We start from the raw sequence: 53324 nt of genomic DNA on the forward strand, positions 1-53324 counted from the left end.
AGACCTCGTCGGGCGCCTGCCCTCCGTCCACGCGTTCCAGATCGCCCTGGTCTTCGTAGTGTTCGATGACGGGTTCGGTGTTCTCGCGGTACACGCGCAGGCGTTCTTTGACGGTCTCCTCGGTGTCGTCGTCCCGCTGTTCCAGTCGCGCTTCGACCTCGGGATCTTCGGGCGGGTTGTACTCGATGTGGTAGATATCGCCTGTCTCGGGGTCCATCCGGCGCCCCGTGAGCCGGTGGACGAGTTCCTCCTCACCCACGTCGAGGTAGAGGACGACGTCCAGATCGGTCATCTCGTCGAGTTCCTCGGCCTGTTCGAGATTCCGCGGGTAGCCGTCGAGGACGAAGCCGTCCGCCTGCGAGAGCGCCTCGTCCACGATCGCGTTGACGACCGCGTCGGGGACCAGCTCGCCCTGGTCCATGTACTCGCGCGGGGTGTCGTACTCCGTGTCCATGTCGGAGATGTCCATGTCCTTGTTCGCGCGGAGCGCGTCGCCGGTGGTGACGTGATCGACGTCGAACGCCTCGGCGATCTTCTGGCTCTGTGTCCCTTTGCCCGCCCCGGGTGCACCCAGGATGAGGATTCGTGGCTGTGCCATATGCGATCGTTCAGCGCCACCGCATAAAGGCTTAAAGAATTGGTCACATCCGTACGGGTATGACCAGATTCGACGCGGCCGACCCGACCGAGCGACGGAAACTGTACGTCGACGCGATCACGGCCCACCGCGATCGAGGGAGCGGCTTTCTCACGCTGGAAGTCGACGACGACCTGTTCGTCGGGGAGACGGACGAGGCCGTCGCTGGCCCCGATCCCGACCTCGGCGTCCCCTGGATCCAGTTCGGCGACGGCACGATCAACCTCGACTGCACGGACGACGAACTCGAGGAACTGAAGTCGCTTCTCGGAGAGTATCCGGCGTTCAAGATCGACGACCTCCACCGGCCCGAGGAGGCCGAGGGGGTCAACGCCCGGATCAGCGCCAAGGCCGACCCGAACCGGATCGCCCAGTTCGTCGACGCCGCGTTCCAGCGGGTGTACGATCTGCCCCCCGAGTTCCGGGTCTGGGTCGTCGAACTCTGAGACGGTGCCTACTCGATCGTCAACTCACCCGATCCAGCGTCCTGGCCGTCGCCGTCCTCGTCCCACTCGAGTTCGAACTCGACGCTCAACTCGCCGGAACCGCCGGCACTCGGCGTCTCGCGTTCGGCCTTGATCTCGAACGTCGGTCGAGCAGGTGGAGACATCGTCACCGACTCCCCGCCCGCGTCGAGGGTCAGATCGCCCCCCTCGTCGAGTTTGTCTGCGACTGTTCGCAGGTAGTCGGCGATCTCTGCCGTTGCCATCGACCGTTCGAATTTGAAGAGCACTTCTTCCGGCATAACGGAACAGAGGGTCTCCTGAGTATAGAATCTGCCGCCGAATCGAGGGACACTGTTGAGGGGGAGGCGCCACTCATCGATCGACCGGTACTGAAGATCCGATCGAGCGGTAGTCAGGGATTGTCGTGGTTCGGGGAGGCGCCCGCGAAAGTGTCGTCGTGACCGTCGATGCTAGCAGGTGGTTGAGCGGCGAACGTGTTCGGAAGCGAAACGGTGGACGGCGGTAATCCAGGATTGTCCCGCGACTCGGCGACGAGACGAACGACAGATAAAAGACCTGCCGGTCCAACGCGTTCGTGATGAACCGAGTCGGAACCGCTGATCGTCGATCGATCGTCCCCGGACTCGATCGCGGATACCCGCCATACGACGGCCCCCGGCGGGCCGCTTTCCAAATAGATAAGTGCTCTCGGAAATCATCCTCCGACATATAAGAGGTCTTCAAAAGAGGTGAATACGATCTTCAACGCAGTTACGACTCCGATGCAGGCACAGACGCGTGTCGACGTGTTCGAGGAGATTTTCCTCGTCTTCCTCGGACTCGGGACGCTCGTCGGCGTCATCGTCGTCGCGTATACCCTGTACAACGCGTACAAGTACCGGGATACAGGCTCGGCGAGCGACGAAGACGTGCCGACACTCGGAGAGTTACCGACTGGTGGAAAGGGCGGCAAGAAACTGTTCCTCTCGTTCGGCCTGAGTGCCATCATCGTCATTTCGCTGGTTATCTGGACGTACGGCATGCTACTGTACGTCGAAGATGGGCCGGGCGAAGGGCCCGGCGAGGACGCGGTCGAGATCGATGTGACCGGCGAAGGGTTCGCGTGGTTCTTCGAGTACGAGAACGGCGCGGAGTCGGTCAGTACGATGAACGTGCCGGCCAACACGCCGATCTGGATCACGACGACCGGCGGTGACGTGTGGCACACGTTCGGCATACCCGAGCTAAAGGTCAAATCCGACGCCATCCCCGGCGAAGAGGAACAAAACTGGTTCATGGCAGATGAGGCCGGTGAAACGTACGAGATCAAGTGCTTCGAGCTCTGTGGTGACGGCCACACTCAGATGACCGGGCAGGTCAACGTCATGGAAGAAGAGGAGTTCAACGAGTGGCTCGAAGAGGAAGCCCCCAGTGACGACGAGAACGGTGACGAAGAGAACGGGAGCGACGAGAACGGCGACGAAACGAACGGCAACGAGACCGACTCCGGAAATGAAACCACCAATGACAATCCAGACAACGAGAGTGGAGGTGATAACTGATGAGTGATCTTCCACCGATGACGTCCGTCAAACGGTGGCTCGTGACGACGAATCACAAGGACGTCGGTATGCTCTATCTCTCGACGGCCCTGTTCTTCCTCGTCTTCGGCGGCGTGATGGCGCTCTTGTTCCGCGCACATCTGTGGGAGACGGGCGGCATCGACCTGCTGACGAACCGCGAGTACAACCAGGCCGTCTCGACACACGGCCTCCTGATGGTCTTCTGGTTCCTCTCGCCGATCGCGACCGGGTTCGCGAACTACTTCGTCCCCCTCCAGATCGGGGCGAAAGACCTCGCGTTCCCCCGACTGAACGCCCTGAGTTACTGGTTCTACCTCTTCTCGGGCCTGCTGTTCGGGGTCTCGTTCTTCCAGGGCGGGACCTGGGCCGGCGGCTGGACGATGTACGCGCCGCTGAACGTGCCGACGTACACGCCGGCGATGGAGGCAATGACCGGCGGCACCGCGGCGGTCCTCGCGCTGACGCTGTTCGTCATGTCGATCACGGTCGGGACAGTCAACTTCCTCGTGACGATCCACCGCTCGCGCGCGGAGGGCCTCGGCCTGTGGAACCTCCCGATGTTCACCTGGTCGTGGCTGCTGACCGTCTGGATGATGCTGTTCGCGTTCGCGGCACTGCTCGCCGCGCTGCTGTTGCTCTCGATCGACCGCGTCTTCCTCACGCAGTACTTCGCGACCGACCAGGGGTCGAGCCTGCTGTGGGCTCACCTGTTCTGGTTCTTCGGTCACCCCGAGGTGTACATCGTCTTCTTCCCCGCACTGGGGATCATGTTCGAGACGTTCCAGACCTTCTGTGGTCGACGTCTCGTTGGTCGGAAGTGGGTCATCATCGCGATGGTCCTCGTGGCCGTCCAGTCGTTCCTCGTCTGGATGCACCACATGTTCCTGACGACGATCAACCTCGAGATCAAGACCCTGTTCATGGCGACGACGATCGGGATCTCGCTCCCGTTCGACCTGATGGTCTTCGCGCTGATCTACACGATGGTCAAGGGCCGGGTTCGGTTTACGACCCCGTTCCTCTTTAGCCTCGGCGCGCTCGTCCTGTTCATTCTGGGCGGGATCACCGGGGTCTTCCTGGGTGCCGTCGTGCTCGACTACGAGTTCCGTGGCACCTACTGGGTCGTGGCTCACTTCCACTACGTGATGGTCTCGGGCGTCACCGCGCTCGTCGGTGGCCTCTACTACTGGTGGCCGAAGATTTCCGGGAAAATGTACTCCGAGGCGCTGGGGAAACTCAACTTCGCGGTCTACTTCATCGGGTTCAACCTGCTGTACTTCCCGCAGTTCCTCGCGTGGGAGACGCCCCGCCGCGTCTTCCACTACGGTGAGGGAGTGCAGATTTACCACCAGCTTTCGACGGTCGGGGCGTTCGTCTTCGGCGCGTCGTTCCTGATCATGTTCGCGACGTTCGCCCACAGCTGGCTCCGCGGGCCGAAAGCGCCCGACAACCCGTGGGAGTTCTCGCGAACCGCCGAATGGGCGATCCCCTCGCCGCCGCCGCTCGAAAACTGGCACGATCGGCCAAGCTACGCGAGCGGCCGACTCGAGTTCGTCGACGACTCGCAGGCCGCCACGGACGGTGGCGTCGCGACGGCCGAGACGGAACTCCACGAGGAGGAACACGCAGACCACGCCAGCATCTGGCCCCTCGGAATCGGGCTCGGAATGGGCGTGTTCTTCCTCGGCCTGAGCGGGATGACCCCGTACGCGGCCCAGTTCGCCGCCGAGCGCGGTGCAGAGGGGATCACGGACATGGGCGAGCCCAACGTGATCTATCCGGCCATTCTGGTCGCGGGACTCGCCATCCTGGCGGTCACGCTCTTTAACTTCGGCAAAGAGGAGTTCAACGCCCCCGAGATGGCCGTTGCCGAACGCTGGCCGTTCGGCGGCGTCGGCAACACCAAGTTCGGCATCTGGGTCTTCCTGGCGTCGGACGTCGTCGTCTTCGGTGCCGCGATCGGCGCGTACATCTTCGCGCGCCTCCACGCGGGTTGGGGCACCTGGGGGCCCGTGCCGCCGTCGACGGAGGCCGGGCTGATCAACACGTACATCCTGTTGACTTCCAGCTTCACGGTCATCCTCGCGCTGGTGATGGCCGAACGCGAGAATCGGAAGGGGCTGCTCGGGACGATGGTCGCGACGCTCCTGCTCGGCCTGACGTTCCTCGGTGTGAAGGCCTGGGAGTGGACACAGGAATTCGCCCACGGCATCTACTGGTTCACGGAGCTCCAGTACTCGCTGTACTTCGTGACCACCGGGATGCACGCACTACACGTGATCCTCGGACTGCTGGTCGCCGGCTTCATGATCTACCGGATCGTGTCCATCGACGCCTACCTCGAGGATCACCGGCCAGTCGAGTACTTCGGGCTCTACTGGCACTTCGTCGACATCGTGTGGGTGTTCCTGTTCCCGCTGTTCTACCTGATGTAGCGGCCACCCCGCCCTTCTGTCTTCGTCACTGACCGGGATTTCGACTGCACCGCCGTTCTCGACGCGAGCGCGCGTTTTCACTGTGAGCCGATCGACCAGGGTCGCGATCCGGTCGGCCCGGATCTACAGCGCCGACCGAGGCGCTCGTCGTGCCGAGGATCGGACCGCTGACTCACTCGCTGATCTCGCGGTCGACGACGCCAACAGAAGCGAGTCGGCGATCGATCGAACGACCTCGAGCGTCGTTACCGGCCTCGGATCCGTGCGAGGCTGAGTGTGACGAGGAGCGCGACGAAACCGATCGTTGCGACGAGGACGATCGGCCCGATGATGGTCGGACCAGTGCTGTTCGGCTCCCTCGAGTCGTTCGCGTCGCTTTCCTCGTCGAGGGATACCGGGTCGGTTTCGGCCCGGGCTTCGACCAGCGCGTCCGTCGCAGCCCTGGCGTCGACGACGCCGAGCCCGTACCGCGTCTCCGGATCGACGGTGGCGTCGAGGTCGGTCGCCGCAGCGGGGATCGAAGCGGAGTCGGTCAGTGCCGACTCGATCTCGGCGAGGGTCGCCTCGGGTTCGACCGACACGAGCAGGGCGATCGTGCCGGCGACGTGTGGCGTCGCCATCGACGTGCCCGGCAGACGCGCGTACTCGCCACCGGGAACGGCGCTCGTGACCGCCACACCGGGGGCGACGACGTCGGGGGCGACGTAGGTAGCCGGCCACGCGGCCGGCGTGACCGTCCAGTCGGACCGATCGATCCGTTCGCCACCGGAGAACGCGGGGACCGTCCCGTCCGGCGCGACCGCGCCGACGGCGAGCGCGTCGTCGACGTTACCCGGCGAACTGGACGTGCCGTGGCCGTCGTTGCCGATCGCACCCACGACGATTGTCCCGCTGTCGCGGGCGTTCTGCACCGGTTCGATGAACGCGGGGTGTTTCCCCGCCGTCCCCAGACTCATGCTGGCGACGTCGGCGTCGTTCGCCACCGCCCACTCCATGCCGGCGACGACCTGGGCGAACGAGCCGCCGGTATCGGTCAGGACGAGTCCGTGGAGCAGTTCGACCCCGGGCGCGACGCCGATCCGGGTTCCGCTCGCGTTCCCACCGGCGACGGTGCCGCTCACGTGGGTCCCGTGGAAATCGGAATCGTACGGCGTCGAACCCGGAACACGGGCGCCCGTTTCGTTGAACTCGGCCCACCCGCCCGGGTAGGTCGGGTCCGACGGGTCTTCCGTGTAGAGGTCGATGTCGGGGTGGGTGGCGTCGACGCCCGTATCGAGGACTGCGACGCGAACGCCCTCGCCTCGGGTCCCGTACGTCTCCCAGACGGCAGGGACGTTCAGATAGTCGATCCCCCACGTTCGCCCGGTGGTCGTCGTCTCGGACCCGGTTGCACCGGCGAGACTCGCGGTCGTCGCCGACTGCCGTTCCGGGGTCGACACCGCGAAGTTCTCGTGGACGCGCTCGACGACGTCGAGAGCCGCGATCGGTTCGAGATCGGCACGATCGGTATCGACCGTGAGCACGACCGCGTTGGTGAGCCAGAGTTCCTCCTCGACGGTGACGCCGGCGGTCGTTTCTGCGTGTGCCAGCACCGGGTCCTGGGTCTCGTTCGCGTAACTCTCGAGTTTCGATTCGACCTCTGATCCGGACATCGTCGCCGGAATGTCGGGGTCCTCGAGCCGAACGATTACCTCGATCGATCCGTCGTCCGGCAGTCCCTCGTCGACGATGCCGCCCGTCCCATCGCCGGACCGGATCGACGCGTCGGAACCGGGATCGGCAGCGTCACCGATCCCAACGCCGCCAGCGATCGGGAGTCCGGCGAGCGCCGTTCCCAGCAGGAGTGAAACCACGAGGACGAGACGACCCCGGTTTCGAGAACTGGGGAGAGGGCCCGATACCGGGGCACGCGCGGTCATGGTACGTACACTGGTGAGTCACGAAGTTAAGAGATTCCCTACGGGAAACCAGTTGCGGCAATCGGCTGACCGGCCGGGTCACGGCAGCCACGGTCCGGCGGGGCTACACGGTCGAACGGACTCTCTGTCGGGACGGGACTCGGCAGTCGTCTGATATCGGACCGAACACACCCGATCGATCGGGCCGGTTCGTCGACGTCGTGACCCGTTCCGTCAGCCGACCCAGACCAGCGCGTAGATGAACGTGAACATGAAGTACAGCAGGAAGACGCTCACGGCCGCCTTGACGTGGAAGGTGAACAGGTCGTGCTGCTCGTCGTCGCGGATCTCGTCGAACGTCTCCCGTTCGGAGTCTGAGCACTCCTCGGCGTGGGCGCTCCCGACGTGGAAGGTCAGGTACCGTTCCGATCGGAAGGGGCGATCGCAGTAGGGACAGGTGTGTTCGGGCGTCTCGTCCGTCGGGACGTCGTACTCGATATCGGTCACCCGATCGACCGCGGCCACCGGTTCGACGTCAGTGACCCGTGTCGCGTTCATTGCCAGTAGCAGTTCCTTGTCGCCTTCCGGTCAAGTGTGTACCGGTGTCGGATCGGATACGGTCTCACCCATCGAGTCGAACGGGGTCCCGGCGTCGAGTCGGATGGGATCCCGACTACCAGGAGACCAGTCCGAGTCGTCGACCGCTCACGCGGCCACGAACGGTGGGCTCATCGTCGGCATGGAGACGAGGTAGAGACTGACCATCGTGAAGAAGATCATCACGACGACGAAGGGGTACTGGCTGCGGATCGCCTGCAGCTTGCCCGGGAAGAGTTCGAACGCGATTGTGTGCGAGACCCAGACCGCGAGGATGTGCCCGAGCAGGATGCCGGCGATCTCGACGTATCCGAACCACGACGCGAGTCGGTACTGGGTCGGGTTCGCGGGCGGGGAAAGCGGTGTCGCGAGCGTCTCCAGTAGCGACGGCCACAGGGTGATCGCGAACCCGGCGTAGTGGGCGAAGTGGTAGCCGGCCGCGATCGCCAGCAACGCCGGCGCGAATCGGAGCGCGAGATAGCGCGTCGAGATGTACGTCTCGGCGCGTTCTCGGGTCCGCTCGGCCGCGAACCAGTAGACCTTCCAGAACAGCCAGAACCCGGCGAGCAGGAGGACGAGGTAGACGAGTTCCGGCGGGAAGCCGAGACCGACGAGGTACTCGATCGTCGCGACGCCGGGTGCGGTGACGATGAAGCCGCTATAGGTCAGTTCCCAGACGAGGACGAGGACGAACGCGATCGCCGAGACGTCGGTGATCAGGTCGTCGTCCCCGAGACGCGCCCCGGGGAACCGCACCGCGAGGCCGTCGTCGGTTCGCTGGACCGGGGCGACGGCCCCGTACATGCGGAACCACGTCGAGACGGGATCGCCGCCGCGGTCGAACCACGTCGCCGGCGAAAACGCGACGGCACCGCCGATCGTGAACGCGGAGTAGCCGAGCACTGCGAGGAGCAACGCCCCCGGCGAGGAACTCAGCGGGGCGACGATCTCGAGCCAGAGGAGCGCGAGGAGCGCGGCCACCGCGGGCCACGAACCCAGTCGCCGGGGGTATTCCTCGGCGACGAACCCGTGCGGGAGCACCCCGGCGATCCGACGCCACGGGTTCAGGGCGGGCCAGGGGTCGCCGACGACGTAGGCGATCGTCGTCAGCAGTGCGCGACCCCCGACGAACGTCAGGAGCACCGCCGCACTGGCGAAGCCGGCGACGTCGGGGCCGAGCCCCGCGACGACGATCACAAGCGCCAGTCCGAACAGGCCGAGCGTGCCGAGCAGGAGCGAGCCAGCGGCGACGACCTGCTCGGTTCCGACCCCGACCGATCGGTCGTGGTAGTCGTCGATGACCGTCCGATCGGTGACGAGCATCGTCATGAGGGCTGACGCGCCGATGACGCCGCCGCCGGTCGCGAGGTAGAGCCACGTCGGAACGGTGACGTCACCGCTCTCCTGGGAGAGTCCGGCGGCGACGTTACTCGCGGCGACGACGCCGACGGACACCGTGAGCAGTGCGAGACCGATCAGGAGCGCGATCGCGGCCCGACGACCGAGAGCCGATCGTCCACTCATTGTGCGATGGTTCGTCCGTGGCCCCATCTACGTGTCGTTTTCGTCGGCCGGTCGCGATCGCATGAGGAAGCTATAAGTGGCCGTCAGTCTGATAGCGTACCAATGGCTGGCCTTCGCACGTACGCACTCATCTACGTCGCACTGGTGGTGTTGGCTACGGGGAAGTTCGTCTTCTTCGAACTCGACCAGATCTTCTCGTATCAGATGGCGATCGCCGGAACGGTCGTCCTCGCCATCATCAAGTCGAGCCTGATCGCGGGCTACTACCAGCACCTGATCGAGGAGCCCCGATCGATCACCTACCTGATGGCGACGGCCCTGTTCATGGTCTTCCTGCTGACGCTCGCGGCGGGCTACTCCATCCAGTAACTGTTTTCGACGCACTCGCGGCGATTCCCCACGCGGTTTTCGTCTTCTGCAGCCGATCGGCGCTTCCCGACGACGAGAATCCTCGATCGAGTCCGAACTGAGGGCTCCGACGGCGTCCGCAGTCGTCGGGCGATCGGAACCCGCCGGCGAGCCACTGCGGCAGTTCTATTACGATCCGGCGTTGGACTGCGTATAGATGAGTACATCCGTTGCCCCCGTCGGATTCCTGGTCGATGGGGAGTTGTCGGCCGAACAGCGAGCAGCACTCGACTGGTGTGCGGACGCCGGCCTCGACGCCCGGCCGATTTCGCTCGCCGACGTCGCCGCCGGAACCGAGTCGCTCGAGGCCGCCGACGCCCTCTGGTGGCACCGGACGGAGTCGATCGAACCGATCGCCGAACTGTCGGACTGTCGGGAGCCGATCAAGGCCCACCTGCGCGCCGGCGGCGGCCTGTTGCTCACCCTGCGTGCGCTCGAAGCGGTGACAGCCCTCGGGATCGATCCCGTTTCGCCGGACGTCTCGATCGTCGAGGACCCCTCGTCGACCACCGGGTTGCTCGCGAAGGCGCTGTACGACGACCATCCGGCGTTCGACGGACTGGACGGGCTGCGGGTCCCGACGCGATCGGTCGACGGCTCACAGCCGTCCGCACGGTACGACTCAGTTCTGCCCGAGCGCGGTGAGGTCCTCGCGAGTACCCTGCGAGCGGACCACGACGCCCCCAGCGAGGTCGCACTCGTGGGCTGGCAGGTCGGCGACGGCGACGTCGCCGGCCTCGGGACGGCACTGCGGTTCGACGGGGAGACGGCTGGAGAGGCGGCACAGAACCGGTCGCGACTCGTCGACAACCTCCTCGGCGTGCTCGGCACCGCTGACGAACGGCTGGTCGACGGACGGCCGAAAGACGCGGATGGCCTCTCCCGTCGTCGGGCCGCGCTGGCCGACGATCACCACCGCCCGCAGTATCACCTCTCGCCGCCCGCGAACTGGCTCAACGATCCCAACGGGATGATTCAGTGGAACGGCGAGTATCACGCGTTCTACCAGTACAACCCAGGCGGACCGTACCACGAGACGATCCACTGGGGCCACGCCGTCAGCGACGACCTCGTCACATGGGAGGATCGGCCCGTGGCTCTCACCCCGTCGCCCGACGGCCCCGATCGGCACGGCTGCTGGTCCGGCTGTGCGGTCGACGTCGACGGGACGCCGACGATCCTCTACACGGGCGGCCGCGACGACCTGCAACTCCCGTGTCTCGGGACGGCCGTCGACGACGACCTCTCGGCGTGGACGAAGTCGGTCGAGAACCCCATCATCGACCTTCCGGACGAGCCACCGTTACGATCGACCGCACACTGGCGCGCGGAATTTCGCGACCACAGCGTCTGGCGGGCCGAGGACGGCACCTGGCACCACCTGATCGGCTCCGGGATCGAGGACGGTGGCGGGACGGCGCTCCTCTATACGAGCACGGACGACGACCTGACTGACTGGGAGTACCGGGGCCCGATCCTCGTCGGCGACCCCGAACGCGACGGCGCGATGTGGGAGTGTCCCGAACTCCTCGACTTCGGCGATCGGCAGCTGCTTCACATCTCGAACTACGAGGAGGTCAGGTACTACCTCGGCACGTACGACGCCGACGAGGGACGGTTCGAGATCGATCGAACCGGCCTGCTCGATCACGGGGCGTTCTACGCGCCACAGTCCCTGCGCGACGACGAGGGGCGATGGCTGACGTGGGGCTGGGTGAAAGAAGCGCGGAACGCGAGCGCCCAGTGGGACGCCGGCTGGTCGGGCACGCTGTCGCTCCCGCGTCACGTCGACCTCGACGCCGACGGACGCCTCCGCCAGCGACCTGCCCCCGAACTGACGGCCCTTCGCGAGGCACACGTCCACGGTGAAACGACGAGGCTCGTCGACGACCACCGATCGCTCCCCGTTTCGGGGTACGCACTCGAACTCCGCGCGGAGATCCGACTCGACGACGCCGACGAGTTCGGGTTCGTCGTTCGCGAGTCACCAGACAACGAGGAGGAGACCCTGATCAGGTACACGCGGGACAGTACCGTCGTGGTCGATCGAGCGGGGTCGAGCCTGGACCCGCGCGCCTCGACCGACCCGGTGTCGATGCCCGTCACGCCGATCGACGACGCGCTCTCGCTCCGCCTGTTCGTCGACGGGTCGGTCCTCGAACTGTTCGCGAACGATCGCCACTGCCTGACGACCCGGATCTATCCGACCCGCGAGGACAGCGACGGCGTGTCGATGTACGCGGCGGGCGGAGCGGCCACCGTCGAGGAACTGGGCGTCTGGGAACTCGGGAGCGCCTGGGCAGAACAGGAGTGACGTGGGGATCGTCCCGGCGTCGAATCAACGGCTCACCGGCCCGTCGCCGTAGCGGGCTCCCGATTCGGTCCCGGAGCCGCCGTCCGCGAACGCCGAGAGCAGCGGCGGTAATTCCTCGCTCACGATCGGCAGGTGGCCGTGCTCGAGCGTCCCGAGGATCCGCGTCGCCGCGTTCTCGGCCGTCAGTCGAAGGGTCGGTGCCAGCGTCCCGCCGAAGCGTCGCTGCTGTTCCGCCGGCGGGAGGTGAGCCACGTCGTCCAGGGAGAGCCCCTGCAGGTCGTAGTAGTTGAAGAAGCTGCTGACGAGGATCTCCTCGCGGTGTGGATACGCGAGCCACGAGTAGGTCTGGAACGGGGCACTCGCCGGATTGGTGACGACGAGTCCCGACTCGTTCAGGGGCGCGTACTCCCCGCGAAGCGAGTCGGCGACGAATCCGTACAGCGCGTCGTATCCCGCGAGATCGGGTGCGAACGTGTGTTCGTGGCTCGAGACGAACAGGTAGTAGCCGTCGTCCCGGACGACCACGTGGGGCCGTTCGAGTTCCTGGTTCGTTCCCACGCCCTCGAGTATCGGCGGCTCCAGCGTCCACTCGGTCGGATCGCCGGACCGCGAGACGGCGAGTCCGACGCTGCCGTTGTACTCAAGTGCCGCCGGATCGGCGTCGAAGCGGTCCTCGCGCTCGGGGTCCGGAATCGGCGTGTTGGCCTCGAACAGCAGGCACGTCTCGCCGCTCGCCGGGTCCTCGAAGAACCACGGATCCCGGAAGGTGTAGATCATTCCCCGGGACTGATCCTCGCGCTCGTAGTACTCGCCGTCCGGTTCGAGCAGGATCTCGTGCTCGAACGGGCCCACGATCGAGACGCCGTCCTCGTCGGCAGTGATCGTGCCGCCGGCACCGACCGCGATGCGCTGCGTGTAACTCAGTTCGGTCTCGTCACGCGACCCGGCGGCCGTGTAGAACAGATAGAGCCGATCGTCGTCGTAGAGCGCCGAACCGGCCCACTGGCGGGAGCCGAAGGCGGTCCCCTCCGGGAAGACCCGTCCGCCGCAGGTCCAGTCGCGCCCGTCCGCCGAGTAGAAGTACCGGATCGCCGCCACGTCGTGACGCGTCCCCGGCAACAGGTCCGCGGGTGCCGTCAGCGAGAAGATGACGCGATAGCCGTCGATTTCGGCGATCGAACCGTCGCGGGTCCGGAGCAACCACGTGTCCCAGCAGTGCAGATCGGGAGCGATGTCTTCCTCGGGGGGATAGACGATCGGCGCCACGGTCTCGTCGGTCCGTTCGATCCCCGCGGCCTGCGATCGCCTCCACCGCGGCGGAGACCGCGTTCGTCCGTCGCGTTCCATCCGGTGTGTCATACGTCGACACTCGGTCGATCGGAGAAAAATGGTTCCGGTTTACAACAGGTGTTGTTACTTGATATTCTCCTCGGCGATCGGGAAGCTATCGTCGCCGGTGACGATTTGGACGGCACTGACCGAACGACGAACGCTCCGTATCAGAAGTCACGGCCGTCACTACGAGGTGCGCGTTCGCGTCTAGCGCCTTTCTCGCAGTGAGCCAATCGCGGCCTCGATCGGCCGGCCCCTACGCAACGATCCACCGACGCCATCCAGAACGAGTCGACGACGGAAAAGAGGGAGTCGTTACTCCTTGCCGAACATCTGGCGCATCATCGGGTGCATCTCCATGAGCTGTTCCTCGGCGATCTCCTCGTACAGCTTGTACGTGATGGAGACGGCGAGGAGCAGCCCGGTCCCGGAGACGGCACCGATCGTGCCGAGCATGTTGGCCCAGACGGCGAGTAGGCCGACGAGCGCGCCGCCGATGACGGTCACTTGCGGGATGTACCGCTCCATGACCTTCTCGATGACGCCGACGTTCTGTCGGAAACCGGGGATCTGCATCCCGGAGTTCTGGATCTGCTTGGCCGTCGCCTCCGGGCCCATGTCCGTGGTTTCGACCCAGAAGATGGCGAAGATCGCGCCGCCGACGACCATGAACGTCACGTCGATGCCGACGCGGATCATGACCTGCCACGCTTCCTGACTGAGTTCGCCGGTAAACCACATCCAGTCGCTCGGCGAGTAGATGGGCGCGAAGTAGTAGAAGAACCCGTCGACGGGTTGACCCTGGTTGTTGTACGTCCCCAGCCACGCGGGCATGCCCCACTGGCTGTTGATGATCTGGCCCAGGAACTGGATGTTGGCCTGCAGCGCCCGGACGAGGATCATCGGCAGGACGCTCGCGTAGATGAGCTTCACGGGGAAGCGTCCGCGGGCCCCCTTGACGCGGGCGTGACTGAGCGGGATCTCGACGCGGACGGACTCCGCGTAGACGACGATCCCGAAGATCAGCAGCGTCGTCAGTAACGCGATGATGTGCCCGTCCTGGAGCAGGATCGTGTACAGTCCGTCACCGGCAACGATCGAGCCGACCTCGACCTGGCCGGTCAGGATCCGGTACCAGTCGTAGAAGAACCCGCCTTCTGCCGGCTGGATCAACCCGGTGACGAGTCGCTGGCTGACGCCGGCGATGATGAACAGGCCGATCCCGCTGCCGACGCCCCACTTGCTGACGACCTCGTCCATGTAGAGGATGAGGATCCCGCCCACGAAGATCTGGGCGAACATCAGGATCTGGACCTGCGTCTGGTCGAGGGTAAACCCGCCGAGGGACAGCGACGTCTGGGCAGGCAGGAAGCCGCCGGCGAACACCATCGGGAGCGCGGTCAATGCGGTCATGATGATGACGAGCAGCTTCTGGAGGCCCTGATAGAGGACCTGATCGCGCGGGTCGTCCGTGTCGAGCCCGAGCAGGTTCGCCCCACCCAGCAGCTGCAAGACGATGCTGGCGGTGACGATCGGTCCGATACCGACCTGCAGCACCGACCCGAACGAACCGGCGAGGATCGCTCGGAACTCGCCGAAGAGGTCGGTCCCCTGCCCGGACAGACCGAGCAGGGTGATGTTGGTCAGGAAAAAGTACAACATCAGGATGCCGGCCGTCCACGCCAGCTTGCGCTTGAAGGGGACGTGCCCCTCCGGCCGGCGGACTGCGGGCATCCGTGTCAGGACCGGTTCAGCGGCTTCCTTCCATCCCATATGTTAGTCCTCGTCCTGTTCGGATTCGGCGTCGTCGTCCTCGGCGTCCTCGTCTTCCTGGGCTCGCTCCGAGACCACGGCCTCACCGCCGGCCTCTTCGAGTTTCTCGCGAGCCGCGTCGGAGAACGCATCCGCCGTTACCTCGAGGGAGTTGCGGACCTGACCGGAGCCGAGCACCTTGACGACGTCGGCCTCGTGGCCGTCCTCGACGATGTCGCGGGCGTCGAGGCTGTAGCCGTCGTCGGTCTCCTCGGCGAGGTCGTCGGCGACGTAGAGGATCGCGTCCTCGTCTAGCTTCTGGACGTCGATCTCTTTGACCTCGTCCCGGATGTCGTGTGGTCGCTTGAACCCGTGCTTGCCTTTCGGTTCGTAGTTGTGGAACTCGTGTTTGCTCCGCCCGGCGCGACCGCGGCCACCGCGGTGGCCTGCACCCCGTCGGTTCTTGTGGGAGCCACCGCTGTGCGTGCGCGATCCACGCTGGCGTCGTTTTTTGCTCGTCATGGTTATCGCATCGATTCTAGCAGGTCGTTAATCTGCTCCGTTGTATGTTTTCCGAGTTGGCCGCCCTCGACGGTCGGCTTCTTGATGCCGTCGTGGCCGCCACGCGGCGGGTGGAGACGCAGCGTCGGCGACAGTCCCTCGTCGCGGAGCGTGGTCTCCTCGTCGAGCAGCGCCTCGGCGAGCGCACCGAAGTCGTCGTACTCGGTGTGTTCGGCGAGCCACTCCTCGTCGACGTCGGACTGGTCGCCCTCGAGGGGTTCGGCGCGCTTTTCGAGCACCGTCTCGAGGACGTCCTCGTCGGGTTCGCCGACGGCGACGTAGTCGTTGACCTTCGCGATCATCCCCTCGTAAGCGTCCGTCTCGGGGACCAGCGCGCAGTGGTTCACGCTGTGGATGTTGAGCATCTCGAGCGTGTCCTGGACGTCCTGCTGGCGGTTCACTTCGCCGCGAACCTGCACGATCGCCTTCATCACTCAGCCACCTCCGGTTCCTCCCGGTTCGGTCGCCGCTGCGGGTGGCGCGACTGCGAGGCGTTCTCGAGCGCGTTGAACGTCGCCTTCGCGAGGTTGACCGTCGTCCGGGTGTTGCCGTGACTCTTGGTCCAGGCGTTCTCGATGCCCGCGAGTTCGATGACCGCGCGAACGGTGTCGCTCGCGGCCAGTCCCAGCCCTTCGGGGGCGGGGATGAGTTCGACCTCGACGGAGCCGGCCTTCCCGGTCGTGCGTCGGGTCAGCGAGTGGGGCCGATCGGATCGGTCCTCCCACGAACCCGAGCCACGCGGGACCTGGATGATGTTCAGTTTCGCGATGCCGATCGCCTTCTGGATGGCGGAGCCGACCTGGTCGTCCCGGCCTTCCGCGTAGCCGACGAAGCCGTCGCGGTTGCCGACGGCGACGACGCAGCGGAACTTCACGCGGCGTCCGGAGTCGGTCATTCGCTGGACCATGTTGATGTCCAGCACTTCGTCGTCCAGTCCGGGGAGGAGCTGGTCGACGATTTCGGGCTCCTTCAGCGGGAGTCCCGAGTTGAGAGCGGCCTCCATCGTGTCGATGTCACCCTCCTGGACCTTCCGGCCGAGGCGGGTGACGGGCTCCCATCCGTCGTCGTTGTAGTTGTTTCCACTCATTCGAGAATCGCCTCTCGTACGTCGTCGAAGTGTTCTGGGAGTTCGGTCGCGTCGAACTCGCCGCTGTACAGCGGTTCGTCGAGCTGCTCGGCGTACTCGGCGATGTGCTCGCCGCGGGTACGCGACCAGTCCGCGAGCACGCTGTCGTTGTGCGGGATCTCGAGTCCGGCGTCGATCGCCCCTTCCTGGACGGCGAACACCTTGTTGCCGGGCGTCGCCGTGTTGAGGCCGATATCGAGGACCGCTTCCTCGAGGCCGGCGTCGACGGCTCGTTTGCCGGCCAGCAGGCCGGTCAGGTAGGCCGCCGAGATGTTACTCGTCGGGGCCTCCCAGCCGTACTCTTCGAGATCGCCGGAGTGTGCGCTTGCAAGTGTCTCGTCTCCCTGAGGTCCGGGAGTGATCAGCTGCGCCGTAGTGTGCTTGTTGCTCTTGCGAGCGACGAGGCGTGGTTTGCCCGATTTCAGCAGGCGCAACCTCTGGTGGTAGTCCGTCCGGACCTCACGGCGACGTCGCATCGGAACGTTGTATCGTGGTCCTGTCGCCATTACTGGTCACCGTAGTTGTCGTCGATGTAGTTCAACAGGTACCGGACGCTCCGGAACTCGCCACCGCCGGCCTTCTTGTAGAGCTGGCGGTACTGCGTGGGCGTGATCTCGCCCTTGTCGCGGAGTTCGCGGAGTTTCCGTCGCTGTGCACGAATCTTGCTCTCCCACTCCTCTTTCTCGTTCTGGCGCGCGCCCTTCTTGCCGCGGCGCTTGCCCGGCCCCTTCTGGTGGCCGTAGGCGCGTTTCGCGTTGCGCTCGCGGGCGCGGCCGCGGGAGTTGCCGCCGGCCGCTTCGGCCTGGATACGGCCCTCGTCGACGAGTTCGCGGATCTCGTCCCGGGTGATCGCCTCGGCGATGTCCGCCTGGGCGTCGGGATCGAGCCAGACCCGGTTCTCGCCGACGTCGAGAACGTCGGCTGCCAGTCGTTTCTGTGCGGAGAGATCAGTCATTGGATTCCACCTCGACTTCTTCGTACGTCGGGTTCAGGACGCGGACGCCCTGGGCCTCGGCTTCCTCTTCGATCCGTTCGCGCTTGCGCGCACCGACGGCAGAGGCGATTCGCACCGCCTCGCGATCGCCGTCGACGCCTTCGAGGTCGTCCGTGTTCTCGACGTAGACCTCCTCGAAGCCGCTGGGGTGTTTCCCACGGACTTCGGTGGGCGTGCGGAAGCCAGCCTGGACTTTCGGACCCTTGCCCTTGACGCCGCGGCGCTGCTTGGACAGCTGTCCGCGCGGGCGACGCCAGGATTCGGGCGTCCGCTTTTTCTTGTGGTAGTCCTGCCGGTTGAACTGCGGCTTGCTCACGTCGCGACGTCGATCGAGCAGACGCTGTTCGTCCTCGGAGAGGTCGGGCGTCTTCTCGGTCAGGCCGCGCGGCTGCAGTTCGGTCTCGACGTCTTCCTCGGGTTCCTCCTCTTCGGCGGCCTCGTCCTCGATCTCGGCTTCGGTCTCCTCCGAGACCTCGAGGTCGCCGACGTCGGCCTTGATACGGGCCGCGAGTGCGTTCCCGATGCCGTCGGCCTCCGCCAGGTCGTCCTGGTCGGCTTCCTTGACGTCCTCGATGGACTCGAAGCCGGCGTCGCGAAGCGCGTCCGCTTTGCTCGCGCCGACGCCGCTGATGTCTTCGAGTTCCTGCGGTTCGTCTGCAACCGATTCCTGTTCGTCGTCAGCCATCTATCAGGCACCTCCTTTGGCGGGTTTCTCGGTGATGTAGACCCCGTCCTGGAAGACGCGGGTGTCCTTGCCGCTGACGCGGGTCAGCTGCTCGATGTCCGCCGCCGTCTGTCCGACGTCCTCCTTGTCGGGGCCGGACAGGACGAGTCGCTCGTCGTCGACGGAGACCTCGGTCTCACCGTGGATAGTCGTTCGTCGCGCTGCCTTCTCGCCGAGGAAGTTCTCGATGACGACCTCGTCGCCCTCCGAGCGGACCTGCATCGGGAAGTGAGAGTAGAAGACTTCCATCTTGTACTCCCAGCCCTCGGTCACGCCGTGGAAGGCGTTGGTAATGTGACTCTCGAAGGTGCCGACGGTCGCGTTGGTCTTTGCGTCCTCGGCCTCGCTTTCGATCACCACGGTGTCGTCCTCGAGCTCGACGGTCACGTCGGGGTACCAGAGACGCCGCGACACGGTGCCTTCCGGTCCATCGACGGTCACGTCGAGATGGTCGACCTCGACGGATACGTTTTCGGGGATTTCCAGTTCGACTCGCATGGTTAGTAGACGTATGCGATCACCTGGCCGCCGATCCCCTGCTCACGAGCCTCGTAGTGGCTCATGATGCCGCTGCTCGTCGTCACGACGAGCGCACCGAAGTCTCGAGCGGGGAGATAGCGCTTCTCCCACTTCTCGAAGTCGTCGGCGCCTGCGGCGTAGCGGGGCTTGACGGGGCCACACTCGTTGATCGCTCCTTTCAGTTCGACCTCGAACTGACCGGCTTTGCCGTCGTCGACGTACTCGAAGCCGTCGATGTACCCGCGGTCGTAGAAGACCTCGAGCACGCTGCCGATCTCGTTCGAGGCGGGCGTTACCTCGTGGGTCAGATGACCGACGCTCTCCGCGTTGTCGAGTCCGGAGAGCGCGTTGCTGAGTGGATCGTTTCCGGTCATGTTATCGGTACTTCTTGAATCCCATGTCGCGGGCGATCTCGCGGAAGCACTGCCGGCACAGGTTGATGTCGTACTTGCCGACGAGTCCCTGTTTGCGGCCACAGCGCTGGCACTCTTCGATCTGGCCGGTGCGCTTTGCGGCGTGCTCGCCCGTGCGATCGTTCTCGGTTTCGCTTTCACTCATCTGCGGACTCCTCCACGGTGACGTCGAAAGTCGCCTCGACGAACGCGATCGCGTCCTCGGGCGTCAGGCGGTGACTCGACGGGATCGGTCGCGTGGCCTTGTCGCGCTTGGCCACGCGGTAGCCCGGACGCACCAGGTTGACGGTGACGTCCAGCCCGTAGATCCCGACGTTCGGGTCGTACTCCTGGCTCGGGAACTCGGTGTGCTCCTCGACACCGAAGCTGAAGTTGCCGGTATCGTCGAACTGCGTCGCGGACAGTTCCGCGAGCGGCAGCGACTTCTCGAGGAAGTCCGTGGCGTCCTCGTCACGAAGCGTGACCTTCGTGCCGATCGGGTCTCCCTGGCGAATGCCGAAGTCGGGTTCGGTCTTTTTCGCCTGGGTGCGGACGCTCTCCTGGCCCGTGATCTCCTCGATGATGTCCTCGGCCTTCCCGAGTTCGCGGCCACCGCGACCGACGCCCATGTGGACGACGACCTTCTCGACGCGCGGTTCGCGCATCTCGTGGAAGTCGGCTTCGGCTTCACTCATCGTCCTCACCACCAGTGAAGTTCTCGTCGATCACGACGACGTACTCCTCGATGGTCTCGAAGCCACCATCCTCGGTGGAGACGCCGACGGTGTTCGGGCCGCTGCCCGGCGTGACGTCGATCGCGTCGATCTCGCCGATCTTGCCGCCGTGGTTGCCACGGACGGCCGTCACCAAGGCGCCCTCCTCATAGGGGAAGTGGGCGACGATCGACTTGTCCTCGTTGTCGACGACGATCGAGTCGTTCGGGGAGTACTCGTCATCGTCGACGATGACGTTCGTCCCGTCGTGCAGGGTCAGCTGGGTGTCGCCACCCGGGACCTGCTGTTTGCCCTCGATCTTGCCGAGGCGGCTTCCGGCGGCCTCGGCGTCGATCTCGGTCAGCGCGAGCCGACCGCCCTCGTCGGGGAAGACGCGGTAGTACTCCTCGCGTCCGGGGAACGCAACGATGTCGAACATGCCGATCGGGCGCTGTTCGTCGTTGATCGGGTCCCCGTTGACGAGGATCGCGTCCTCGCTCAGGGCGTATCGTGCTTCCTTCTTCGAGTCGACGTAGCCGAGCACGTCCCGCAGCAGGACGACGAGCGGGACGCCGTCCTCTCCGTGCGGGCCGGCACCGGCCTTGACCGTGAAGACGTCGGTCTTTCGCTCGACCGGCCAGGATTTCGGTACTGACAGTCGTTTCTGGTGGTTCGTCATTCGGTATCACCTTCGAGCCGTGCTTCGCGACGCTCGTCCTCGAGGTCGAGGTCCGTGATGCGGACGTTCGAGGGGTCGAGCGGCCGCGGGACTTCCTCGCCGTCGGCCGTCTCGACGGTGACGTCCTCGACGTGGATCGTGCCGTCTTCGAGGATCGCACGAAGGACCTCGCCGGTCTCGCCGGCGTGGTCGCCGCGCATGACCTCGACGGTGTCGCCCGCGTTGACGCGGGTGCGTCGGGTGTCGTACTCCTCGCGGAGTTCGTCGGACAGCGTCGCGTGGAGCTGCTTCTGCCGCTTGTGCAGCGGTGCACGCTCCGTCTGGGTTCGCTGTTTGTGTGGTTGTTTGGTCATTATACGATCATCGTCGCGGTGGACGCGATTGCTCCGAAGCGTTCTGCGACTTCGCGGGCGATCGGCCCCTTGATCTCCGTGCCGCGGGGCTCCTCGTTCTCGTCGATGATGACCGCCGCGTTGTCCTCGAACTTGAGGCGGGTGCCGTCGGGCCGGCGGATCGCTTTCCGCTGACGGACGATGACGGCCTCGAGAACCTGCCGGCGCATCTCGGGGGTCCCCTTCGTGACCGAGACGGTCACCTTGTCACCGAGTCCCGCCTTCGGCTGGCGGTTCTTGGTGCCGTGGTAGCCCGAGACGCTGATGACCTTCAGTTCGCGCGCGCCGGTGTTGTCGGCACACGTGACCAGCGACCCCTTCTTCAGGCCCTGGGTGACGTCGGCTTTCATCGCCTCCATCACTGATCACCCTCGTCTTCGCCCGCGGCGAGGTCCTCGTCCGAGAGCTCCGGCTCAGGCTCGGCCTGGCTCGTGAGCTCGGCGATGTCCTCGGCGGTCGCTTCCTGGGTTACTTCGACGACCACGTGCGATTTGGTCTTCGACAGTGGTCGGGTCTCTGCGATCTTGACCGTGTCACCGACCGAGAGCGGCTCGAGCACGCCCGGTACGTGGGCCGGGATGCGCGAGCGTCGCTTCATGTAGCGGTCGTACTTCGGGACCGCCACGTCGTACTCTCGTTCGACGACTACGGTCTTCTCCATGTCCGTCGAGACGACCTGTCCCTCGAGGATCTGCCCTCGAACGGGAAGCTCGCCGTAGAACGGACACTTCTCGTAGTCGTATTCCTCCGGGTTTTCCGGTTCCGGAGGGGTTTCAACGTCTAATCCTATTGCCATGGTGAATCACCATTCGTTTCCGTGCGTCGGGCGGGTCGTGAGAGCAGTCGCGATCCATCGACCGTAACGTAGGCCACGTCCTCGCCAGCTCGGTCTGCGGTATCCGATTGCTCGGTCTCCGCAGGTTGAGTGTCGGCCAGTTTGGACGCGGTCCCCGACCCCTTCTGGAGGTCGGCGGCGTCATCTGTGATCGCGAACTCGAACGTCGAGCCCGATTTCGGGACCATGACGACCCGAGACTCTCCGTCGTCGCGAACTTCGATCGACAGGGTGTTCGTCGTCTCGATGACGACACGCCCCGCTATGCCGACCCGCGAGGGATCGTCGCTCTCGACGATCCGCACGGGGAGGCCGTTGAGTTCGTGTCGCGGCAGTGTCTCGGGTGTCAGTGGCATTGTTGTGTTACGCTTCGTCCTCGAAGTCGCCTTCCTCACGGACTGGACCCGTTCGGATTTCGGATCTCATTCGAGATCCCCCTCCTCGCTCTGGATCGTCTTGATCCGAGCGATCGTGCGACGCAGTTCGCCGATCCGGCCCGGGTTCTCCGGGGCCCCACCGGCCGCGAGGACGGACTTCTGGTTCAGCAGTTCCGTCTCGAGCTCTTCGAGTTCTTCCTCGCGCTCCGCGGCCGTCATGTCGCGGATCTCGTCGACGTGGAGGATCGCCATCAGGCGTCACCTCCCTCGTCGTCGGATTCGTCGCCTTCCATCTCGGCGACGAGTTCCTCGGCTTCCGCTTCGACGTCTTCCTCGAGTTCGTCGAGTTCCTCCTCGACCGGCGACTCGTCGGGAACCTCGACCTCCTCGTCTTCGTCGGCCTCGACTTCTTCCTCGATGACTTCTTCGACGTCTTCCTCGAGTTCGGGTTCGGCCTCGTCGGCCGGTTCCTCGACATCGGCCTCGGCTTCGTCGGCTGCCTCGGGTTCGCCCTCGAGCAGTTCCTCGACGCCCTCGGCCTCGTTGGCCTCGACGGCGTCCGGAACGACTTCCTCGGGGTCGAGATCCTCGTGGATCTGGAAGTCGTCGGGCAGTTCGGCACCCGGCGGGATGATCTTGACGTCGACGCCGATCGTGCCGAGTTTCATGACCGCGACGCCCTGGCCGTGGTCGACGACCTCTTCGGCGGGTTCGCCGTTGTGCTTGATGTAGCCGCGGTTGAACTTCTCGACGCGCGATCGTGCGCCCGTGACCTTCCCGGAGAGGACGATCTCGGCGCCGAGCGCGCCGGCTTCCATGATCCGGTCGATCGTCGTGTGACCGGCCTTCCGGAAGTACCAGCCACGCTCGAGGGCGTTGGCCAGTCGGTCCGCGACGATCCGCGCGTTGAGGTCGGGTTCTTCGACCTCCTGCACGTCGATCTGCGGGTCCTCGAGGTTGAACTTCTCCTCGAGAGCCGTCGTGACCTTCCGGATGTTCTCGCCGCCTTTGCCGATGACCATCCCCGGCTTCTCGGCCTTGAGGACGATCTGGGTTCCCATCGGCGTCTTGGCGACGTCCATGCCACCGTAGCCCGCGCGGCCGAGTTCTTCCGCGAAGAACTCGTCGATCTGGGACCGCTGCAGGCCGTTTTCGATGAACTGGTGTTCGTCAGCCATTAGCTATCACCTTCTTCGTCCTCGGCGTCTTCCTCGCTCACGACGATCTCGACGTCCACTTCCGGCGTGTTCCAGGAACTCGCCCGCCCCATCGCGCGGGGCTTGCGGCCGACCGACTCGCCGACCTTGTGGGCGGCGACGTGGACGATCTCCATCGACGCGCCGTCGAAGCCCTGGTGGTCCGCGTTGGCCTCGACGTTCTCGAGGAGGTCGAGGAACGCCTCCGAGACCTTCTCGGGGTAGCGACCGGCGTCCCAGCCTTCGATATCCGATCGGTGGCCGACGCCGCTGTTGTGCGAGCGGAACGGCACCGACTGCACTTCGTCGATCACGTCCTGCAGGTACGCCTGGGCGTCTTCGACGGTTCGGCCCTTGATCTCGCGGGCGACCTCCTTGCTGTGCTTGTGGCTCATGTGACGCTCCCGGAGCATCGCTTTCGCGGTCGCGTCCGGGTCCGCGTCGACTGAGTAGTTGATTCCCATACGATGATCACTTCAGTGGGACGAACTTCGAGGACCGAGTCGCGCCGATCCCTGCCTGTCCGTGTTCGACGGACGTGCGGGTCAGCTGGAACTCGCCGAGATAGTGTCCGATCATCTCGGGTTCGATGCGGACGCGCTCGAAGGACTGGCCGTTGTAGACCTCGAAGGTCAGTCCGACGAACTCCGGCAGCACCGGCATGTCGCGCAGGTGCGTCCGGATCGGCGCGTTCGCAGTCTCTTCCTCGTCTTTCCCGCGGGACTCCTCGAGAAGCTTCTCCTTCTCGACGGAGAGTCCGCGTTCGATACTTCGCCGCTTGCGAGCGGGTAGCAGTTCCGCGACCTCGTCGAGCTCCATGTCCTGCAGCTCCTCGAGCGTGTGGCCACGGTAGGTGAACTCACCTTCGCGGCCGGTTCTGTACTCCTGACTCATTTGTCTCCACCTCGACCGGTACGGCGCGAGGAGATGTCACCCACCTTCCGTCCCGGCGGGGCGTCCCGCGAGATGGACTTGGGTTTGCCGGGGTGCTGTCGGCCGCCGCCACCGAACGGGTGGTCGACGGCGTTCATCGCGACACCGCGGACGCGGGGCCACTTCGTGCCCCGGGCTCTCATCTTGTGGTACTTGTTCCCTGCCTTGACCATCGGCTTCTCCGTGCGACCGCCGCCGGCGACGACGCCGATGGTGGCTCGACACTGCGGATCGAGGCGCTTGACCTCGCCGCTTGGCAGCTGGACGACCGCCGCGTTGCGGTCGTGCGTGATCAGGTCCGCGTTGACACCCGAGGAGCGGGCGAACTTGCCGCCGTCGCCCGGGTTCGCCTCGACGTTACAGACCGGCACGCCTTCCGGAATCTCCGCGAGCGGAAGCGTGTTGCCGGGCTTGATCTCCGCCGAGACGCCGACCTGGATCTCTTCGCCGACGGCCACGCCTTCGGGCGCGAGGACGAGGCGCTGATCGCCGTCCTCGAACTCGACGGCCGCGACGGGCGCCGATCGGGCCGGGTCGTGTTCGATGTCCACGACCGTCCCGCGGACCACGTCGTCGTCTTCTTCTTTCTTGTGGTCGAGTTTCGCCTTGTATCGGTGCGACGGGGCACGGAACGTCGGCGTCCCGCGTCCGCGCCGTTGTCCGAGAATGCGTCGTCCCATCCTCAGAACACCCCGATTCGCGAGGCGACTTCCTGCGCGTCGTCGTCCTCGGAGAGTTTGACGGTTGCTTTCTTCTTGCCTTTCATCGTCACTTGCGTGTTGACGTTGTCGACCGTGATGTCGAAGCGGTCTTCGACCTCGTCACGGATTTCCGGCTTGGTCGCGTCCGGGTTGACGACGAACTGGAGCTTGTTCTCGAAGTCCATGTCGTTCATCGCCTTCTCCGTGACCAGCGGGTGCTCGATGATCGAACTCATCGGTCCGCCACCTCCTCGAGCGCGCTCTCGGTCCAGACGGTCAGGCGACCGGGCTGTGCGCCCGGCGCCAGGTCCTCCGCGTTGACCTCCGCGGCCGTCGCGACGTCCGCGCCGGCGAGGTTCCGGGCCGCACGGGACGGGCCGGACTCGCTCGAGGTCACGAACAGGATCGACGACGGCTCCTTGTACTTGCGGCCGCGGGTCTTCCCGCGACCCGATCGGACGCCCCGACCGTCGTCGGCGCGTTCGATGTCGTCCGCGAGGCCGGCGGCCTCGAGGAACTCGACGACCTCCTTCGTCTTCTGGAGGTCCTCGAACTCGTCGGAGACGACGACCGGAATCTCGGCGTCGTCGTCGAACTCGTGGCCGCGCTCGGCGACGAGGTCGGCGTCGGTCGTCGCAGCGATCGCGCTGCGGACGGCCAGTTTCTTCTCTTTCGTGTTGATCGATTCGGACCAGTCCTTCTCGGCTTTCGGCGGGTGGGCCTTGCGCCCCTTGACCGTCTGGGGAACGCGGCGACCGCGTCCGTCCTGTCGGGGGACGTGGGCCATCCCTCGGCCGCTACCGAACGACTCGGCCGGCGTTCGAAGGCCGGCGAACTCGTCGGCGCCGTAGTCCTGTTTCCGGTTTGCCTGGGCGACGCGGACCGCGCGAGCGATCAGGTCCGGGCGGTACTGGGTCTCGAAGACCGCCGGGAGTTCGACCTCACCCGCGTCCGAGCCGTCCAGGTCTCGTACTGTTGCGTCCATGTGCTATCTACCCCTGATTGGATGCGGTGGAGACGTAGCGCACCTCGGGGTCGAGGCGCGGCTGGTCTCCGGGTCGGATCGCCGGGCGGAAGCGCACGAGACGCTGTTCCGGCCCGGGGAGCGAGCCCTTGATCAACGCGTGCGGGCCGTCGACTTCGCCGTAGTTGACGAAGCCGCCGTCGACCGTCGCGTCGGCCCCGTCGCCGATGTCGACGAGGCGCTTGTTCAGTTCCGTCCGCTGGTGGTAGCCGGTCTGCCCCTGCTGTGGGACCGTCGACCGGACGCGGGACGGATTCCAGGGACCGAGGTTCCCGATGCGGCGGCGCCAGCCCTGCCGGGCGTGCTTGCCCTTGCGTTTCTGGACGCCCCACCGCTTGACGGGACCCTGGGTTCCTTTCCCTTTCGTGACGCCGCTGGCGTCGACGTACTCGCCGGCGCGGAACACGTCGTTCATGACGTGTTCACCGCCGCCGTCCTCGAGCAGTTCGAGGGCGTAGTCGACGCGCTCCTCGACGGAGCCGCCGCCGACGCGCGTCTCCATCACGTCCGGCTTCTTCTTGGGTACCGAGGGAACGTCCCCGGGAACCGTGTGCGTGATGACGCGCACGTCGTCGACGCGTCCCTCCGCGAGGAGGTCGCGGAGTTCGTCCGCGGTTGCGTCGGTGTCGTAGTCGTCACCGGGGAGATCGAGGACGCGATCGAGTTCGGGAACGAACTCGTCGGTCCAGACCTCGGTGACCGGCTTCTTGCCGTACGGCGTGTCTTCGTACGCTCGCAGCGCGACGGCGCGCATCGGCGGCGTCTCCACGATCGTCACGGGGACGGTCTGTTCCATCCCCTCGGTCGGCGAGTTCGCTTTATCGTCGACCATGACGACGTGGGTCATGCCGGCCTTGTAGCCCGCGAAGCCCTGGAGCGTCGGCTGTCCGTCGTCGTCCGGCCACGAGTTAAAGCGCGGGACCTCGCTGGTCGCACGCTTTCGTGGGCCGAACCCGAGTGAGCCTTTGCGTGGTGCGTTTGATTGTGGCATTCTATCACTCTCTGAGTGAGAGGGGCGCGAGGGTGGCGAACAGAGCCTCCTCCGTTCGCACGACCTCGCTCCCCTGGTTCGGAACCGTGTTCAGCCAGAGGTCGAACCCCGGATCGGCTGTGGGTTCGACTCCGTCATCCGCGCCGTCGTCGCGAGACGACGATTCGATCGCGGATGCCTCGATTCCGAGGATGTCCGGCAGCCCCCTCTCGGGCGCGCCGAACGCGACGGTCATCCCGTCCCGTTCGACCCGTCCGGCCAGCGTCGCGAGCCGTCCCACGGTGAGTTCCTCACCGTACCGGGACGACGCGATGCGAACGCCGGCGTCCTCACGGCCGAGAGCTGTCGAAAGGTCCGTCCGCTCGACCGACAGCCCCGGGAGGGGCTCGTCGACGAGTTTCGCCCGGACCGGTCGTCGCGAAGAGATCCTGACGGTCACGCGCTCCCCCTCTTCGACCTCCATTTTCGGAGGCGTGTTGAGGGAGATCGGGTGTTGCAAGCCGCAATTGACCCGGACGCGCCCTTCAGGTCCGACCTCGGTCACGATCCCTTGTCTTGACGACCCCGAACCGTTCGATTCGGAGCCGGTCTGTGACACCGCGCGGAGCGGCGGCAGTACGCCCGCGTACTCCAGTTCGTCCCGCATCCCCCAGACCTCGTTGCGGAGGTACGGGGGCGTTGCGGCGTACCGCAACACTGTGCTTACGAACCCGCCGTCGAACCGCCCGGTTTCGCCCTCCCGATCGGGGAAGACGACCAGGCGATCGGCCCGGTAGATCGTCGCCGCGCGGGCGACGTATCCGAGTTTGCGAGTTGCCTCGCGTTTGTCCTCGGCCTCCCGGGTGAGCGACGACGGCACGAGTACGCTGACGGTCATGCCGTGACGCTTCGGCGCCGCGTCACTAGACTGTAGCGATGTGTTGCTTACAGGGTCGTAAAAGGGTAGCGAATTAGATCGAGTACGTGATCGCCTCTCGCGTCAGAAATCGTGGTAATACGGAACATAGGGAGTCGGTAACGCAAGTCGTCGAACGTGCACGCACAGGTCGCATTTACGAATGGCTGGGAAACGGATCGTTGCTCATCCGATCGAAACCGAGCAGTCCAGGGTATCGTCCGTCTGGATCTGATATCGAAATGGTTTGAATGGTAGCAAATGAGTGCGTCGGATATAGTACTCTACACCAAGGCGGATTGAAGAGGCCGCGAAATTTTCCCCGACCTCGGCTATAACAGCAACCGGAGACGTTCTACGTGGTTTGTGTGGACGCCGTCATCGGAGGCGTATCCGACACTCGGATGGTTCCGCTACGCTACAGAAGAGCGACAAGGGAAGTGACGTCTTCAGCAATCAGACGCTCTAAATAAGTGGTCTTCCGGGGGATCGGTCACCGTGACGGTATCGTTGTTGATACGAATGCCAACCCGAACGGTGTTATCATCGTAACAATTCTCGACAATCGTGCGGTCGGCGTTCGTCCTGGCTTGAAGCGTGTACTCCCCGTCGGGGAGTGAGTCAATAACGAGATACTGACCGGGGAGAGACGAGTCGTACACGTCAGCCCACCCGGCACTAATCCCTTGATTATCGCAATCGAACTGGGGACTACTACTGGCGTTTGGGCGAGACGGCATTCGCTCGACATCCATAAGACAAAATGGCTGTTTCTTTCCCACGCCCATCTCGTCGCCCGATTCGTCAAATAGAGTATATTTATTGAACCCATCTAGATGCGCGTGATCGTGAGAGTCCGAGTGTACGAACTGATCAGGGTGGTCCTCCGGACTGCCCAGTTCGGCATCCGCGTCTCCCACATTGTAAGTGAGTATATCAAATCGCAGAAGTCTATGTTCGCCCGGGGTTACGTAACCGTCTTCGACGTCAGGGCTAGACTCATCAAACACTTCTGTTGAAATATTGAGCTCTCTAACATCCGGAACGAAGTTGACCTCTGGCCGATCCTCGAGTTGATCGTCCGAGGCTTCAGGGTCGGACTCCGAGGTTTCAGGGTCGGACTCCGAGGTTTCAGGGTCGGACTCCGGCGCCTCAGAGTCGGACTCGGTTGGCGTGGGTGGTGACGTCGTCGAGTTCTCTTCGTCCGCCGAGGGAGCCTCCTCGTCCGTGGTATCTTCGCTTCCGGAGGCTTTGGAGGTGTCCGTGTTACTGTCAGATACGTTCTCTATGAACGGATTGTCGGCCGTAACGCCCGCGAGCGTAATCATGCCTATCCCCGCTACTACAATGAGGAGAACCGCAACCAGTACCGCCGCTCGCTTCCTGCCAGGTATCCATTTTTTCATCATACTAGTTGCCAGACTGTACCCGAATCTAATCGAGAAGAATTATAGTAAGAATTACACTAACCAGATCGTAGACAGCGTGTACTCGTTCTAAATCGTCGCTAACTGGGATACGCGTCCTCTCGCTTTCGTTTAGCGCCCGCCATATACTGTAGATTTCATGATTGTTTCTGAGAGGTGTGTCATCCAAGCCGAAGATCTAACAGTAGCTCAACGTTCGAGAGACCGTCGGTTGTCTCGCCCGAGCACACGTGATTAAGACGTGTGTTCGATCGGAATTTCCGATACACCTAACACCGGGGAAAGACAGCGAGAGGACGATCACGACAGATCGTCCAGACGTTTCGTTTCCCGATCGGTCGAGAGTGACCCGGGCGCGATCGACGTGATCCCGGCGTCAACCTGACCGCACTCATCTACCACGTGGAACGAACGAGGGGCGATCGATTCGAAAGATCGGGATTCGATCGGCGTTGTGACCACATTTCGAACGTTCTTGGGGCCTAGAAACGCAGGAGAGGAAGTATCGTCTGAATCGATCGTGTGGTACGCCCTGCACCCCCACGCCTGATACGATTCGCAACCCTTATACATCCATCCCGAATTAGGTGTAAGTGCAACAGGGCGCTGGTAGTGTAGTGGTATCACGTGACCTTGCCATGGTCACAACCTGGGTTCAAATCCCAGCCAGCGCATTTTCACTGAACAACAACGACGAGCGGAGCGAGTCGTCTGTTCGGTGAAGATCGTTCTCGGATTTGAAGTAGACGAGTCGCAGCCCGGGAAGCGAACGGAGTGAGCGACCCGGACCGTCTCGGCGTGGTTCAAATCCCAGCCAGCGCACTTCTGTCCCGAACAAGTCCGTGAGTGACGGAAATCGTTCTGGATTTGAATCAGACCAGACGCGCAGCGAAGCGAGCACGTCTGGGCGTGGTTCAACCCCAGTCGACCGATCGGTGGGTCGCGTCGGTCGGCATCGTTCACGGGGATAACGTGCGCTTACGACAACCAGTGGGTAGAGCCGGCGGCGGTCGCACAGCGTCGAACGGGACGAAACAGTTTGTACGTTCGAACCATTCGACGAGGCATTCACTTACATTTGTTTACCAATATCCGCCTGCGATCGACTTTTATACTCCGAGAGGCTACGATATAATCGACGATTGAACCGCATTTCCTCCTATGCATACAGAACTGACAGACGACGACACGGGCGACTACCAGTACGACCAGACGAACGACCGCTACGTCTTCCACCACGACAGCGACGGTACGGCGACGATCACCGCGACGATCGTCCACGCGCTCGCGTCGATCGCGGAGACCGACGTCTCGCAGGGTGAGTTCTCGCTTTACGACAGCGTCGATCCGGACGCCCTGGACCGGATCTTCGGCAAGAAAGCCGACGGGACCGACCGATCGGGCGGTCACGTCGCGTTCACGGCCCTCGAACACGAGGTGTTCGTCTACGCGAACGGCGACGTCATCATCTACCCGCCGTCCGGGTCGCGGCCCTAACGGCCCGTCTGGTTCTGTTTTCGCGAGTCGATCGACGCGTAGTGACGGATGCGAATTCGCTGGCAAGGGGCGGATTTAGGGGCTCGGAGCCCTCACAATCTGCTATGACCGTCGTTGCACTGCTGAGCGTCGCACCGGTGATCGAAGACAGTATGGCGGGCGAGGTCGCGAAAGCCGTCGCGGCACTCGACGAGTACGACGTCGAGTACGAGACGAATCCCATGGGGACCGTGATCGAGGCCGACAGTACGGACGAACTGTTCGCGGCCGCACAGGCCGCCCACGACGCCGTCGACGGCGATCGGGTGAGCACCGTGCTCAAGATCGACGACAAGCGATCGCGCGAGACGTCCGCCCAGGCGAAGGTCGACGCGGTCGCCGAGAAACTCGGCCGCCAGCCGACCAGCAACGAGTAACGACCGTCGGCGATCGGCGGGTGGACGACGCCCCTGGTTCCGCCCGACGGGGCCGTTTTCCGAGAACAAAACGCTCAATCCGGACCAGTGAGTAGCCGCGCCCATGGAACAGACCACACTCGATGTTACCGGCATGGCCTGTGACGGTTGCGAACAGAACGTCACCGACGCGCTCGAGGCACTCGAGGGGATTTCGTCGGTCACGGCGAACCACGAAGCCGACCAGGTGCGCGTCGAACACGACGAGACCGCCGTCGACGAGGAGACGATCGCCACGACGATCGAGGACGCGGGGTACGAGGTCTCCGCGTAGCGATCGACGGCGAGGCAAGCCCGGCGGGTCGGACGGACGGCGGCGTCGAGGCCGATCGGCCGATCGTGGAACCGCGACGAACTGACAAACTGTTTTAGGGCGGCCGCTGAAGGCTGGGACATGGAGAGTCTCAACCGGATGGCGATCGAGTTGGTCGACGAAGCCCTCGAGTACGCCGAGGAGTTGAACGTCGGGGGGTACGATCTCGAGAACGAGGCGACGGTGCTGGACTTCGGGGTGGAGTTCGACGGCGGCGTCGAGGCGGGACTCCTGCTGACCGAGATCCAGACGGCGGGGATGGCGACGCCGAGCCACGATCTCGGCGAAATCGACGGGACCCCGATCCCGTTCGTCGAACTGACGACCGACCAGCCGGCGCTGTCGCTGCTGTGCTCCCAGAAGGCTGGCTGGGAGCTGACGACGGACGATTTCGAGGGGCTGGGGAGCGGACCGGCCCGCGCGCTGGTCGCCGAGGAGGAGGAGTTCCGGCGGGTCGGCTACACGGACGCGTTCGACCTGACCGCACTCGCCGTCGAAACGGACGAGTTGCCCCCCGAATCCGCCGCCGAACAGGTCGCCGACCTCGCGGAGGTCGAGCCCAGTAGCGTCTTCTTACTGGCCTACCGGAGCGCGAGCCTCGTCGGGTCGATCACGAACGCCGCACGGGCGGCCGAACTCGCCACCTTCCGGCTCTCGGAACTGGGCTACGATCCGATCGACATCGTCTCCGCGACGGGACGCGCGCCGGTCGCACCGGTCGCGGAAGACGAGCAGACGGCGATCGCCCGGACGAACGACGCGATCGCCTACGGCGGGCGGGCCCACCTGACGGTTCGCGAGGATTCGGACGTCTTCGCCGACGTCCCGTCGACGGTCGCCGACGACCACGGCCGACCGTTCGGCGAGATCTTCGACGATCTCGACTGGGAGTTCGGCGAGGTCCCGGCGGACCTGTTCGCGCCCGGGATGGTGACGATCGACGTCCTCGGCGGCCCGACGTACGTCCACGGCGAGACCGACGAGGAATTGCTGGCCGACTCGTTCGACCTGTAGCGGCGCGTCTCTCGCGCCACCCCGGATCGCCGAGTGTCCGCGCTCGTCTTCGCGCGTCGGGATTTTTGTCGCTTCTACACGAAGAGTCGACCGTGACCGGTGACGTCGACGCGATCTGCTTCGATCTCGACGAGACGCTCTGTACCTACAGCCAGCCGAGCGCGGACGTGCTCGATCGGGCGTTCGACCGCGCCGGCGTCGCCCCGCTGTGGGCGCTCGAGGACTACCACGACCTGTACGGCGACTACCTCGCGGAGAGTACGGACGTCGAGGATCTCCGACGACGGTGCTTCGCGGACCTCGCCGTCGAGGCCGGCCACGACCGCGAGACCGGCCGCGCGGTCGCCGACGAGTTCGCCGCCGTGCGCGATCAGGAAGCCGTCGACCTCCTCCCCGATGCGCGTGAGGCCGTCGAGGCCCTGACCGATCGCTACCGACTGGGTCTCGTCACCAACGGCGCACCCGGGATGCAACGGACCAAACTCGAGGCGATCGGCCTCGCGGACGCGTTCGAGACGATCGTCTACGGCGGGTACGACACGGCGCCGAAGCCGGCCGCCGAACCGTTCACGGTCGCGCTGGACGCGCTCGACACGCCGCCGGAGCGGGCGGTCCACGTCGGAAACTCCCTGTCGTCGGACGTCGCCGGTGCGCGGGCCGCCGGGCTCCGATCGGTGTGGGTTCCCCACGAAGACCGGATTCCCGAGGCGCCCGATCCGGCGCCGGACCACACGGTCGAGACGCTCGCCGGCCTCGAGACGCTTTCGTGGTGAGTGCCGATCGGCCGACTTTTGGCCGCCCGCTGCGAGGTGCGAGTCGATGACCGACCGCGCGATCAACTTCCAGGCGGTCGTCGAGGGCGTCCGATCGGCCCCCGAGGTCGGGACCGCGATCGTGACCGTCGACGGCGACGGGCCGATCACCGTCTGCAGGCGACTGTTCGAAGGATTGGAGGAGCGAACCGACCCGTCCTCGTGCGAGTTCTACATGAGTCCGAACGTCCGCCGGGAACTGGAGCGCCGACTGCTCGGCGACGGGGTCGCCGTCGAGTCCCCGCCGTTCCTCGATCGCCAGATCCGGACGGACGTCTCGATGCCGGACGACACGGTGCTGTTCATGCACCCCGACGCCGTCACGCTCGGCGGGACGGTCACCGGGATCCGCCCCGTCGGGATCGGGACGCTCTCGATGCCGAACGGCGATCGGCTACAAATCTGAACGCGAACGGGGAGAACGGTGGCCCGTCCCGTCGGGCCGGGTGGATCGATCGACGGAAGCGACGCTGAACGAGCAGTCGACGGAAGCGAGGCTGGGCCGCGCGGATCAGTCGACGGGAGAGACGTCGGTGACGGTTCCGACGCCCTTGCTACGGCCCTCGCGGAAGACGAACTTCTGACCCTCCTCGACGAGATACGGGCGGAACTTGAACCGGACGGTGGCGTTGCCCGTATCGCCCGGCAGCAGGCGTCCACCCTCGGGGTAGAACGCCGCCGCCTCGCCGATCGTCTCGAGGTGGACGACGGGTTCGTAGCCGTCGCCGATCCGGGTGGGGTGGTTCAGGACCATGACCTCGGCCTCGAACTCCCGGACCGGGTCGGGATCCGCGTCGGCCGGGAGGAGGACCATGCCGCGCTCGATCGCGCTCTCCTTGATCCCCTTGAGGGCGATGCCGACGATTCGGCCCGCCTGGGCCCGGTCGACCTGGTGGTAGTGCATCTCGATCGATCGGACCTCGACGTTCTGGAAGCGCCCGTCCGGCATCGGGCCGATGAGGAGTTCGTCGCCGGTCTCGACCTCGCCCGACATGACCGTCCCCGAGGCGACGGCGCCGACGCCGGTCACGGAGTAGCTCCGGTCGACGTACATCCGGAACTCGCCGGTGTCCTGTGACGTCTTGGGAAGCCGATCGAACAGTTCGTCCAGGGTGTCGAGACCGTCCATCGTGATGGCGCTGGTCGCGACGATCGGGACGACCCGTTCGTTGATCTCCTCGACGGCGGCGTCGACGCCGTGGCGGGCGACCCGCAGCGGCGACTTGTCGACTTCCCGGAGGAGGCGCTCGACCTCGCGCTCGACCTCCTCGACGCGCTCGTCGCTCACGGCGTCGGTCTTCGTGATCGCGACGATCGTCGGCAGGTCGGTCGCCAGCAGGACGCCGAGGTGTTCCCGCGTCGTGCGCGTGGGACCGTCGTCCGCGGCGACGACCAGCAGCCCGTAGTCGAGTTTCTGGCCGACGAGCCCGCGGATCGTCGTCCGGAGCCACGGTTCGTGGCCGACGGTGTCGACGAACGAGACGAGTCGATCGGCCTCCTCGACGACTTCGGCCCGATCGGCCTTGCGGTTCGGGTTCCGCACGCGAACGGGACCGTCGTCGTCGAAACCGTAGACGGCGTAGGAGAGGTCGGCCGAGAGGCCGCGCTCGACCTCGTGGGGCTGAACGTCGAGGAACGCGCGGGTCGCGCCGTCGCCGTCGTCCGCCTTCCCGGTGACGAGCGAGCCCACGAGCGTGCTCTTCCCGTGGTCGACGTGGCCGGCCGTGCCGACGACGACGTGTTCGTCGTCGGTTTCGAGGACGGCCCCGTCGTGGATGGTCGCGACGCCGACCAGTCCGTCCTTGACCCCCCACGTCTGTACGTCCTCGATGTGCGCGTCGGCCTCCTCCGCGAGCAAGGAGAGCACGTCCATCGACTCGGAGAACTCGTCGGGATCGATGCCGGCGAGTCCGCCGTCGTCCGTCACACCGACGACGTACGTCGCCTCGCCGTCTCCGGACAGGAGCCGGTGTCGGAGCTGGGCAGCCAGACTCTCCCGTCGCCCACCCTCGAGGTGGACGTCACGTAGCAGGCGTTCCTTGAACTCGACGTTGCCACCGTCCTGTTCGCCACGGTCCAGGGCTCGCTCGAGGAGAGCCCGGTCACGGCTCATATCGCCCGGTAGCGCCTCACATGGCAAAAGCCTTCCCGTCCGTTGTCAACGAATGACACAGTAGTGCCCGGGAGCGGGGTTTCGAACCCGCCGCGTAATCGGCCATTGCCGACTACGATCGCGGTCACCACCGAGCCGAGAGTGGCGTGCCGGGCCCGCTTTCAAGCCCCTCGAGACCGTAGCCGGCAGCATGAGTATCAGCGGGCTCTGCCAGATCTGCGAATCCCGCCCCGCCGAACATCAGTGTGCCAACTGCGGGAACCTCGTCTGTGAGGTCCACTACGAGGCCGGGGACGGGCTGTGTACCGACTGTGCCGCACAGGCCCGGCCCGACCCCGACCAGGACGACGACGTCGACGTTCACCGGTTCTGAACCGTGTTGACGAGTGACCGTCCACGAGGGCGTCGCCCGTGACGTCGATCCGCGACCTGCTCGGCGAGTCGCTGGCCGTCGGCGAGACGTTCTGTCTCGACGTCGAGGAGCGAGACGGCCGCCTCGTCGCCACGCATCCACACGGCGCCAGTCCGCTGGATATCGCCGTGGTCGAGGGACTCGACCGCCTCGACGAGCATCCCCCGGCGGATCCGATCGAGGTCGAGATCCTCGACCGGATCGTCGACGATCGGCTCGCGGGCCGAGTCGTCGCTGTCGACTGTTCGGCTCCCGAAAATCAGGGGTGATCGCCTCGCCGTCCGTGTTCGCGTCGGTTACTCGCGGTACTGGTTCAGCCGTCGTTTCAGCCGCTTCGCCGCCTGCTCGCTCGCCCCCGCGAACTCCTCGCCCGCGTCTTCACCCGCAAAGATGATCCCGCGCGAGGAGTTGACGAGGCCGACGCCGTTTGCGAGGCCGTACTCGATCGCGGCCTCGGCGTCACCGCCCTGGGCCCCGACGCCGGGGACGAGGAAGGGAAGGTCGGGAACCTGCTCGCGAATCTCCTCGAGTTCGTCGGGGGTCGTCGCGCCGACGACGAGTCCCACGTTGTCGTTCTCGTTCCACAGGTCCGCGAGCGCCGCCACCCGCTCGTAGACGGCCTCGCCGCTCGCGAGTTCGAGGTCCTGCAGATCTTCGCCGCCGGGGTTGGAGGTACGACAGAGGATGAAGACGCCGGCCTCCTCGTTCGCCAGGAACGGCTGGAGCGAGTCCCGACCCATGTAGGGATTGACCGTGATCGCGTCGACCGTCTCGAGGATCGACGCGTACTGGCGGGTCGTGTTCCCGATGTCCGCCCGCTTGGCGTCCAGCAGGACGGGGACGCCCTTCCCGTGGGCGTACGCGATCGTCTCCTCCAGGGCGGCCCACCCGTCGGGATCCTCGTAGAAGGCCGCGTTGGGTTTGAACACGGCGGCGTGTTCGTGGGTCGCGTCGATGATCCGGCGGTTGAACGCCCACCGCGGGAGGTCGTGCTCCCGGAGGTGGTCCGGAATGCGCGACGGATCGGGATCGAGTCCGACGCTCAGGACGCTGTCGACCGTGCGGATCCGATCGTGCAGGCGATCGAAGAAGTTCATGCCCCGAGTGGCGGGCCGACGGTCGAAAAGGTTGCTATCCGCGCTGCTCCGGATCGAGTACTGCCCGCCGGCGGCCGGCCGTCAGCCGGTCCGATCGTCACTCCGCCCGACCGGTTCCTGGGTGTGAATCACAGTCTCCCTCCAAATTCTTTAGACAGTACCTACTTCCTGCTCATCGACGACGCTCACGGTATGCAACTCGACCAGCGGCTGTCGTCGTTTCCCCGACTCGATCGACTCCGGGACCGCGTTCGATCGACGCTCGGGCCGGGCCCCGACGGGGCCGAGGGTACGGCCGACGCGACCGATCGCGGAGACGGCTCCGAACGGGCGAATTCGTCCGCACCCTCCGTCGGCAATCTCTTTCACTGCCAGACCTGCGCCGTCGTCTACATCGCCGCCGAGAAACACGTCTGCTCGAACTGTGAGGGAGAGGTCGAGCAGGTTCGATCGACGCTCGCGTGCCAGTGAGCCGCGGGCACGCGGGTGAGTATCCTCAACTGAGACGGATTGCGGTACCATTGTTCCGGCGGGCTCGCAGACGGGCCGCGGGTGTGCCGGAGCGGACGGACAGCACAGCAATCCGTGTGACGCCCCTCAGCGCTCGAGCACTTCGATCAGGTTGTCCTCGGGATCGCGGAGAAACACGATCGAGGTGCCGGTCTCGGTGGTTCGTGGCTCGCTGATCGTCGGGACGTCGTCCGGGAGCCCGTCGGAGAACGCGTCGAGGTCGTCGACCGCGAATGCGACGTGCGTCGCGCCGGGCTGGTTGAGCCCCGCGGCCGGCGACTCGCGCGCCTCGGGGTCGTACGCGACGAGTTCCAGTCGAATCCCGTCGGCGTCGAGGTGTACGAACCGGGCGCTCGCGCCGTCGACGCCGACGGCGTCGGCGAACGCCTCGCCGGACACCTCGAACCGATCGCGGACGTCGAGTCCGAGGGCGTCGCGGTAGAACGCGACTGATTCCTCCAGGTCGCTCACGGTGACGCCGACGTGGTGTGCACTGCAGTCTGTCACGGGCGCACTCGCACCGGGAGACGGGAAAAGCGTTCGACTGCGGCAGTTCGTGTCGATCGAGGCCTACTGTTTTCTCCCCGGACGAGAATGCAGGGGTATGACGCGCGTCGCGTTGATCGCCCACGACGAGAAGAAGCCGGACCTCATCGAGTTCGCGCAGAATCACGAAGCACAGCTGCGGGAGTACGACCTGCTCGCGACCGGGACGACGGGCCAGCGCCTGGTAGACGAGACGGATCTCGAGATCGAACGCAAGGAGTCGGGGCCGCTCGGCGGGGACCTCCAGATCGGGGCCGAGGTCGCGGCCGACCTGCTCGACGGGATCGTCTTCCTGCGCGATCCGTTGCGGGCCCAGCCTCACGAACCGGACATCTCGGCCCTGTTGCGGATCTGTGACGTCCACGACACCGCGCTGGCGACGAACCTCGCGTCCGCGGAGTTCCTGATCGAGGGGCTGGCCGAGTAGTCGCTCGACGGCGCGGCCGGGTCGTCTCCGATCGGCTCGAACCGAATCCGGGACGGGCATCGACGGCCACCGGACCTGTCGGAATACACACCGGTGTCACGTCCTTTAATATCGCACAGTCCGCTCTCTCGTGTATGACCATCTACGAGAGCGACCTCCCCGGCGTCGGGAAGAAGTTCGAGGTCGAACTCGACGACGGCAGACGACTCGTCATCGTGACCCACAATACGGGGAAGCGGGAGATCTACATGAAGGCGAACGCGGACGCCGACGGCGACAAACTGTTCGAGGCGTCCGATCGGCTCGCCCGCAAGATCGGCACCATTCTCGAGGGGGCGTACTTCCAGCCGGTCCAGACCGAGGAGGTCGAGACCCTGCTGGCCGAGGACACGTTCATCGAGTGGTACAGCGTGACCGAGGACGCGGAGATCGCCGGCCAGAGCATCGCCGACGCGCGGGTTCGCGAGCGGACCGGCGTCTCGATCGTCGCGATCCAGCGCGACGACGAACTGGTGTCGGCACCGCCGCCGGAGACGATCCTCGAGAGTGGCGATACCGTCGTCGTGATCGGGGATCGGGAGGACTGCACCAAGTTCGAGCGGCTGCTCGGTGAGGACGTCGAAGAGTGATCGAGACGATCGTGCCTGTCGGAGGTGAGTACTAGTGGCTACTGAAACGGCGCTCGTCGACGTCGGGGTCCTCTTTACCGCGGTCGCAGTCGCCGGACTTCTCGCGAATCGGGTCGACCAGTCGGTGATCCCGTTTTACATCGTCGTCGGAATCCTGCTGGGGTCGAACGTGCTCGGCGAACTCCCCGCACTCGCCGGCAGCGAGGTCGGGATCGGGGGTTTCGCCGTCACCGTTCCCGAGGCGACGATCGGCGGGGTCGACCTTCTGGCGACGATCGGCGGACTCGCACTGGGCGAGACCGACTTCGTCGTCGTCGGGGCCGAGATCGGGATCGTCCTCCTGCTGTTCTTTCTCGGCCTCGAGTTCAATCTGGAACGGCTTCTCGAGAGCAGGGACCGGATCGGCAAGGCCGGCACCGTCGACCTCGCGCTCAACTTCGGGATCGGACTGGTCGTCGGCTATCTCCTCTTCGGCGGGCTGCTCGCGGCCTTCCTGGTGGCAGGCATCGTCTACATCTCCTCGAGCGCGATCATCACCAAGTCGCTGATCGACCTCGGCTGGATCGCCAACGCCGAGTCCGAGCCGATGCTCGGCACGCTCGTCTACGAGGACCTGTTCATCGCGGTCTACCTGGCGATCGCGTCGGTGCTCGTTCTCGGCGGCGGGGACCTCGGGGAGGCCGCGGGCCAGATCGCGGTCGCGATCGGGTTCATCGTCGCGTTGCTCGCGCTCGTCGCGTTCGGGACCGGCTTCTTCCAGCGCGTTCTCGAGGTCGACTCCAACGAGTTCGTCGTCGTGCGGGCGCTCGGCGTGACGGTGCTCGTCGCTGGCGCTGCGCTCGCACTCGGTGTCAGCGAGGCCGTCGCCGCGTTCTTCGTCGGGATGGCCTTTTCGGCGACCGATCACGTCCACGACCTCGAGCGGCTGCTCTCGCCGCTCCGGGACGCCTTCGCGGCAGTTTTCTTCTTCTGGATCGGACTCGTCACCGATCCGGGGCTGTTCACGCTCTCGATTCTCGGAATGATCGTCGCCGCGGTGGTTCTCACGACGCCGACGAAACTCGTCAGCGGATTCCTCGGCGGCAAGATCTACGACCTCGACGACCGCCGATCGCTCCGGGTCGGCCTCGGGATGGCTACCCGGGGCGAGTTCTCCCTGATCATCGCGAGCCTCGCGCTCTCCGGGGCCGGGAGCGGGATCCCGGCCGAGACGGCGGAGACGATCTACGCGTTCACCGTCGGCTACGTCCTCGTGATGAGCGTCCTCGGCACGTCGCTCATGCAGTACTCCGATCGGCTCGAACCCGTCGCCGTGTCGTGGCTCGAGCGCAGGCGCGTCGGCTCCGCCCGGCCGGCCGAGGAGTGAACCGGATTCCGAGGGATCCGGCGGGCCGGACCGAAGGGATACCTTCAAACGCGTCGAGACCCCTCTCACGTCTATGCCACGGGCGGTCGTCTTCGACCTCGACTACACCCTCGCCGTTCCGCGCCGCGATCGGGCCACGATCCTCTCGGAGGCGACCGAGGCCGCCGACGCGCCCGACCTCACCCGGGACGACTACCTCGCGGCCCACCGCCGGAACCTGACCCGGGAGACCAGAGCGCCCATTTTCCAGGACTTGCTCGCCGATCGGGACAGCGACGCCGATCCGGAGGATCTCGCGCGCGAGTACCGCGAGACGATCGCGTCGGCACTCGAATCCCTTCCCGGCGTCGAGGACATGCTCGATCGGCTCCGCGAGACGTATCGGGTCGGACTCCTGACCAACGGCCCGGTCCTCGCCCAGCGGGACAAACTCGAGACGCTGGGCTGGGAGGACGCCTTCGACGCCGCGCTCGTCACCGGCGAACTCGAGGCCGGCAAACCGGACCCCCGCGCGTTCGAGGCGATCGCGGCGGAACTCGGGATCGATCCTGCGGACGCGGTCTACGTCGGTGACGAGGTCGAGGCGGACGTCTACGGGGCGACCAACGCAGACATGGCGGCCATCCAGGTGCTCCGCCCCGACGGGCCCACCCCCGACCCGCGGGCGATCGCACACGTCGAACAGTCCGAGGTGGCGACGGCCGTGCCGCGAATTCTCGACTCGTTCGAGGACTCGACGTAGCGGTGCCGCGCGGTCGCCAGCACATTCGTGACCACCACCCACGAAACGCATATGAGCGTCCCCGATCTTCGGTCAGGTGATGACAGAGGATCACTACAATTGTAGTGAATGTGGAACAGCACTACACTACCGAACGACGAAACACAACGGCTGTCCGAACTGCGCGTTCATGCCGCTTCACAGCGCCGACTGACCGATCCGGACGATCGATCCCGCGAACGACGACCGGTTTTGCTGTCTTTCTCTCGGATCCATAGCAACGCCGACGGACACCGGTAATACCGCACTAGTCGCCGTCGGTGAGCGATCGCGTCACCGCCTGGACGACGTCGCTCGCTCGTTTGACGGCCGCGCCACTTTCGACGAACACCAGCGTCTTCGGCGGGTCGGTCGCCTTCGGCCTGACGCGCAGGTCGGCCGCCTCGGCGGCCTCGACCGCCGCGTCCTGTCCCGCCTCGAACTCCAGGTGGGCGCGGTCGTCGTGAACGAACGCACGCGCGAGGCGCTCGTCGGTCTCGGCTTCCGATTCGTCCGCGGCCGTCCGCACCACGACGTCGTACGCCCGCGCCCCGTCGGCCGTCGGTTCGACGTCTCGATCGGCGTTCGTGACCGCGATCCGATCGAGCACGCCGTCGTCGCGCCCGTCGAGTTCCGACGCGAGGAGTTCGGCGATTCGCCGGCCGTCGGTAATCCGTTCCTCGACCATAGCGATCGATCGGTGCGGGAGCGGTTAACCGTCTTCGGTCAGCGCCGACCGGGCGACCGGGGCGAGGTCGTCCACGTCGACGCCCTCGCGGCGGGCGTAGACGACGGCGGCGGCCTCGATCGTCAGTCCGAGTTCGCCCTGGAGCGCGTTGATCGCGCCGACCGCCTCCTGTTTCTCGAGTCCCTCGGCGACGAGCGCGTCGAGGACCCGTTCGAAGGCCGATCGCTCCTGCAGGAGGTCCTCGTCCGGGACGAAGTCGTCGGGGACGGTCACGGCCGTCGGATCGAACGCGAGTTCGAGTTCGTCGCCGTCGGGTTCGAGCAGGGACTCCCGCGTCGCGATGTCGATCAGACGCTGGGCCTGGTCGGGCGAGAACCAGTCTCGATCGAGCGAGAGCGCGACGACGAACTCGTTCTCCCGGAGGCGTCGGGTGCCGTTCTGGACGAACGGCGCGGCGACGGCGACGCGAAGACTCATCGGAGACGACTCTCTGGAGCGACGAAATAACGATAGCGGTTCCGGTCGAGCGCGACCGGCCGGCGGTGACAGGCGGGACTAGTCGGACGCCCGGCCGCCGCCGCTCCCGTTCCGATCGGCGCGCGATGGCGGCGGGAACTCCGTCGCACCGGTCGACGCCGGCGGTTCGGGGAGGACACAGCGGTCGGGTTCGCGGTTGACGTGCTCGTACCGGGTCGGCGCGTTCGCCAGGGGGTGTGCGGGATTCTGGTCGCTGGCGATCCGGGCGGCACGGACCTCCTCGAAGGTACTGAGTCGCGCCTGGATGCCTCGCCAGTGGTTCCGCGTCGCGGCGGGGACCGAGACACGCTGTGGCGGGGACCGGTCCGGGTGGCTCGCCGCGAGGACGACGTTGTTGACGTTGCTGGCCAGCGCGTCGTGGTCGACGAGCACGCCGATACTCGCGTCTCGCGGTGCGCGAGCGGCGAGGACGTCGAGTCCCAGGTGAAGCGCCCGGTACTCGGCAACGTTGTTGTCCGGCGGCGTGTCCGTAGTCGCGACGCGTGCGACGCGGGTGCCGTCGCGCGTTTCAATGACTGCGCCCAGTCCACCGCCCGCGTCCCGGAACGACCCGTCGGTAGCGACGTAGAAGTCACGGTGATGGGTGCGAGGGGGGTGGGCGATGTGCGGCGTGGGCGACTCGTCGAACAGATCCCGCAGGGCGGGCCGGCCGTGAGCGGCCATGGTCCAATTACGTCGTGAAGATGATTTAAACCTTCGGCAGAATTACGCGGGTGAGAATCGATTCGTCCGGCTACCGGGCCGTATAGCGGATTCAGCGGCCGATTTCCGTCGTGTCAGCTCACGACCTACTTCGTGTGCTCCGCATGAACGCGCGTCGGGAAGAGTTGGAGGTGGCGGTCGCTGCCGGGAGCACTCCGAGGGGATCCGCGACCTCGTACACTCGCCGACGGGCCACTGTCGGTCGCCGCTGCCACAGCGTGGGCGGACGAGGGGTTGAGAAGTCCACGGCGGCGTCCGAGCGAAACTGATTTTCCCGCGAAGTTGTCTCCGCGCACCTGCCGGCCGTGGCGTCTGCCGATCGTTCGTGGCGGACGCTCAGCGCTCGGTCGGAACGAACGGAGCAGGGTCCTGTGCGAACGTGAGCACCCGGTGCCGGTCGAGTGGTCGCACGTGGAGGTGGAGTTCCCCCTCGCGCTCGATCGTTTCCAGAAACGCTCGGGAACTCCGGACGTCGTAGTACCCCGGAACGAGAATGACGGTTTCGGCGACGTCGTTCTCGAGCGCGGCGACGAAGAAGACGACGCCGTTTTCCTCGGCCCGGAACACGTCGACCTCGTCGAACTCGCCGGATCCGTCGACGGCCGCGGCGGCGCGCTCGAACTCGTCGTCGGGAACGAGGACGTCGATGCCCGTACGAGCGTCGTCGCGCTGGACGTCCTGGTCGCCGACGGCGGTGACGTCGCCGGGGTGGCACTCGATCGCGTTCCAGCCGTCCTCCCGGTACGCGTCGGCTGTCGCCGCCATGTCCTCGACGACCCGATCCCACGCCGGCGTAACCCGGTTCGCGACGGTCTCGACCGTTTCGGCGTCCTCGAACTCGTCCATACACTCGGCCCGGGAAGCCACCGATAAAAAGTCTTCTGCTCGGGTACCCTGCGAGGCGGCCGATCGCTGGTCGGATACCGATTTGTGACATACGAAAAGTTATTATCCGTCAGTACACCTCACCACATAGTGACTGATCTCCTATCGATTTCCGACCTTCGGACGCAGTTTCGCACGGAACGCGGCGTGGTAAAAGCGGTCGATGGGATCGACCTCACCATCGAACGGGGCGAGACCGTCGGACTGGTCGGCGAGAGCGGATCGGGCAAGAGCGTAACCGCTCTCTCGGCGATGCAACTCATCGACGATCCGGGTGAGGTCGTCGACGGCGAGGTGTTGCTCCGGGATCCCGACCTCGCCGATCGTCTCGGCGAGAAGTACCCCGGCTACGCGAACCAGTTCGTTACCGACGGCGCCGTCGATCTTTCGAACGCGCCCGAGACCGTGATGCGCGACATTCGGGGCGGGGAGATGAGCATGATCTTCCAGGACCCGATGACGTCGCTCAACCCCTCGATGACGGTCGGCGAGCAGGTCGCCGAGAGCCTGCAGTTGCACCGATACGGTGGCAAGCGGAAGGATTCGTGGCTGAACGCGGTCCGCGAGGCGTTCCCGGGCACCGATATTTCGGACGAGGTGATCGACGATGTCGTCGAAATACTCGACGCGGTCGGTATCCCCGAACCCGAGGCACGACTGGAAGAGTACCCCCACGAATTCTCCGGCGGAATGCGCCAGCGCGTGCTCATCGCCATCGCGCTCGCGTGCCGGCCCCAGTTGCTCGTCGCGGACGAGCCGACGACCGCACTCGACGTCACTATCCAGGCCCAGATCCTCGACCTCATCAACGAACTACAGGAGGACCTTGGCATGTCCGTCCTGTTCATCACACACGACCTCGGCGTCGTCGCAGAGACCTGCGATCGAGTCGCCGTCATGTACGCCGGAGAAATCGTCGAGGAGGGGCCGGTCGAGGAAATCTTCCACAACCCCTCGCACCCGTACACGTACGCGCTACTGGAGTCGATTCCCAAGGACGACGCGGATCGCCTCTACCCCATCGAGGGGAACGTCCCGGATCTCATCGACATGCCCGAGGGGTGCCACTTTGCGCCGCGCTGTCCGTGGGCGACCCAGGAGTGCACCGCCGGAGAGATACCGAACCTCCAGCACGGGCCGGACGACGTCGATCACGCCGCCAAGTGTATCCTCGAATCGTTCGACGAGAGCGAGTACGGGGCCGACGCACCGGAGGTGTCAGCCGAGTCGAAGACGTTCGACGGGGAGCCGCTGATGCACGTCGACGGACTCCGCAAGCACTTTTCGCGGGCGGACGACGTGCTCGACGAGTGGCTCGCGACGGAGCCACAGACGGTCAAAGCCGTCGACGGCGTTTCGTTCGACATCTACGAGGGGGAGACCCTGGGACTCGTCGGCGAGTCCGGGTGCGGGAAGTCGACGACGGGGCAGACGATCCTCCGACTGCTCGAACCGACTGACGGTACTGTCGTCTTCTCGGGCGACGACCTGACCGGGCTCGACGGCGACGATCTCCGCGCGAAGCGGCGCGACCTCCAGATGATCTTCCAGGACCCGCTGTCGTCGCTGGACCCGCGGATGACCGTCGGGCAGACGATAACCGAACCGCTGAAGATACACGGCCTCCCCGAGTCCGACCCGGACGTCCGACCCGTCGCCGACGTGACGAACGAAACCGGCCATAACGTAACCGTGGACCTGGACGACGACGTGGACGTGATCGTCGACGCAGAGGCGGGTACTGCCCGCGTTCCGTTGACGGTGCGTCGACCGGACGACGACGACCGGACGGTTGAGGTCGACCTCCCGGCCGGACTTGAGGCGTCCGTGACGGAGCGGAGTGCGGAACTCGAAGTGTCCGTGTCGGTCGCCTGGTCGCAGAACCGTCTCCGACGGGAACGCGTCTTCGAACTCGTCGACGCCGTCGGACTCTCGCGGGACCAGATCGATCGCTACCCCCACGAACTTTCCGGGGGGCAGCGCCAGCGTGTCGGCATCGCACGGGCGCTCGCGGTGGATCCCGACTTCATCGTCGCTGACGAACCGGTGTCGGCGCTCGACGTATCCGTCCAGGCACAGATCCTGAACCTCCTGGAGGACCTCCAGGAGGAGTTCGGCCTGACGTACCTGTTCATCGCACACGATCTGAGTGTCGTTCGACACATCTGCGATCGCGTCGCGGTCATGTATCTGGGGAAAATCGTCGAGGCTGCGAGGACGACCGAACTCTTCGAGGATCCGCAACATCCCTACACACAGGCACTGCTGTCGTCGATACCCCGACCGGATCCGCTGGCGGAGACCGAAGGGCGGATCATCCTCAAAGGGGACGTCCCAAGCCCGATCGACCCTCCCTCGGGGTGCAGTTTCCGGACCCGCTGTCCGAAGATCATCCCACCGGACGACCTCCAGACCGATCAGGAGAGCTACCGGGCGGCAATGGACTTCCGCGAGCGCGTCGAGAACCGCGATATACAGGTCGACGTGGCTCGCGAGACCGCTCCCGACGAGGGCGAACGGGTGACTGTCGCGGCTACCGACGGCGGATCGTCGGACGCCATCGTGGAGCGCCTGCTCGACCGAGAGTTCGAGGAGCGGCCGGCGGGCGAGGTCGGTGACGTCGTCAGGCGGGCCTGCGAGCACATCGTCGACGGCGACTGGGACGGTGCGACGAAACTACTGCAAGAGCGGTTCGAGAGCCCGTGCGAGCGCGAGGAGCCCGATCGAGGCGAGGGACACCATCGGGCGGCATGCCACCTCGTCGATGACTAGTACCGTACTGGTTTTATAAACTGAGTCTACTTTCCGATATATTTATAAGTTATCTACAGCAAACGACGGGGCATGCCACGCGATATCGATCGGCGAAGCTTCTTGAAAGCAGCGGGGGGAGCCTCCGTAGCGACCACGATGACTGCAGGGTGTATCGACTCGCTAAGTGGCGGCAATGGTGGCGAAACGCTGATTTACGCTCGGGGTGACCACCCGGAGAACTACGATCCGCAACAGACGACCAGCGGCGAAGTCGCGAAGGTCACGAATCAGGTTTTCGACCAGCTCATCAAGTTCGAGCCGGGCAGCGGCGGCCAACTCATCGACGGACTGGCGACGGAGTATGGCCTCGACGGGTCGACGGCGACGCTCACGCTCCGCGAGGACGTCACCTTCCACAACGGCGAAGATTTCACCGCGGAGGACGTCCGCGCGACGGTCCGCCGGTTCATCGACGAAGACTACGAGTACTACCTCGGTGATGACCGGTCCGGATACGGTCCGTTCACGTTCGGCAACTGGGTCGAAAGCGTCGAGGTCGACTCCGATTACGAACTCTCGATCGAACTGACCCAGCAGTACGCGCCGTTCCTGCGTAACCTGGCGATGTTCGCGGCGGCCATCCTCTCGAAGGCCCAGATCGAGTCGCTGGACGATCAGACGGAACTCGGCCTGGATCCGAAGGGTACCGGCGCGTTCGAGTTCGAAGAACTCGACAACGACAACGAGCGCGTCCAACTCTCCGCCAACGGCGACTTCTGGGGCGAGGGACCGAACGTCGACGGAGTCGTGTTCAAGACCATCGGACAGAACTCCACGCGCGTCCAAGACGTGATCAACGGTGACTCGCACATCACCGACAACCTGGACTCCCAGACCTCCCAGCAGGCCGACGACGCGGACACGGCGACCTTGCTCTCGAAGAACGGCATCAACACCGGCTATATGGCGTTCAACATGGAGCGCGTCGAGGAGTTCCGCGACAAAAACGTGCGCAAGGCCGTCAGCCTTGCGATCAACACCGAAGCGATCGTCAACGACATCTACCAAGGGTTCGCCGCCCAGTCCAGCCAGCCGCTTCCGCCGGACGTGATGGGGCACAACGACGACCTCGACCCGTACCCGCAAGACAAGGACGAGGCGGAGTCGCTGCTGGAAGAGGCCGGCGCGACCGGCCTCGAGTTCGAACTGGCCACGTTCTCGAACCCTCGCGGGTACAATCCCAGCCCCATCGATACGGCCAACCAGGTCAAGTCCGATCTCGAGGACATCGGGATGACCGTCGAGATCAACCAGTTCTCGGAGTTCGGTTCGTACCTCGACTACACCGATCAGGGCCGCCACGACGCGTGTTTCCTCGGCTGGTACACCGACAACGCCGATCCGGACAACTTCATGTACGTCCTCCTCGACCCGAAGGTTGACCTGGAGGCGGTCCCCGAGGACCAAGACTGGGTTAGCTTCGACACCGAAGGATACAGTACGCTCAACGTGTCCGCGTGGGCGAACACCGAGTACATGGAAATAGTCCGCGAGGCACAGTCCACCTACGACGAGGCCACTCGCCAGGAACTCTACGAGGAGGCGAGCGCACTTGCCAACGAGGAGGCGCCGTGGGTGTTCATCGACTACGCACAGACCCTGCGCGCCGCGAACGAGGCGGTCGCAGAAGACTCGTACACGATTACGTCGGTCGGCGGCCCCTTCCTCAACCGGGTCTCACTGAACTGATTCGGTGAGGCCGGGAACGGATAACAAGCATTTTATCCGATCCGGAATACGTTTACTTCGTCTCACAACATGGTCTCGAAGCGGTATGTCTTGAAGCGGTTGTTGTTGCTCGTCCCGGTGCTGTTCGGGGTGGCGTCGTTAGTGTTTGCCATCCTCCATCTCTCACCGGGCGATCCGGCCCGCCTCATCGTCGGGCAACGGGCACCGGCGTCACAGGTCGAAGCGGTGCGCGAGAGCCTCGGGCTGAACGATCCGCTATACGTTCAGTACGTGCGATTCTTGCTCGACGCCGCACAATTCCAGTTCGGCGAATCGTACCAAGTCTCCCAGGGGAACCCGGTACGACAGGTCATCGCGACACGCTTTCCGGTCACCATCGAACTAGCGCTATACGGCCAGGCGATCGGGATCATGCTCGGTATCCCGCTGGGCGTGCTCTCGGCCGTAAAGCAGGACTCGCTCACGGATCACCTCACCCGAATCGGTGCACTCACCGGGATTTCGGTTCCGATCTACTGGTCGGGGCCGCTGCTCATCCTGTTTTTCTCCGCGTACCTCGGACTCTTCCCGGCCGGGAGCCGAATCGGATCGACGATCTTCCTCCCGGACACGTGGACGCTGTTCGGGAAGGAACTCCCGTTGACCGGAATAATCCTTCTCGACACGCTGTTGCTCGGTCGACTGGACGCGTGGCTGTCCGCCGTACACCACATGTTCCTGCCGTCCGTAACGATCGGCGTCTATTCGATGGCGCTCATCTCACGGATGATGCGCTCGTCGATGCTCGAGGTCGTCAGGCAGGACTACATTCGGACGGCCCGCGCGAAGGGACAGGGCGCGAGGATAACCGTTCTGAAACACGGGTTCAGGAACGCCTTCATTCCGGTCATTACCGTCATCGGGATCCAGTTCGGCACCCTGCTCGGCGGTGCGGTGCTGACCGAGACGGTGTTCGGAATCGGCGGTGTCGGGACGACTCTCGTCGAAGCCATAAGCGACAGCGACTACCCGGTCGTCCAGGGTATCGTGCTGACGTTCGCGCTGCTTTTCACTCTCGTGAACCTCGCCGTCGACCTCACGTACAGCCACCTCGATCCACGTATCCAGCAATAACATGAGTACTGACACAGCGACCACCAGGACCGACACCCGAAGCACGCTCGAGCGGTTGCGGAACTCGCCGTTTCTCTCCCAACTGCTGTCGAACCGGCTCGCCCTCGTCGGGCTCGCGATCATCTTCGGAATGCTCGCCGTCGCCATCTACGCCCGGTTTTTCTACGACGTCGACGCCCTCGCGAGTTCCCGACTCGGCGGCACGATTCCCAGCCGTGCCCCGCCGTACTGGACGGGCGAAGCCAGTTCGGCCGGGTTATTCGGGACCGACGCCTCAGCCCGAGACATCTACACGCGCACGCTGTACGGGGCGTGGATCGCGCTGAAGTTCGGAACGATCACGGTCGGGATTTCGACCGCTGCCGGTGTTGCATTGGGAATTATCGCCGCCTACTACGGCGGCTGGGTCGACAATATCATCATGCGGACGATGGACGTCCTGTTGGCGTTCCCGTCGCTGCTGCTGGCACTGGCGCTGGTAGCCATCTTCGGGGCCGGTCTCTGGAAGGCAGTTATCGCGCTGATACTGGTGTACACGCCGCGGTTCGCACGCGTCGTCCGCGGGGCTTCCCTGAAGGTACTCGAGGACGAGTACATCGACGCGACCGTCGCACTCGGAGCGCAGGACCCGCGGGTGCTCTTCAGACACATCCTGCCGAACACGCTCGCCCCCATCACCGTCCAGTCGACGCTGAACTTCGGACTCGCCATCATCGACCTCGCCGCGCTGTCGTTTCTCGGCTTCGGAGCCCAGGCTGGCACGCCGTCGTGGGGGCTGATGCTGTCGAACGGCGTCAAGAACGGACTGCTCACCGGCAAGTGGTGGATGTCCTTCTTCCCGGGTCTGTTCCTCGCTGTCACCGTCCTCGGATTTAATCTGCTCGGTGACGGGATGCGCGACGCGCTCGACCCACGGATGCGAGACACGGTCGATTGACGGGACCGATGCGCCGACTGCGACTCGTCGTCGATGCGCTGGCGGCGGGTGTCGTCGCCGGCATCCTCCTCGTTGCCACGCTAATCGTGACCGGGGAGACGGCTGCCCGTGCGACGGAACTCGCCTTCGCGATCGGGGCGCTCGTGCTCGGCGTCGGCCTACTCGGCTGGTCCGGGTCGGTGATGGCGGGTCGAGGAATCGAAACCATGCAGGAACACCTCGAGACGGGCACTGACTGGACGAAGGCGAAATCCCGACGTGCGATGGCGAGAGTCACCGGATTCGGCGGCGGATTGATGATCGGGGCCACGCTCGTCGAAGTGATCGCGTACGGGCCGTGACCCGACGAGTGACTGGCCAGTCAGGATCCGACGCGATAACGGCCGTTCACCCGATCGAGCACGGCATCTTCGACAGGTGGCCTATCTCTTTAGGCGACGGGTGTATTAGCAATGGGTTCGTGGAAGCCGTATGAGCCAGAAAAAGGCCTCGCGAATGGAGGCCGCGTGTTCGTTGCTCGCGGAGTCCGAGCGCCGCTATCTCCTGTATCAACTGGCCGAAACCGAGCGGGCGAACCTGGACGCACTCATGGACCAGATCGCCGCCTGGAAACTGGACATTCCGTCCTCGCAGGTCGACGAGGATCTCAGACAGCGGATCTACGTCTCGATGGTCCACAACCACCTGCCGCGGCTCGCGGACTACGACATCATCGACTACGACCTGCGAAGCGGTGACATCGTCCTCGCGGAGGGGTTTGAGGACATCAGACCCCTGCTCGACCAGTTCCGGCAGACGGAAGACGAGGTCGAGATTCGCCAGCTGCCGCCTCTCTAACCGGGTCCCGACCCGATCGCCGTGATCGAACACTGGATCGGCTGGATCGACGGAACCGAACCGACGGACAGACTCGATCGGGGACCCCGACGGATTTCGAATCGAAATACATAGGACGGCTCACCGACGACCACCGGTGTGACTCGGTATCGTAATTTCGGACTCTTCCTGGCCCTCGCCGCAGTCTGGGGGACGGCGTTCGTCGCGATCAGCGCCGGCCTGGAGTACTTCCCGCCGGTGCTGTTCGCGGCACTGCGCTACGACGTCGCGGGCGTGCTCATGCTCGGCTACGCCGCGTACGCCGTCGAGAACTGGCGTCCGCACGGCTCCGCCGAGTGGGCCGTCGTCGGCGTCGGTGCCGTGCTCTTGATCGCAGCCTATCACGCCTTCCTGTTCGTCGGACAGCAACACACGACCGCGGCCGCCGCGGCGATCCTCGTGAGCCTCTCGCCCGTGCTGACGACGGGCTTCGCCCGCGTGCTGGTTCCGAGCGACGCGCTCTCGGTCGTCGGCGTCGTCGGGGTCGTCCTCGGTCTGGCCGGCGTCGCGGTCATCGCCCAGCCGGACCCGTCGAACCTCCTGGCGACGGACGTCGTGGCGAAGCTCCTGGTCTTCTGTGCTGCGGCCTCGTTCGCGCTCGGGAGCGTCCTTACCCGGCGGATCGACGCCTCGCTCCCGATCGAGACGATGGAGGCGTGGTCCATGCTCGGCGGAGCCGCGGTGATGCACGTCGTCAGTCTCGGCCTCGGTGAACCGATCGAGCCGGAAACGTGGATGCAACCGGCCGCGGTCGGCGCGCTCGGCTACCTCGCACTCGTGGCGAGTGCGCTCGGCTTCCTGCTGTACTTCGACCTGCTCGAACGGCTCGGTGCCGTCGAGATCAACATGGTGTCGTACGTCGCACCGGTTTTCGCGGCGATCGCCGGCTGGCTCTTTCTCGGCGAGGTCGTCGACGCGACGACCCTCGCCGGCTTCGGCCTTATCGCGATCGGATTCGTGCTCGTGAAACGCCAGGCGCTCCGCGACGAGGTCGGGCACGTCCGGCGTCAACACTCGAGCGAGTGAGGTCGGTCCGACCGAAGAATTCCACAGCGGCCCGCGTCCACTCCAGAGGTAGCGAGCGATACTAGCGTCGGTGTGCGTGGCCGACGTAGAGCGCGACGAGGTTCACGCCGAGCAGGACGAGAAACATCACGGTCTCTCGCGAGGTAGACAGTCCAGTCGCGAGAAGCGGGACGTAGAGAAACGGCAAGACGATCGCCGCCCAGAACCCTGTCTTGCGGATCGGGGACGCCATCGACGGCGCGATCCGCTCCAGTGCGCCCGTCTCGCCGGTGTCGTCGGTCGATTCGTCTGACCCAGCCGAACGCTGGTCGTGAGCAGTGGGGGAGTTCGTCATGGAACGACTGGCACGGGGCCAGTTCCGTCCCCGGCCACATATATCGGCGCGACCGTTTCAGATGTTTGGTACCAGTTCACAAGGATAATGGGGTAACTGAACCGATCGGCGGTCGACGCGGGGACGATTCGACGCGTTCGGCCCGTGACCCGGTCACGGGACCTCGATTCCCGCTCAAGCCGACCGCTTCGTCAGCCAATCGCCGATTACTGGCAGGTATGGGTCCCCTTCGGTCGGCGCCGTGGCGTCGTGGCCATACCGGCAGGAACGGACGGACGGAGACGTATTGGACCGAGGCGGAGATGTCTCACACGCATCACGATCGGCCTCCCGGGCGCTCGTCGACGGTACGATCCGGACGAAAAGA

The 53324-nt window shown here is 65.1% G+C and carries 65 protein-coding genes and 1 tRNA gene (1 of these 66 only partly in view); 26 read left to right on the forward strand and 40 right to left on the reverse strand.

The annotated features are described in order from the left end of the window. Positions 1–598, reverse strand: partial view of an adenylate kinase gene (locus AC6I6X_RS04680; protein ID WP_497929335.1) — the 5' portion only. It extends 38 nt beyond the left edge of the window; only the first 598 of its 636 coding nucleotides appear in the window; the start codon lies at positions 596–598; its stop codon lies off the left edge, out of view. A gap of 59 nt (positions 599–657) precedes the next feature. Between AC6I6X_RS04680 and AC6I6X_RS04685 the strand changes: the two genes are divergently transcribed. Further along, positions 658–1083, forward strand: a complete 426-nt coding sequence (locus AC6I6X_RS04685; protein WP_497929336.1) for a DUF7975 family protein — start codon at positions 658–660, stop codon at positions 1081–1083. 8 nt (positions 1084–1091) lie between these two features. On the opposite strand, the gene AC6I6X_RS04690 is transcribed toward AC6I6X_RS04685, so the two are convergent. Further along, entirely contained in the window at positions 1092–1382 is a 291-nt protein-coding gene (locus AC6I6X_RS04690; RefSeq protein WP_497929337.1) for an amphi-Trp domain-containing protein, read from the reverse strand. Between the two features lie 483 nt (positions 1383–1865). On the opposite strand from AC6I6X_RS04690, the gene coxB reads away from it, so the two are divergent. Both coxB and AC6I6X_RS04700 read left to right on the forward strand, forming a co-directional pair. Further along, complete coding sequence (gene coxB / locus AC6I6X_RS04695; RefSeq protein WP_497929338.1) at positions 1866–2645, forward strand: cytochrome c oxidase subunit II; 780 nt, start codon at positions 1866–1868, stop codon at positions 2643–2645. Further along, entirely contained in the window at positions 2645–5101 is a 2457-nt protein-coding gene (locus tag AC6I6X_RS04700; RefSeq protein WP_497929339.1) for a cbb3-type cytochrome c oxidase subunit I, read from the forward strand. The genes coxB and AC6I6X_RS04700 overlap by 1 nt, the downstream gene beginning before the upstream one ends. A 245-nt stretch (positions 5102–5346) precedes the next feature. Here AC6I6X_RS04700 and AC6I6X_RS04705 read toward each other — a convergent pair whose 3' ends face one another. From AC6I6X_RS04705 to AC6I6X_RS04715, 3 genes are all read right to left on the reverse strand, one after another. Next, positions 5347–7020 carry a S8 family serine peptidase gene (locus AC6I6X_RS04705; protein WP_497929340.1) on the reverse strand — a complete coding sequence of 558 codons (1674 nt, stop codon included), beginning with the start codon at positions 7018–7020 and terminating at the stop codon, positions 5347–5349. Between the two features lie 213 nt (positions 7021–7233). Next, positions 7234–7557, reverse strand: coding sequence for a DUF7410 domain-containing protein (locus AC6I6X_RS04710; protein ID WP_497929341.1), 324 nt, complete (start codon positions 7555–7557; stop codon positions 7234–7236). A gap of 147 nt (positions 7558–7704) precedes the next feature. Beyond that, entirely contained in the window at positions 7705–9120 is a 1416-nt protein-coding gene (locus AC6I6X_RS04715) for a hypothetical protein (RefSeq protein WP_497929342.1), read from the reverse strand. A 102-nt stretch (positions 9121–9222) separates the two neighbouring features. Here AC6I6X_RS04715 and AC6I6X_RS04720 point away from each other — a divergent pair, with 102 nt between their 5' ends. Next, on the forward strand, positions 9223–9489 hold the full coding sequence (locus AC6I6X_RS04720; RefSeq protein WP_497929343.1) for a cytochrome C oxidase subunit IV family protein: 267 nt from the start codon (positions 9223–9225) through the stop codon (positions 9487–9489). 196 nt (positions 9490–9685) lie between these two features. Beyond that, positions 9686–11842: a GH32 C-terminal domain-containing protein gene (locus AC6I6X_RS04725; RefSeq protein ID WP_497929344.1), complete on the forward strand. Its 2157-nt coding sequence runs from the start codon at positions 9686–9688 to the stop codon at positions 11840–11842. Between the two features lie 24 nt (positions 11843–11866). Here the strand turns inward: AC6I6X_RS04725 and AC6I6X_RS04730 are convergent, their stop codons facing one another. The 27 genes from AC6I6X_RS04730 to AC6I6X_RS04860 all read right to left on the reverse strand — a co-directional run bounded on the left by AC6I6X_RS04730 (position 11867) and on the right by AC6I6X_RS04860 (position 29387). Further along, positions 11867–13201 (reverse strand): glycoside hydrolase family 68 protein, encoded by a 1335-nt coding sequence (locus tag AC6I6X_RS04730; RefSeq protein ID WP_497929345.1) that lies wholly within the window; start codon positions 13199–13201, stop codon positions 11867–11869. A 288-nt stretch (positions 13202–13489) separates the two neighbouring features. Then, positions 13490–14947 carry a preprotein translocase subunit SecY gene (secY, locus tag AC6I6X_RS04735; RefSeq protein ID WP_497929346.1) on the reverse strand — a complete coding sequence of 486 codons (1458 nt, stop codon included), beginning with the start codon at positions 14945–14947 and terminating at the stop codon, positions 13490–13492. A 3-nt stretch (positions 14948–14950) separates the two neighbouring features. Further along, positions 14951–15448 (reverse strand): uL15m family ribosomal protein, encoded by a 498-nt coding sequence (locus tag AC6I6X_RS04740; RefSeq protein ID WP_497929347.1) that lies wholly within the window; start codon positions 15446–15448, stop codon positions 14951–14953. A 2-nt stretch (positions 15449–15450) separates the two neighbouring features. Beyond that, the gene (rpmD, locus tag AC6I6X_RS04745) at positions 15451–15918 is read right to left on the reverse strand and encodes a 50S ribosomal protein L30 (protein WP_497929348.1); all 468 of its coding nucleotides are present in this window, start codon (positions 15916–15918) and stop codon (positions 15451–15453) included. Beyond that, the gene (locus AC6I6X_RS04750) at positions 15918–16574 is read right to left on the reverse strand and encodes a 30S ribosomal protein S5 (RefSeq protein ID WP_250141694.1); all 657 of its coding nucleotides are present in this window, start codon (positions 16572–16574) and stop codon (positions 15918–15920) included. Before AC6I6X_RS04750 ends, rpmD begins: the two co-directional genes overlap by 1 nt. After that, on the reverse strand, positions 16571–17119 hold the full coding sequence (locus AC6I6X_RS04755; protein ID WP_497929349.1) for a 50S ribosomal protein L18: 549 nt from the start codon (positions 17117–17119) through the stop codon (positions 16571–16573). The genes AC6I6X_RS04750 and AC6I6X_RS04755 overlap by 4 nt, the downstream gene beginning before the upstream one ends. Next, positions 17119–17568 carry a 50S ribosomal protein L19e gene (locus AC6I6X_RS04760; RefSeq protein WP_497929350.1) on the reverse strand — a complete coding sequence of 150 codons (450 nt, stop codon included), beginning with the start codon at positions 17566–17568 and terminating at the stop codon, positions 17119–17121. Before AC6I6X_RS04760 ends, AC6I6X_RS04755 begins: the two co-directional genes overlap by 1 nt. Next, positions 17561–18292, reverse strand: coding sequence for a 50S ribosomal protein L32e (locus tag AC6I6X_RS04765; RefSeq protein WP_497929351.1), 732 nt, complete (start codon positions 18290–18292; stop codon positions 17561–17563). Before AC6I6X_RS04765 ends, AC6I6X_RS04760 begins: the two co-directional genes overlap by 8 nt. Before the next feature lie 3 nt (positions 18293–18295). After that, positions 18296–18829 carry a 50S ribosomal protein L6 gene (locus tag AC6I6X_RS04770; RefSeq protein WP_497929352.1) on the reverse strand — a complete coding sequence of 178 codons (534 nt, stop codon included), beginning with the start codon at positions 18827–18829 and terminating at the stop codon, positions 18296–18298. 2 nt (positions 18830–18831) lie between these two features. Next, complete coding sequence (locus AC6I6X_RS04775) at positions 18832–19224, reverse strand: 30S ribosomal protein S8 (protein ID WP_250141689.1); 393 nt, start codon at positions 19222–19224, stop codon at positions 18832–18834. A 1-nt stretch (position 19225) separates the two neighbouring features. After that, positions 19226–19408, reverse strand: coding sequence for a 30S ribosomal protein S14 (locus AC6I6X_RS04780; RefSeq protein WP_497929353.1), 183 nt, complete (start codon positions 19406–19408; stop codon positions 19226–19228). Continuing rightward, on the reverse strand, positions 19401–19937 hold the full coding sequence (locus AC6I6X_RS04785; RefSeq protein WP_497929354.1) for a 50S ribosomal protein L5: 537 nt from the start codon (positions 19935–19937) through the stop codon (positions 19401–19403). The genes AC6I6X_RS04780 and AC6I6X_RS04785 overlap by 8 nt, the downstream gene beginning before the upstream one ends. Further along, the gene (locus tag AC6I6X_RS04790; protein WP_497929355.1) at positions 19930–20634 is read right to left on the reverse strand and encodes a 30S ribosomal protein S4e; all 705 of its coding nucleotides are present in this window, start codon (positions 20632–20634) and stop codon (positions 19930–19932) included. Before AC6I6X_RS04790 ends, AC6I6X_RS04785 begins: the two co-directional genes overlap by 8 nt. Continuing rightward, positions 20631–20987, reverse strand: coding sequence for a 50S ribosomal protein L24 (gene rplX, locus AC6I6X_RS04795; protein ID WP_497929356.1), 357 nt, complete (start codon positions 20985–20987; stop codon positions 20631–20633). The genes AC6I6X_RS04790 and rplX overlap by 4 nt, the downstream gene beginning before the upstream one ends. Continuing rightward, a complete protein-coding gene (locus AC6I6X_RS04800) occupies positions 20987–21385 on the reverse strand; it encodes a 50S ribosomal protein L14 (RefSeq protein WP_497929357.1) in 399 nt (132 codons plus the stop codon). Before AC6I6X_RS04800 ends, rplX begins: the two co-directional genes overlap by 1 nt. Next, a complete protein-coding gene (locus AC6I6X_RS04805; protein ID WP_250141684.1) occupies positions 21385–21822 on the reverse strand; it encodes a 30S ribosomal protein S17 in 438 nt (145 codons plus the stop codon). The genes AC6I6X_RS04800 and AC6I6X_RS04805 overlap by 1 nt, the downstream gene beginning before the upstream one ends. Next, complete coding sequence (locus AC6I6X_RS04810; RefSeq protein ID WP_497929358.1) at positions 21813–22217, reverse strand: ribonuclease P protein component 1; 405 nt, start codon at positions 22215–22217, stop codon at positions 21813–21815. Before AC6I6X_RS04810 ends, AC6I6X_RS04805 begins: the two co-directional genes overlap by 10 nt. Before the next feature lie 66 nt (positions 22218–22283). Then, entirely contained in the window at positions 22284–22490 is a 207-nt protein-coding gene (rpmC, locus tag AC6I6X_RS04815) for a 50S ribosomal protein L29 (RefSeq protein ID WP_497929359.1), read from the reverse strand. Next, positions 22490–23416 carry a 30S ribosomal protein S3 gene (locus AC6I6X_RS04820; RefSeq protein ID WP_497929360.1) on the reverse strand — a complete coding sequence of 309 codons (927 nt, stop codon included), beginning with the start codon at positions 23414–23416 and terminating at the stop codon, positions 22490–22492. The genes rpmC and AC6I6X_RS04820 overlap by 1 nt, the downstream gene beginning before the upstream one ends. After that, on the reverse strand, positions 23416–23898 hold the full coding sequence (locus AC6I6X_RS04825) for a 50S ribosomal protein L22 (protein ID WP_497929361.1): 483 nt from the start codon (positions 23896–23898) through the stop codon (positions 23416–23418). Before AC6I6X_RS04825 ends, AC6I6X_RS04820 begins: the two co-directional genes overlap by 1 nt. Positions 23899–23905: 7 nt before the next feature. Then, positions 23906–24328, reverse strand: a complete 423-nt coding sequence (locus AC6I6X_RS04830) for a 30S ribosomal protein S19 (RefSeq protein WP_497929362.1) — start codon at positions 24326–24328, stop codon at positions 23906–23908. Next, positions 24325–25047, reverse strand: a complete 723-nt coding sequence (locus tag AC6I6X_RS04835; protein WP_497929363.1) for a 50S ribosomal protein L2 — start codon at positions 25045–25047, stop codon at positions 24325–24327. The genes AC6I6X_RS04830 and AC6I6X_RS04835 overlap by 4 nt, the downstream gene beginning before the upstream one ends. A gap of 2 nt (positions 25048–25049) precedes the next feature. Next, on the reverse strand, positions 25050–25304 hold the full coding sequence (locus tag AC6I6X_RS04840) for a 50S ribosomal protein L23 (RefSeq protein ID WP_250141677.1): 255 nt from the start codon (positions 25302–25304) through the stop codon (positions 25050–25052). Next, positions 25301–26053, reverse strand: a complete 753-nt coding sequence (rpl4p, locus tag AC6I6X_RS04845; protein ID WP_497929365.1) for a 50S ribosomal protein L4 — start codon at positions 26051–26053, stop codon at positions 25301–25303. Before rpl4p ends, AC6I6X_RS04840 begins: the two co-directional genes overlap by 4 nt. A gap of 7 nt (positions 26054–26060) precedes the next feature. Further along, positions 26061–27083, reverse strand: coding sequence for a 50S ribosomal protein L3 (locus AC6I6X_RS04850; protein ID WP_497929366.1), 1023 nt, complete (start codon positions 27081–27083; stop codon positions 26061–26063). A 4-nt stretch (positions 27084–27087) separates the two neighbouring features. After that, positions 27088–27960 (reverse strand): putative RNA uridine N3 methyltransferase, encoded by an 873-nt coding sequence (locus AC6I6X_RS04855; RefSeq protein ID WP_497929367.1) that lies wholly within the window; start codon positions 27958–27960, stop codon positions 27088–27090. 467 nt (positions 27961–28427) lie between these two features. After that, positions 28428–29387: a lysyl oxidase family protein gene (locus AC6I6X_RS04860; RefSeq protein WP_497929368.1), complete on the reverse strand. Its 960-nt coding sequence runs from the start codon at positions 29385–29387 to the stop codon at positions 28428–28430. A 621-nt stretch (positions 29388–30008) separates the two neighbouring features. Here AC6I6X_RS04860 and AC6I6X_RS04865 point away from each other — a divergent pair. From AC6I6X_RS04865 to AC6I6X_RS04895, 7 genes are all read left to right on the forward strand, one after another. After that, positions 30009–30079, forward strand: a tRNA-Gly gene (locus AC6I6X_RS04865). Positions 30080–30566: 487 nt separating this feature from the next. Continuing rightward, positions 30567–30902, forward strand: coding sequence for a HalOD1 output domain-containing protein (locus AC6I6X_RS04870; RefSeq protein ID WP_497929369.1), 336 nt, complete (start codon positions 30567–30569; stop codon positions 30900–30902). A gap of 104 nt (positions 30903–31006) precedes the next feature. Beyond that, positions 31007–31318, forward strand: coding sequence for an MTH1187 family thiamine-binding protein (locus AC6I6X_RS04875; protein WP_497929370.1), 312 nt, complete (start codon positions 31007–31009; stop codon positions 31316–31318). 103 nt (positions 31319–31421) lie between these two features. Further along, positions 31422–31631, forward strand: coding sequence for a heavy-metal-associated domain-containing protein (locus AC6I6X_RS04880; RefSeq protein WP_250141669.1), 210 nt, complete (start codon positions 31422–31424; stop codon positions 31629–31631). 120 nt (positions 31632–31751) lie between these two features. Next, positions 31752–32684, forward strand: coding sequence for a methenyltetrahydromethanopterin cyclohydrolase (gene mch / locus AC6I6X_RS04885; RefSeq protein WP_497929371.1), 933 nt, complete (start codon positions 31752–31754; stop codon positions 32682–32684). A gap of 92 nt (positions 32685–32776) precedes the next feature. Further along, a complete protein-coding gene (locus AC6I6X_RS04890; protein ID WP_497929372.1) occupies positions 32777–33457 on the forward strand; it encodes an HAD family hydrolase in 681 nt (226 codons plus the stop codon). A 46-nt stretch (positions 33458–33503) separates the two neighbouring features. Beyond that, positions 33504–33902, forward strand: a complete 399-nt coding sequence (locus AC6I6X_RS04895; RefSeq protein ID WP_497929373.1) for a hypothetical protein — start codon at positions 33504–33506, stop codon at positions 33900–33902. A 105-nt stretch (positions 33903–34007) separates the two neighbouring features. Here the strand turns inward: AC6I6X_RS04895 and AC6I6X_RS04900 are convergent, their stop codons facing one another. After that, a complete protein-coding gene (locus tag AC6I6X_RS04900) occupies positions 34008–35609 on the reverse strand; it encodes a GTPBP1 family GTP-binding protein (protein WP_497929374.1) in 1602 nt (533 codons plus the stop codon). Positions 35610–35799: 190 nt separating this feature from the next. Between AC6I6X_RS04900 and AC6I6X_RS04905 the strand changes: the two genes are divergently transcribed. Both AC6I6X_RS04905 and AC6I6X_RS04910 read left to right on the forward strand, forming a co-directional pair. After that, positions 35800–35982 carry a hypothetical protein gene (locus AC6I6X_RS04905; RefSeq protein ID WP_497929375.1) on the forward strand — a complete coding sequence of 61 codons (183 nt, stop codon included), beginning with the start codon at positions 35800–35802 and terminating at the stop codon, positions 35980–35982. A 38-nt stretch (positions 35983–36020) separates the two neighbouring features. Continuing rightward, positions 36021–36290, forward strand: coding sequence for a hypothetical protein (locus AC6I6X_RS04910; protein WP_497929376.1), 270 nt, complete (start codon positions 36021–36023; stop codon positions 36288–36290). Between the two features lie 27 nt (positions 36291–36317). Here the strand turns inward: AC6I6X_RS04910 and pyrF are convergent, their stop codons facing one another. Then, complete coding sequence (gene pyrF, locus AC6I6X_RS04915; RefSeq protein WP_497929377.1) at positions 36318–37118, reverse strand: orotidine-5'-phosphate decarboxylase; 801 nt, start codon at positions 37116–37118, stop codon at positions 36318–36320. A gap of 192 nt (positions 37119–37310) precedes the next feature. Here pyrF and AC6I6X_RS04920 point away from each other — a divergent pair, with 192 nt between their 5' ends. Further along, positions 37311–37589: a hypothetical protein gene (locus AC6I6X_RS04920; RefSeq protein ID WP_497929378.1), complete on the forward strand. Its 279-nt coding sequence runs from the start codon at positions 37311–37313 to the stop codon at positions 37587–37589. A gap of 126 nt (positions 37590–37715) precedes the next feature. Here AC6I6X_RS04920 and AC6I6X_RS04925 read toward each other — a convergent pair whose 3' ends face one another. Continuing rightward, positions 37716–38135 (reverse strand): VOC family protein, encoded by a 420-nt coding sequence (locus AC6I6X_RS04925; protein ID WP_497929379.1) that lies wholly within the window; start codon positions 38133–38135, stop codon positions 37716–37718. Between the two features lie 97 nt (positions 38136–38232). Here AC6I6X_RS04925 and AC6I6X_RS04930 point away from each other — a divergent pair, with 97 nt between their 5' ends. From AC6I6X_RS04930 to AC6I6X_RS04945, 4 genes are all read left to right on the forward strand, one after another. Further along, positions 38233–38601, forward strand: a complete 369-nt coding sequence (locus AC6I6X_RS04930) for a methylglyoxal synthase (RefSeq protein ID WP_497929380.1) — start codon at positions 38233–38235, stop codon at positions 38599–38601. 134 nt (positions 38602–38735) lie between these two features. Further along, the gene (locus AC6I6X_RS04935) at positions 38736–39230 is read left to right on the forward strand and encodes a cation:proton antiporter regulatory subunit (protein ID WP_497929381.1); all 495 of its coding nucleotides are present in this window, start codon (positions 38736–38738) and stop codon (positions 39228–39230) included. Between the two features lie 34 nt (positions 39231–39264). Further along, positions 39265–40596: a cation:proton antiporter gene (locus AC6I6X_RS04940; protein ID WP_497929382.1), complete on the forward strand. Its 1332-nt coding sequence runs from the start codon at positions 39265–39267 to the stop codon at positions 40594–40596. A 73-nt stretch (positions 40597–40669) separates the two neighbouring features. Beyond that, a complete protein-coding gene (locus AC6I6X_RS04945; protein ID WP_497929383.1) occupies positions 40670–41338 on the forward strand; it encodes an HAD family hydrolase in 669 nt (222 codons plus the stop codon). Positions 41339–41624: 286 nt separating this feature from the next. Here AC6I6X_RS04945 and AC6I6X_RS04950 read toward each other — a convergent pair whose 3' ends face one another. The 4 genes from AC6I6X_RS04950 to AC6I6X_RS04965 all read right to left on the reverse strand — a co-directional run bounded on the left by AC6I6X_RS04950 (position 41625) and on the right by AC6I6X_RS04965 (position 44129). Then, positions 41625–42044, reverse strand: coding sequence for a DUF7993 family protein (locus AC6I6X_RS04950; protein ID WP_497929384.1), 420 nt, complete (start codon positions 42042–42044; stop codon positions 41625–41627). Between the two features lie 24 nt (positions 42045–42068). After that, complete coding sequence (locus AC6I6X_RS04955; RefSeq protein WP_497929385.1) at positions 42069–42521, reverse strand: DUF2240 family protein; 453 nt, start codon at positions 42519–42521, stop codon at positions 42069–42071. A gap of 78 nt (positions 42522–42599) precedes the next feature. Continuing rightward, the gene (locus AC6I6X_RS04960; RefSeq protein WP_497929386.1) at positions 42600–43244 is read right to left on the reverse strand and encodes a ribonuclease H family protein; all 645 of its coding nucleotides are present in this window, start codon (positions 43242–43244) and stop codon (positions 42600–42602) included. A gap of 375 nt (positions 43245–43619) precedes the next feature. Beyond that, positions 43620–44129 (reverse strand): DUF7529 family protein, encoded by a 510-nt coding sequence (locus tag AC6I6X_RS04965; RefSeq protein ID WP_497929387.1) that lies wholly within the window; start codon positions 44127–44129, stop codon positions 43620–43622. Positions 44130–44258: 129 nt separating this feature from the next. Between AC6I6X_RS04965 and AC6I6X_RS04970 the strand changes: the two genes are divergently transcribed. From AC6I6X_RS04970 to AC6I6X_RS05000, 7 genes are all read left to right on the forward strand, one after another. Beyond that, complete coding sequence (locus AC6I6X_RS04970) at positions 44259–46940, forward strand: ABC transporter ATP-binding protein (protein ID WP_497929388.1); 2682 nt, start codon at positions 44259–44261, stop codon at positions 46938–46940. A 72-nt stretch (positions 46941–47012) separates the two neighbouring features. Beyond that, positions 47013–48671, forward strand: a complete 1659-nt coding sequence (locus AC6I6X_RS04975) for an ABC transporter substrate-binding protein (RefSeq protein WP_497929389.1) — start codon at positions 47013–47015, stop codon at positions 48669–48671. 69 nt (positions 48672–48740) lie between these two features. Then, positions 48741–49784: an ABC transporter permease gene (locus AC6I6X_RS04980; protein WP_497929390.1), complete on the forward strand. Its 1044-nt coding sequence runs from the start codon at positions 48741–48743 to the stop codon at positions 49782–49784. 1 nt (position 49785) lies between these two features. Beyond that, positions 49786–50721: an ABC transporter permease gene (locus tag AC6I6X_RS04985; RefSeq protein WP_497929391.1), complete on the forward strand. Its 936-nt coding sequence runs from the start codon at positions 49786–49788 to the stop codon at positions 50719–50721. Between the two features lie 8 nt (positions 50722–50729). Beyond that, positions 50730–51062, forward strand: a complete 333-nt coding sequence (locus AC6I6X_RS04990; protein WP_497929392.1) for a DUF7268 family protein — start codon at positions 50730–50732, stop codon at positions 51060–51062. 130 nt (positions 51063–51192) lie between these two features. Beyond that, positions 51193–51558 carry a DUF7344 domain-containing protein gene (locus AC6I6X_RS04995; RefSeq protein ID WP_497929393.1) on the forward strand — a complete coding sequence of 122 codons (366 nt, stop codon included), beginning with the start codon at positions 51193–51195 and terminating at the stop codon, positions 51556–51558. Positions 51559–51696: 138 nt separating this feature from the next. Then, positions 51697–52623, forward strand: a complete 927-nt coding sequence (locus AC6I6X_RS05000) for a DMT family transporter (protein WP_497929394.1) — start codon at positions 51697–51699, stop codon at positions 52621–52623. 61 nt (positions 52624–52684) lie between these two features. Here AC6I6X_RS05000 and AC6I6X_RS05005 read toward each other — a convergent pair whose 3' ends face one another. Continuing rightward, on the reverse strand, positions 52685–52957 hold the full coding sequence (locus AC6I6X_RS05005; RefSeq protein ID WP_497929395.1) for a DUF8028 family protein: 273 nt from the start codon (positions 52955–52957) through the stop codon (positions 52685–52687). Positions 52958–53324: the final 367 nt, after the last annotated feature.

It is taken from the genome of Halosolutus sp. YCN4, from assembly GCF_059736495.1.

Excerpts from the sequence above, each read along its gene's own strand:
- AC6I6X_RS04685 (WP_497929336.1), top strand. The coding sequence starts at position 658 with ATGACCAGATTCGACGCGGCCGACCCGACCGAGCGACGGAAACTGTAC.
- AC6I6X_RS04690 (WP_497929337.1), bottom strand. The coding sequence starts at position 1,382 with ATGCCGGAAGAAGTGCTCTTCAAATTCGAACGGTCGATGGCAACGGCA.
- coxB (WP_497929338.1), top strand. The coding sequence starts at position 1,866 with ATGCAGGCACAGACGCGTGTCGACGTGTTCGAGGAGATTTTCCTCGTC.
- AC6I6X_RS04700 (WP_497929339.1), top strand. The coding sequence starts at position 2,645 with ATGAGTGATCTTCCACCGATGACGTCCGTCAAACGGTGGCTCGTGACG.
- AC6I6X_RS04705 (WP_497929340.1), bottom strand. The coding sequence starts at position 7,020 with ATGACCGCGCGTGCCCCGGTATCGGGCCCTCTCCCCAGTTCTCGAAAC.
- AC6I6X_RS04710 (WP_497929341.1), bottom strand. The coding sequence starts at position 7,557 with ATGAACGCGACACGGGTCACTGACGTCGAACCGGTGGCCGCGGTCGAT.
- AC6I6X_RS04715 (WP_497929342.1), bottom strand. The coding sequence starts at position 9,120 with ATGAGTGGACGATCGGCTCTCGGTCGTCGGGCCGCGATCGCGCTCCTG.
- AC6I6X_RS04720 (WP_497929343.1), top strand. The coding sequence starts at position 9,223 with ATGGCTGGCCTTCGCACGTACGCACTCATCTACGTCGCACTGGTGGTG.
- AC6I6X_RS04725 (WP_497929344.1), top strand. The coding sequence starts at position 9,686 with ATGAGTACATCCGTTGCCCCCGTCGGATTCCTGGTCGATGGGGAGTTG.
- AC6I6X_RS04730 (WP_497929345.1), bottom strand. The coding sequence starts at position 13,201 with ATGACACACCGGATGGAACGCGACGGACGAACGCGGTCTCCGCCGCGG.
- secY (WP_497929346.1), bottom strand. The coding sequence starts at position 14,947 with ATGGGATGGAAGGAAGCCGCTGAACCGGTCCTGACACGGATGCCCGCA.
- AC6I6X_RS04740 (WP_497929347.1), bottom strand. The coding sequence starts at position 15,448 with ATGACGAGCAAAAAACGACGCCAGCGTGGATCGCGCACGCACAGCGGT.
- rpmD (WP_497929348.1), bottom strand. The coding sequence starts at position 15,918 with ATGAAGGCGATCGTGCAGGTTCGCGGCGAAGTGAACCGCCAGCAGGAC.
- AC6I6X_RS04750 (WP_250141694.1), bottom strand. The coding sequence starts at position 16,574 with ATGAGTGGAAACAACTACAACGACGACGGATGGGAGCCCGTCACCCGC.
- AC6I6X_RS04755 (WP_497929349.1), bottom strand. The coding sequence starts at position 17,119 with ATGGCGACAGGACCACGATACAACGTTCCGATGCGACGTCGCCGTGAG.
- AC6I6X_RS04760 (WP_497929350.1), bottom strand. The coding sequence starts at position 17,568 with ATGACTGATCTCTCCGCACAGAAACGACTGGCAGCCGACGTTCTCGAC.
- AC6I6X_RS04765 (WP_497929351.1), bottom strand. The coding sequence starts at position 18,292 with ATGGCTGACGACGAACAGGAATCGGTTGCAGACGAACCGCAGGAACTC.
- AC6I6X_RS04770 (WP_497929352.1), bottom strand. The coding sequence starts at position 18,829 with ATGCGAGTCGAACTGGAAATCCCCGAAAACGTATCCGTCGAGGTCGAC.
- AC6I6X_RS04775 (WP_250141689.1), bottom strand. The coding sequence starts at position 19,224 with ATGACCGGAAACGATCCACTCAGCAACGCGCTCTCCGGACTCGACAAC.
- AC6I6X_RS04780 (WP_497929353.1), bottom strand. The coding sequence starts at position 19,408 with ATGAGTGAAAGCGAAACCGAGAACGATCGCACGGGCGAGCACGCCGCA.
- AC6I6X_RS04785 (WP_497929354.1), bottom strand. The coding sequence starts at position 19,937 with ATGAGTGAAGCCGAAGCCGACTTCCACGAGATGCGCGAACCGCGCGTC.
- AC6I6X_RS04790 (WP_497929355.1), bottom strand. The coding sequence starts at position 20,634 with ATGACGAACCACCAGAAACGACTGTCAGTACCGAAATCCTGGCCGGTC.
- rplX (WP_497929356.1), bottom strand. The coding sequence starts at position 20,987 with ATGACCAAACAACCACACAAACAGCGAACCCAGACGGAGCGTGCACCG.
- AC6I6X_RS04800 (WP_497929357.1), bottom strand. The coding sequence starts at position 21,385 with ATGGAGGCGATGAAAGCCGACGTCACCCAGGGCCTGAAGAAGGGGTCG.
- AC6I6X_RS04805 (WP_250141684.1), bottom strand. The coding sequence starts at position 21,822 with ATGGCAATAGGATTAGACGTTGAAACCCCTCCGGAACCGGAAAACCCG.
- AC6I6X_RS04810 (WP_497929358.1), bottom strand. The coding sequence starts at position 22,217 with ATGCCACTGACACCCGAGACACTGCCGCGACACGAACTCAACGGCCTC.
- rpmC (WP_497929359.1), bottom strand. The coding sequence starts at position 22,490 with ATGGCGATCCTCCACGTCGACGAGATCCGCGACATGACGGCCGCGGAG.
- AC6I6X_RS04820 (WP_497929360.1), bottom strand. The coding sequence starts at position 23,416 with ATGGCTGACGAACACCAGTTCATCGAAAACGGCCTGCAGCGGTCCCAG.
- AC6I6X_RS04825 (WP_497929361.1), bottom strand. The coding sequence starts at position 23,898 with ATGGGAATCAACTACTCAGTCGACGCGGACCCGGACGCGACCGCGAAA.
- AC6I6X_RS04830 (WP_497929362.1), bottom strand. The coding sequence starts at position 24,328 with ATGAGTCAGGAGTACAGAACCGGCCGCGAAGGTGAGTTCACCTACCGT.
- AC6I6X_RS04835 (WP_497929363.1), bottom strand. The coding sequence starts at position 25,047 with ATGGGACGACGCATTCTCGGACAACGGCGCGGACGCGGGACGCCGACG.
- AC6I6X_RS04840 (WP_250141677.1), bottom strand. The coding sequence starts at position 25,304 with ATGAGTTCGATCATCGAGCACCCGCTGGTCACGGAGAAGGCGATGAAC.
- rpl4p (WP_497929365.1), bottom strand. The coding sequence starts at position 26,053 with ATGGACGCAACAGTACGAGACCTGGACGGCTCGGACGCGGGTGAGGTC.
- AC6I6X_RS04850 (WP_497929366.1), bottom strand. The coding sequence starts at position 27,083 with ATGCCACAATCAAACGCACCACGCAAAGGCTCACTCGGGTTCGGCCCA.
- AC6I6X_RS04855 (WP_497929367.1), bottom strand. The coding sequence starts at position 27,960 with ATGACCGTCAGCGTACTCGTGCCGTCGTCGCTCACCCGGGAGGCCGAG.
- AC6I6X_RS04860 (WP_497929368.1), bottom strand. The coding sequence starts at position 29,387 with ATGATGAAAAAATGGATACCTGGCAGGAAGCGAGCGGCGGTACTGGTT.
- AC6I6X_RS04870 (WP_497929369.1), top strand. The coding sequence starts at position 30,567 with ATGCATACAGAACTGACAGACGACGACACGGGCGACTACCAGTACGAC.
- AC6I6X_RS04875 (WP_497929370.1), top strand. The coding sequence starts at position 31,007 with ATGACCGTCGTTGCACTGCTGAGCGTCGCACCGGTGATCGAAGACAGT.
- AC6I6X_RS04880 (WP_250141669.1), top strand. The coding sequence starts at position 31,422 with ATGGAACAGACCACACTCGATGTTACCGGCATGGCCTGTGACGGTTGC.
- mch (WP_497929371.1), top strand. The coding sequence starts at position 31,752 with ATGGAGAGTCTCAACCGGATGGCGATCGAGTTGGTCGACGAAGCCCTC.
- AC6I6X_RS04895 (WP_497929373.1), top strand. The coding sequence starts at position 33,504 with ATGACCGACCGCGCGATCAACTTCCAGGCGGTCGTCGAGGGCGTCCGA.
- AC6I6X_RS04900 (WP_497929374.1), bottom strand. The coding sequence starts at position 35,609 with ATGAGCCGTGACCGGGCTCTCCTCGAGCGAGCCCTGGACCGTGGCGAA.
- AC6I6X_RS04905 (WP_497929375.1), top strand. The coding sequence starts at position 35,800 with ATGAGTATCAGCGGGCTCTGCCAGATCTGCGAATCCCGCCCCGCCGAA.
- pyrF (WP_497929377.1), bottom strand. The coding sequence starts at position 37,118 with ATGAACTTCTTCGATCGCCTGCACGATCGGATCCGCACGGTCGACAGC.
- AC6I6X_RS04920 (WP_497929378.1), top strand. The coding sequence starts at position 37,311 with ATGCAACTCGACCAGCGGCTGTCGTCGTTTCCCCGACTCGATCGACTC.
- AC6I6X_RS04930 (WP_497929380.1), top strand. The coding sequence starts at position 38,233 with ATGACGCGCGTCGCGTTGATCGCCCACGACGAGAAGAAGCCGGACCTC.
- AC6I6X_RS04935 (WP_497929381.1), top strand. The coding sequence starts at position 38,736 with ATGACCATCTACGAGAGCGACCTCCCCGGCGTCGGGAAGAAGTTCGAG.
- AC6I6X_RS04945 (WP_497929383.1), top strand. The coding sequence starts at position 40,670 with ATGCCACGGGCGGTCGTCTTCGACCTCGACTACACCCTCGCCGTTCCG.
- AC6I6X_RS04950 (WP_497929384.1), bottom strand. The coding sequence starts at position 42,044 with ATGGTCGAGGAACGGATTACCGACGGCCGGCGAATCGCCGAACTCCTC.
- AC6I6X_RS04955 (WP_497929385.1), bottom strand. The coding sequence starts at position 42,521 with ATGAGTCTTCGCGTCGCCGTCGCCGCGCCGTTCGTCCAGAACGGCACC.
- AC6I6X_RS04960 (WP_497929386.1), bottom strand. The coding sequence starts at position 43,244 with ATGGCCGCTCACGGCCGGCCCGCCCTGCGGGATCTGTTCGACGAGTCG.
- AC6I6X_RS04965 (WP_497929387.1), bottom strand. The coding sequence starts at position 44,129 with ATGGACGAGTTCGAGGACGCCGAAACGGTCGAGACCGTCGCGAACCGG.
- AC6I6X_RS04975 (WP_497929389.1), top strand. The coding sequence starts at position 47,013 with ATGCCACGCGATATCGATCGGCGAAGCTTCTTGAAAGCAGCGGGGGGA.
- AC6I6X_RS04980 (WP_497929390.1), top strand. The coding sequence starts at position 48,741 with ATGGTCTCGAAGCGGTATGTCTTGAAGCGGTTGTTGTTGCTCGTCCCG.
- AC6I6X_RS04985 (WP_497929391.1), top strand. The coding sequence starts at position 49,786 with ATGAGTACTGACACAGCGACCACCAGGACCGACACCCGAAGCACGCTC.
- AC6I6X_RS04990 (WP_497929392.1), top strand. The coding sequence starts at position 50,730 with ATGCGCCGACTGCGACTCGTCGTCGATGCGCTGGCGGCGGGTGTCGTC.
- AC6I6X_RS04995 (WP_497929393.1), top strand. The coding sequence starts at position 51,193 with ATGAGCCAGAAAAAGGCCTCGCGAATGGAGGCCGCGTGTTCGTTGCTC.
- AC6I6X_RS05005 (WP_497929395.1), bottom strand. The coding sequence starts at position 52,957 with ATGACGAACTCCCCCACTGCTCACGACCAGCGTTCGGCTGGGTCAGAC.